This is a genomic window from Bradyrhizobium sp. MOS001 (assembly GCF_004634465.1).
Classification (GTDB): domain Bacteria; phylum Pseudomonadota; class Alphaproteobacteria; order Rhizobiales; family Xanthobacteraceae; genus Bradyrhizobium; species Bradyrhizobium barranii.
This window is the reverse complement of the sequence record NZ_SPVJ01000020.1, coordinates 57,672-115,342: the sequence shown is the minus strand read 5'-3', so window position 1 is coordinate 115,342 and position 57,671 is coordinate 57,672. Positions and strand designations below refer to the sequence as shown.

General features: G+C 64.2%; 46 protein-coding genes and 1 tRNA gene (1 of these 47 only partly in view). 29 read left to right on the top strand and 18 right to left on the bottom strand.

The annotated features are described in order from the left end of the window. Nucleotides 1-692: 692 nt before the first annotated feature. From CT676_RS44225 to CT676_RS23830, 5 genes are all read left to right on the top strand, one after another. Nucleotides 693-1,310: a DUF3237 domain-containing protein gene (locus tag CT676_RS44225; protein WP_161495857.1), complete on the top strand. Its 618-nt coding sequence runs from the start codon at nucleotides 693-695 to the stop codon at nucleotides 1,308-1,310. Between the two features lie 126 nt (nucleotides 1,311-1,436). Continuing rightward, nucleotides 1,437-2,345 carry an encapsulin gene (locus CT676_RS23845; RefSeq protein ID WP_071917688.1) on the top strand — a complete coding sequence of 303 codons (909 nt, stop codon included), beginning with the start codon at nucleotides 1,437-1,439 and terminating at the stop codon, nucleotides 2,343-2,345. Between the two features lie 121 nt (nucleotides 2,346-2,466). Beyond that, the gene (locus CT676_RS23840) at nucleotides 2,467-3,048 is read left to right on the top strand and encodes a hypothetical protein (protein ID WP_085402187.1); all 582 of its coding nucleotides are present in this window, start codon (nucleotides 2,467-2,469) and stop codon (nucleotides 3,046-3,048) included. A gap of 358 nt (nucleotides 3,049-3,406) precedes the next feature. Next, nucleotides 3,407-6,352, top strand: coding sequence for an FAD-dependent oxidoreductase (locus CT676_RS23835; RefSeq protein WP_201266197.1), 2,946 nt, complete (start codon nucleotides 3,407-3,409; stop codon nucleotides 6,350-6,352). 188 nt (nucleotides 6,353-6,540) lie between these two features. Continuing rightward, entirely contained in the window at nucleotides 6,541-7,239 is a 699-nt protein-coding gene (locus CT676_RS23830; protein WP_085402185.1) for a VOC family protein, read from the top strand. Between the two features lie 253 nt (nucleotides 7,240-7,492). On the opposite strand, the gene CT676_RS23820 is transcribed toward CT676_RS23830, so the two are convergent. Next, a complete protein-coding gene (locus CT676_RS23820) occupies nucleotides 7,493-10,876 on the bottom strand; it encodes an adenylate/guanylate cyclase domain-containing protein (RefSeq protein WP_135215530.1) in 3,384 nt (1,127 codons plus the stop codon). Between the two features lie 697 nt (nucleotides 10,877-11,573). Between CT676_RS23820 and CT676_RS23815 the strand changes: the two genes are divergently transcribed. Together CT676_RS23815 and CT676_RS23810 are read left to right on the top strand one after the other, a co-directional pair. Continuing rightward, nucleotides 11,574-11,804 carry a hypothetical protein gene (locus tag CT676_RS23815; protein ID WP_085402182.1) on the top strand — a complete coding sequence of 77 codons (231 nt, stop codon included), beginning with the start codon at nucleotides 11,574-11,576 and terminating at the stop codon, nucleotides 11,802-11,804. 70 nt (nucleotides 11,805-11,874) lie between these two features. Further along, nucleotides 11,875-12,273, top strand: coding sequence for an ester cyclase (locus CT676_RS23810; protein WP_085402181.1), 399 nt, complete (start codon nucleotides 11,875-11,877; stop codon nucleotides 12,271-12,273). A gap of 219 nt (nucleotides 12,274-12,492) precedes the next feature. On the opposite strand, the gene CT676_RS23805 is transcribed toward CT676_RS23810, so the two are convergent. Beyond that, nucleotides 12,493-12,568 (bottom strand) — tRNA-Ile (locus CT676_RS23805). Nucleotides 12,569-12,914: 346 nt separating this feature from the next. Next, entirely contained in the window at nucleotides 12,915-13,892 is a 978-nt protein-coding gene (locus tag CT676_RS23800) for a tripartite tricarboxylate transporter substrate binding protein (RefSeq protein ID WP_085402202.1), read from the bottom strand. A 107-nt stretch (nucleotides 13,893-13,999) separates the two neighbouring features. Here CT676_RS23800 and CT676_RS23795 point away from each other — a divergent pair, with 107 nt between their 5' ends. Continuing rightward, on the top strand, nucleotides 14,000-14,977 hold the full coding sequence (locus CT676_RS23795) for a TAXI family TRAP transporter solute-binding subunit (protein ID WP_085402180.1): 978 nt from the start codon (nucleotides 14,000-14,002) through the stop codon (nucleotides 14,975-14,977). Between the two features lie 125 nt (nucleotides 14,978-15,102). Here CT676_RS23795 and CT676_RS23785 read toward each other — a convergent pair whose 3' ends face one another. Together CT676_RS23785 and CT676_RS23780 are read right to left on the bottom strand one after the other, a co-directional pair. After that, nucleotides 15,103-16,332, bottom strand: a complete 1,230-nt coding sequence (locus tag CT676_RS23785; RefSeq protein ID WP_085402179.1) for an ABC transporter substrate-binding protein — start codon at nucleotides 16,330-16,332, stop codon at nucleotides 15,103-15,105. 98 nt (nucleotides 16,333-16,430) lie between these two features. Then, nucleotides 16,431-17,324 carry a helix-turn-helix transcriptional regulator gene (locus CT676_RS23780; protein WP_063985273.1) on the bottom strand — a complete coding sequence of 298 codons (894 nt, stop codon included), beginning with the start codon at nucleotides 17,322-17,324 and terminating at the stop codon, nucleotides 16,431-16,433. Nucleotides 17,325-17,650: 326 nt separating this feature from the next. Between CT676_RS23780 and CT676_RS23775 the strand changes: the two genes are divergently transcribed. Genes CT676_RS23775 through CT676_RS23760 form a run of 4 tightly spaced genes read left to right on the top strand, consistent with a single transcriptional unit; the run spans nucleotide 17,651 to nucleotide 22,783 of the window. Then, the gene (locus CT676_RS23775) at nucleotides 17,651-18,484 is read left to right on the top strand and encodes a substrate-binding domain-containing protein (protein ID WP_085402178.1); all 834 of its coding nucleotides are present in this window, start codon (nucleotides 17,651-17,653) and stop codon (nucleotides 18,482-18,484) included. A gap of 54 nt (nucleotides 18,485-18,538) precedes the next feature. Continuing rightward, nucleotides 18,539-19,645, top strand: a complete 1,107-nt coding sequence (locus CT676_RS23770; RefSeq protein WP_085402177.1) for a molybdopterin-binding protein — start codon at nucleotides 18,539-18,541, stop codon at nucleotides 19,643-19,645. Between the two features lie 12 nt (nucleotides 19,646-19,657). Then, complete coding sequence (locus CT676_RS23765) at nucleotides 19,658-21,607, top strand: molybdopterin biosynthesis protein (RefSeq protein WP_085402176.1); 1,950 nt, start codon at nucleotides 19,658-19,660, stop codon at nucleotides 21,605-21,607. Between the two features lie 45 nt (nucleotides 21,608-21,652). Continuing rightward, a complete protein-coding gene (locus tag CT676_RS23760; protein ID WP_135215528.1) occupies nucleotides 21,653-22,783 on the top strand; it encodes an FAD-dependent monooxygenase in 1,131 nt (376 codons plus the stop codon). Nucleotides 22,784-22,816: 33 nt separating this feature from the next. On the opposite strand, the gene mobA is transcribed toward CT676_RS23760, so the two are convergent. Both mobA and fdhD read right to left on the bottom strand, forming a co-directional pair. Continuing rightward, entirely contained in the window at nucleotides 22,817-23,452 is a 636-nt protein-coding gene (gene mobA / locus CT676_RS23755) for a molybdenum cofactor guanylyltransferase MobA (RefSeq protein ID WP_085402200.1), read from the bottom strand. Then, on the bottom strand, nucleotides 23,439-24,329 hold the full coding sequence (gene fdhD, locus CT676_RS23750; RefSeq protein WP_085402175.1) for a formate dehydrogenase accessory sulfurtransferase FdhD: 891 nt from the start codon (nucleotides 24,327-24,329) through the stop codon (nucleotides 23,439-23,441). Before fdhD ends, mobA begins: the two co-directional genes overlap by 14 nt. A gap of 209 nt (nucleotides 24,330-24,538) precedes the next feature. Between fdhD and mobB the strand changes: the two genes are divergently transcribed. From mobB to ybaK, 8 genes are all read left to right on the top strand, one after another. Beyond that, nucleotides 24,539-25,066 carry a molybdopterin-guanine dinucleotide biosynthesis protein B gene (mobB, locus tag CT676_RS23745; RefSeq protein WP_085402174.1) on the top strand — a complete coding sequence of 176 codons (528 nt, stop codon included), beginning with the start codon at nucleotides 24,539-24,541 and terminating at the stop codon, nucleotides 25,064-25,066. Nucleotides 25,067-25,075: 9 nt separating this feature from the next. Then, nucleotides 25,076-26,332, top strand: coding sequence for a gephyrin-like molybdotransferase Glp (gene glp, locus CT676_RS23740; protein WP_085402173.1), 1,257 nt, complete (start codon nucleotides 25,076-25,078; stop codon nucleotides 26,330-26,332). A 43-nt stretch (nucleotides 26,333-26,375) separates the two neighbouring features. Continuing rightward, on the top strand, nucleotides 26,376-26,639 hold the full coding sequence (locus tag CT676_RS23735) for a sulfurtransferase TusA family protein (RefSeq protein ID WP_085402172.1): 264 nt from the start codon (nucleotides 26,376-26,378) through the stop codon (nucleotides 26,637-26,639). A gap of 319 nt (nucleotides 26,640-26,958) precedes the next feature. Then, nucleotides 26,959-28,614, top strand: coding sequence for an OFA family MFS transporter (locus CT676_RS23730; protein ID WP_085402171.1), 1,656 nt, complete (start codon nucleotides 26,959-26,961; stop codon nucleotides 28,612-28,614). A 108-nt stretch (nucleotides 28,615-28,722) separates the two neighbouring features. Beyond that, nucleotides 28,723-28,995, top strand: coding sequence for a hypothetical protein (locus tag CT676_RS23725; RefSeq protein ID WP_063985265.1), 273 nt, complete (start codon nucleotides 28,723-28,725; stop codon nucleotides 28,993-28,995). Nucleotides 28,996-29,147: 152 nt separating this feature from the next. Further along, nucleotides 29,148-30,851: an NADH-ubiquinone oxidoreductase-F iron-sulfur binding region domain-containing protein gene (locus tag CT676_RS23720; protein WP_085402170.1), complete on the top strand. Its 1,704-nt coding sequence runs from the start codon at nucleotides 29,148-29,150 to the stop codon at nucleotides 30,849-30,851. Further along, complete coding sequence (gene fdhF / locus CT676_RS23715; protein WP_085402169.1) at nucleotides 30,848-33,616, top strand: formate dehydrogenase subunit alpha; 2,769 nt, start codon at nucleotides 30,848-30,850, stop codon at nucleotides 33,614-33,616. The genes CT676_RS23720 and fdhF overlap by 4 nt, the downstream gene beginning before the upstream one ends. A 144-nt stretch (nucleotides 33,617-33,760) precedes the next feature. Then, nucleotides 33,761-34,234, top strand: coding sequence for a Cys-tRNA(Pro) deacylase (ybaK, locus tag CT676_RS23710; protein WP_085402168.1), 474 nt, complete (start codon nucleotides 33,761-33,763; stop codon nucleotides 34,232-34,234). Nucleotides 34,235-34,244: 10 nt separating this feature from the next. On the opposite strand, the gene CT676_RS23705 is transcribed toward ybaK, so the two are convergent. Next, entirely contained in the window at nucleotides 34,245-34,928 is a 684-nt protein-coding gene (locus tag CT676_RS23705; RefSeq protein WP_085402167.1) for a GntR family transcriptional regulator, read from the bottom strand. Nucleotides 34,929-35,078: 150 nt separating this feature from the next. Here CT676_RS23705 and tcuA point away from each other — a divergent pair, with 150 nt between their 5' ends. The 4 genes from tcuA to CT676_RS23690 all read left to right on the top strand — a co-directional run bounded on the left by tcuA (nucleotide 35,079) and on the right by CT676_RS23690 (nucleotide 38,371). Beyond that, a complete protein-coding gene (gene tcuA, locus CT676_RS23700; protein WP_135215527.1) occupies nucleotides 35,079-36,470 on the top strand; it encodes an FAD-dependent tricarballylate dehydrogenase TcuA in 1,392 nt (463 codons plus the stop codon). Then, nucleotides 36,457-37,563: a tricarballylate utilization 4Fe-4S protein TcuB gene (tcuB, locus tag CT676_RS23695; protein WP_135215526.1), complete on the top strand. Its 1,107-nt coding sequence runs from the start codon at nucleotides 36,457-36,459 to the stop codon at nucleotides 37,561-37,563. The genes tcuA and tcuB overlap by 14 nt, the downstream gene beginning before the upstream one ends. 78 nt (nucleotides 37,564-37,641) lie before the next feature. Then, nucleotides 37,642-37,794 (top strand): DUF5993 family protein, encoded by a 153-nt coding sequence (locus tag CT676_RS44220; protein ID WP_167768123.1) that lies wholly within the window; start codon nucleotides 37,642-37,644, stop codon nucleotides 37,792-37,794. Nucleotides 37,795-37,819: 25 nt separating this feature from the next. Then, nucleotides 37,820-38,371, top strand: coding sequence for a disulfide bond formation protein B (locus tag CT676_RS23690; protein ID WP_244623256.1), 552 nt, complete (start codon nucleotides 37,820-37,822; stop codon nucleotides 38,369-38,371). On the opposite strand, the gene CT676_RS23685 is transcribed toward CT676_RS23690, so the two are convergent. The 3 genes from CT676_RS23685 to CT676_RS46280 all read right to left on the bottom strand — a co-directional run bounded on the left by CT676_RS23685 (nucleotide 38,364) and on the right by CT676_RS46280 (nucleotide 43,084). Continuing rightward, nucleotides 38,364-39,059: an alpha/beta fold hydrolase gene (locus CT676_RS23685; protein ID WP_135215524.1), complete on the bottom strand. Its 696-nt coding sequence runs from the start codon at nucleotides 39,057-39,059 to the stop codon at nucleotides 38,364-38,366. The two genes, CT676_RS23690 and CT676_RS23685, sit on opposite strands and share 8 nt — an antisense overlap. Then, a complete protein-coding gene (locus tag CT676_RS23680; protein WP_135215523.1) occupies nucleotides 39,052-42,456 on the bottom strand; it encodes an acyl-[ACP]--phospholipid O-acyltransferase in 3,405 nt (1,134 codons plus the stop codon). Before CT676_RS23680 ends, CT676_RS23685 begins: the two co-directional genes overlap by 8 nt. A 361-nt stretch (nucleotides 42,457-42,817) precedes the next feature. Next, nucleotides 42,818-43,084 carry a hypothetical protein gene (locus tag CT676_RS46280; RefSeq protein ID WP_167768131.1) on the bottom strand — a complete coding sequence of 89 codons (267 nt, stop codon included), beginning with the start codon at nucleotides 43,082-43,084 and terminating at the stop codon, nucleotides 42,818-42,820. 51 nt (nucleotides 43,085-43,135) lie between these two features. On the opposite strand from CT676_RS46280, the gene CT676_RS44210 reads away from it, so the two are divergent. Next, complete coding sequence (locus CT676_RS44210; protein WP_193560904.1) at nucleotides 43,136-43,768, top strand: TetR/AcrR family transcriptional regulator; 633 nt, start codon at nucleotides 43,136-43,138, stop codon at nucleotides 43,766-43,768. A 13-nt stretch (nucleotides 43,769-43,781) separates the two neighbouring features. Here CT676_RS44210 and CT676_RS23670 read toward each other — a convergent pair whose 3' ends face one another. The 4 genes from CT676_RS23670 to CT676_RS23655 form a co-directional block, all read right to left on the bottom strand. Continuing rightward, nucleotides 43,782-46,232, bottom strand: coding sequence for an autotransporter domain-containing protein (locus CT676_RS23670; protein ID WP_244623254.1), 2,451 nt, complete (start codon nucleotides 46,230-46,232; stop codon nucleotides 43,782-43,784). Between the two features lie 501 nt (nucleotides 46,233-46,733). Further along, the gene (locus CT676_RS23665; protein ID WP_135215520.1) at nucleotides 46,734-48,044 is read right to left on the bottom strand and encodes a GGDEF domain-containing protein; all 1,311 of its coding nucleotides are present in this window, start codon (nucleotides 48,042-48,044) and stop codon (nucleotides 46,734-46,736) included. Nucleotides 48,045-48,290: 246 nt separating this feature from the next. After that, on the bottom strand, nucleotides 48,291-49,595 hold the full coding sequence (gene pncB / locus CT676_RS23660) for a nicotinate phosphoribosyltransferase (RefSeq protein ID WP_041955082.1): 1,305 nt from the start codon (nucleotides 49,593-49,595) through the stop codon (nucleotides 48,291-48,293). 80 nt (nucleotides 49,596-49,675) lie between these two features. After that, entirely contained in the window at nucleotides 49,676-50,605 is a 930-nt protein-coding gene (locus CT676_RS23655; protein ID WP_167768130.1) for a LysR family transcriptional regulator, read from the bottom strand. A gap of 96 nt (nucleotides 50,606-50,701) precedes the next feature. Between CT676_RS23655 and pcaH the strand changes: the two genes are divergently transcribed. Both pcaH and pcaG read left to right on the top strand, forming a co-directional pair. Beyond that, entirely contained in the window at nucleotides 50,702-51,484 is a 783-nt protein-coding gene (gene pcaH, locus CT676_RS23650) for a protocatechuate 3,4-dioxygenase subunit beta (protein WP_041955084.1), read from the top strand. Between the two features lie 4 nt (nucleotides 51,485-51,488). Beyond that, a complete protein-coding gene (pcaG, locus tag CT676_RS23645; RefSeq protein ID WP_135215518.1) occupies nucleotides 51,489-52,115 on the top strand; it encodes a protocatechuate 3,4-dioxygenase subunit alpha in 627 nt (208 codons plus the stop codon). 24 nt (nucleotides 52,116-52,139) lie between these two features. Here the strand turns inward: pcaG and CT676_RS23640 are convergent, their stop codons facing one another. Then, nucleotides 52,140-52,754 carry an NYN domain-containing protein gene (locus CT676_RS23640; RefSeq protein WP_135215517.1) on the bottom strand — a complete coding sequence of 205 codons (615 nt, stop codon included), beginning with the start codon at nucleotides 52,752-52,754 and terminating at the stop codon, nucleotides 52,140-52,142. 320 nt (nucleotides 52,755-53,074) lie between these two features. After that, the gene (locus tag CT676_RS23635; protein WP_135215516.1) at nucleotides 53,075-53,980 is read right to left on the bottom strand and encodes a helix-turn-helix domain-containing protein; all 906 of its coding nucleotides are present in this window, start codon (nucleotides 53,978-53,980) and stop codon (nucleotides 53,075-53,077) included. A gap of 51 nt (nucleotides 53,981-54,031) precedes the next feature. Here CT676_RS23635 and pobA point away from each other — a divergent pair, with 51 nt between their 5' ends. After that, a complete protein-coding gene (gene pobA / locus CT676_RS23630; protein WP_135215515.1) occupies nucleotides 54,032-55,204 on the top strand; it encodes a 4-hydroxybenzoate 3-monooxygenase in 1,173 nt (390 codons plus the stop codon). 177 nt (nucleotides 55,205-55,381) lie between these two features. Further along, a complete protein-coding gene (locus CT676_RS23625; protein WP_135215514.1) occupies nucleotides 55,382-56,446 on the top strand; it encodes an SDR family oxidoreductase in 1,065 nt (354 codons plus the stop codon). Nucleotides 56,447-56,472: 26 nt separating this feature from the next. Here the strand turns inward: CT676_RS23625 and CT676_RS23620 are convergent, their stop codons facing one another. Next, nucleotides 56,473-57,671, bottom strand: partial view of an adenylate/guanylate cyclase domain-containing protein gene (locus CT676_RS23620; protein ID WP_135215513.1) — the 3' portion only. It continues 952 nt past the right edge of the window; 1,199 of the gene's 2,151 nt are visible here — the last part of the coding sequence; its start codon lies off the right edge, out of view — the gene reads right to left on this strand; it ends in the stop codon at nucleotides 56,473-56,475.

Below are 57,671 nucleotides of genomic sequence, written 5' to 3'. Positions count from 1 at the left end.
TCGCGTTTACCGGGACTTGCCGATGCGGCTGGCGTCCAGACCGGGGCGGCCCAAAAGCGCGGCCTTCTTCGACAACCTTTTGACGCGCTTCGATCAGCACGCCAAAGCGCTGCGCGCTTGGGAGACCCCTCGGTGCGGCAGGCGGCGGCTTGGACACCCCCCATGGTGACCAATCCCGGCGATCTCATTGCGCGCGCACTCGAAATCCTCGCCGAGGAAGACGAAGCATGGCGGGTGCGCCGGGGCCTCGATCTCACGCCGCGGAGCGTCCGATGAATTCCCCGTCGCGCGGATTCGTCAATAGACGGCCGTGCGTTTTCGCGGAAGCTGCGGCAAAGCCCTTACCTATTCCGGCGTGTGACCGGTTTCTTCCGGCGCCTTCTTTGACGCTGCAAACGGATGAAGCTCCAGCTACGGCAGCATGCATGCCTTCGATGCAGCGCGCTTGGGACGGCTCGGAGTTGCGATGGGGCGAGGCGGATACGCCCGTGCCCCCCGCGGTGATTTCTCCGGGAACCCCGGCATCTGTGACGGTAGCGGTCTCTCCAGTGCGGCCGGGTCACGCCGTCACGGTGGAGTACCGGGTGAACGGAGGCCCGGTCCGCCAGGCAATCGGGCAATCCGCGCCGCGCGTCCACGGTGCGAACGGTCGGCTATTCCGGGCGCTCCTGCCGGGCCAATCCGGCGGAACGGTGGAGTTTCTGCCGGTGCTTGGCTTTGCCGGCCAGCCGATCTCTCCGCGCCTACGGGAGTCCGCCGAATGTCCCCGGTATCAGGTGGGCTGCGGAGCGGCACCGGTCGAGACCGCTGCTCTACCTGCAGGCGAGCTCCGCTGGGACTGGGATACCACGTTCCTCTGGGCCGGCACGGTGGCCATCCGTACGGAGGTAATAGGCGTTGTGCCGGATGGACTGCGGATCAACTTGCACGTCACGGAAGGACGCTTCGTTGGGCCGCGCTTCGAGGGGATCGTCCGGCCCGGCGGGGTCAACTGGCTGCGCATCCGCAAGGATGGTGTTGGAATAGTCAACGTGACGGAGTGTCTGCAGACGCTGTCTGGCGCGCGGATCGACTGCTTGTATGATGGCATCCTTGACCTGGGTGCGGACGGCTACGCACGTGCCATCCGCGGAGATTTCGGTATACTGCCGCCGTTCGTTCTTGCTCCAACCTACGCGACCGCTGACAAAGAACTCGCTTGGCTCAACCGCGCCCAGTGTATTGGCGTTGGCAGAGTGGACATGAAGACGCTTCGCGCCTCGTACGACATATACGTCGTAACGGCGGGGGCAGCAAAACATGTAGACTGAAGACTCATTCGAAGCCGCACTCGTGGAGTGCGCGCCGACGGTGTTTTGAGCTCAAGATATTTGCGTTCGTGCGCAAGCACAAACGACATCTCGTTCCCGATGTATCTAATTAGGGGGGCCTCTGAGATGACAACCGATAATCCGCAAGTGCCTTGGACCGACGAGCAGTGGGCTCGCGTCAACAAAGCCGTTCAAGAGGAAGCTAGCCGCGCACGGATTGCGGCGACGTTCCTTCCGTTGCTTGGACCGCTGCCCGGGGATACCGACTTCGTGAGGAAGGAACTTATCTCGCCGAATGCGATAGCTATTCAGGACAGGGATGTCATCCAGTTGGCGACGTTACAGGTAAGGGTGACCGTGCGCGGTGCGCAGATGGCCGATCCGGAGATGACCAGCGTGCTGGCCTTATTTCGGCGCGCTGCCAACGTACTGGCTCGCCTTGAGGACGCCGTCGTCTTCAGGGGATTAGGGCAAGACGTAGCATACAACGCAGCATTCCCGGGACAGAATAGGGTTGCCCCCCCTATAGATGTCGGCCCTGCGTTCCCAAATAGGGTCTGGGAAATCACCGGCGGGCAGGTAAGCCCTGGACTTTGGAGAAACCTACCGGCGCAGCAGGTTGTTAGTATTCCATGGCTGCCGCCGCGCCTGGACCTGGTGGGCGCGATAGCCGGCGCCATTGGCCGCCTGGAAGAGCAGGGCCATTTCGGACCGTTCGCGGTGGTGCTTGACCAGAATCTGTTTCTTGTCGCTCAGACTCCAACGGCGCTTCTTGTATTGCCGCAAGATCGCATCCTCCCGTTTCTGGGCGGCGGTCCGCTGCTCCGCTCATCCACGCTTGACGTCGCTGTCGGCGTTGGGTCCGGCGTGGTAGTGGCACTTGGCGGCGAGCCAGTCGAGCTAGTCATCGCCACAGACGTATGTGTCCAGTTCCTGCAAGTCACAGCCGATCCAAATTTCGTCTTCCGTGTGTGCGAGAAGATGGCGCTCCGCATCAAGGAATCCGAAGCGATCATACCGCTGAGGGGACCGTAGCGATTGACATCCGGCGATCGCGGCGTGTGCGGACAAATGTCTCGGGGCTAAGGTGGCGGTCCATGGGTCATTGTCTCAGTGAACAAAGACGGGAATCTCGAAACCAATTGGAGAGATCTCAATGGATAAAGCTACGGAAAAGAACCTGGCGGACTTGCGCGAGCTGGTAGCGGCCCAGCAAATGAAGCTGGATGCGCTATGGGCCAAGGTGGAAGGTGCGCCTGAGGCAGGCAAAGAACTGGCTACCATTAAGGCGCGTATGGCAGAGCTGGACGTAAAAGAAAAAAAAGGCGTGGTAGCGCCAATCGAAATAGGCACTGAAGTTTTGAGATCTGTCCGTGCGATGACGGAGAAAGACGCCCTGCAGATAATTGTGCAAACCAAAAGAGTGAAGATCAATGTGGTCGATGAGATCACGCTAAAGGACGTGACACTGAAAAACCAAAAAATAACTGTGCAGGCGCCGACCGACCTCGGTGAAGGTCTATTGGTTGTCATTGACTTAATTAACGAACGCTGGGGGAAAATCATTACCCTCGCATATGATGTGAAAGCAAACGCGCAGGGACTCTATCTCGTACTGCGCGATGCCGCTTCGCAAAAAAAATTCCGTCAGCAAGAAGAAGAAAATTCCGTCAGCCAGAAGAGCAACTCCTACGAAGAAAGCGTTAAGGCCAAATCAGCAAACTCACCGACGGCGTAATCAAAAAATGTGCATCGGCGGTTTCCCGCGTGATGCCGTAACGAGATTTAGGCACGAAAATCGCAGCGAAGCGGCGCTTATGTGATAGTTGAACGCCGTAGTTCAGATCTGATCGCACAGCTACGCCCAATTCCTAATACGGATCGCTTCGAGCTTTTCTACTTGGTCAAATACAGATGGCCGCTGGCGTACGTTTGGCAACTTTGGGCAATGAAGCTCATGCTTGAAAGTGCTCGTGAGATCGTCGAAAATGATCCGATGTATCGCGTCCCGCGCGCTCGGTGACGCCTCCAAAGCTGGCTAAAAGTCGGACTAAGTGGTCATGGCTCGGTGAAGCATGCCTACTAAGGTTATCGTCTTGGGCGGCGGTGTCGCCGGCATGAGTGCCGCGCACGAGTTGGTCGAGCGCGGCTTTGATGTCGTGGTGCTCGAGAGCGGCGATATTGCGGGAGGCAAGGCCCGCAGCATTCCCGTCTTCCACGAGGGCGAGGACACCAGCGGACATCAGGTCGCCGATGGCGCTGGGAGTTCGATCCAGCATCGGGTGCCCGGCGAGCATGGGTTTCGATTCTTCCCAGGTTTCTACAAGCACGTAATCGAGACCATGCGCCGCATACCGTCGTTTGACGGGAGCAAGGTGGCGGATCACCTGGTGCCGACCACGCGACTGGAGTTCACGCAATACGACGAGCCCCCGTTCGTCGTACCGGCGGGCTTTCCGCTCTCGCCCCGCGATGCCGGCACCACGTTGCGGGACATCCTGCTGTTGTTCGAACACTCCACCGGCCTCACACCCGACGATCTGGCATTCTTCGGTGCGCGCGTCTGGCAGATACTCACGTCGTGCCCCCAGCGCCGGCTCGCAGAATACGAACGCACGAGCTGGTGGGAGTTCGTCGGCGCCGAGCAGCGGTCGGAGTCATACCAGAAGTTCCTCGCCACCGGCATAACGCGCTCGCTGGTGGCGTCCAAAGCGCGCAAGGCCAGTGCGCGCACTATCGGCGACATCTTTGTGCAGCTGGTGCTCACGATCCTGAATCCGATCGCGGGATCGACTGATCGCGTGCTCGATGGGCCGACGAATCTCGTCTGGATCGACCCGTGGCTTGCGTATCTCGAATCGAGAGGGGTGCGGTACGTCAAGAACGCACGGGTCGAGGAGATCCTTTACGAGAGCGGACGGATCACCGGCGTCGTCGCTCGCCAGCACGGCCAGCGCATCATGGTGCATGGCGACCACTACGTGGCGGCGCTCCCGCTCGAGGACATCGCCCCCCTGGTGAGCGACCGCCTGGCGGCAGCCGACCCGACGCTCGCCAACCTGCGCGCGCTGGCTCCGAACCTGGAGTGGATGAACGGCGTGCAGTTCTATCTGCACCGCGCGGTGCCGTCGGCGCACGGGCACGTGATTCACATCGACACCGAATGGGCGCTCACGAGCATCTCGCAGCTTCAGTTCTGGCGTGATGTGCCGTCTGAGCTGTTCCGAGACAGCGATGTGCACGGCATCCTCTCGGTCGATCTTTCTGATTGGACGGCGCCGGGATCGGACGGACGCCCAGCCATGCGGTGCTCGCGTGAAGAGGTGGTGCGCGAGACATGGAATCAACTCAAGCGCTCGCTCAATGATGCCGGTGATGAGGTGCTGCGCGATGAGGATTTGCATTCGTGGTTCCTCAGCGCAAACATTGAGAACGATCCCGCACGCCCGGGCTGGCTACGGAATTCCGAGCCGCTTCTGGTGAACCAAGTCGAAACCTGGGCCTTGCGTCCCGAGGCGACCACCGCCATTCCAAACCTTTTTCTGGCGTCGGACTACGTTCGCACGCATACCGACCTCGCGACGATGGAGGCAGCCAATGAGGCAGCTCGGCGCGCAGTGAATGGCCTGCTTGACGCCGTGAAATTCGACGGAAGCCGCTGTGAGCTGTGGCCGCTGCACGAACCTGAAATCCTCCTGCCATGGCGGCTGCGCGATGCTGCGCGATACCAGGCCGGCCTGCCGTGGGACGCTTCACTCGCGCAGGTAGCTGCCCACGCCTTACGCGGTGCGTCGCCGCTGCTGGAGCAGGCGAGCTCCCTGCTCGAGCAGGTATCGCCGTTCACCCATGCCGTCGCCGACACGCTCGACTCGCACAGTGCCGCCGCGGATGATGTCGGCGCGCTTGATGCGGTCGACCCGGCGACGATGGCGCGCCGCTTGGTTGATGTGCCCACCCTGCAGGATGCGTTGATCAAGGTCGCGGATACTGTGCCATTGGCCGGCGAGATCGTAGGCCCGGCCGGCTTTCTGGACCGCCTGGTGTGGTATCGCGACATGCTGGCCGATATGCTCACAGAAGGTGTACCGACGTGGGAACCGCAGCGCCACCTGTATGGGCTCGTGACGGATTTCATGGGCCGGTCAGGCAAGGGCCTTCGTCCTGCCCTCTGCATCGCGACCGCGAGAGCGCTGGGCGGCCGCGCGGAGGATGCGTTTCCTGCCGCCGCCGGCCTGGAAATGCTGCACAATGCATTTCTCGTGCACGACGATATTGAAGACGGTAGCGACTGGCGGCGTGGCGTTGCGACAATGCATCGCCGCGCCGGGATTCCAATTGCCGTGAACACCGGCGATTCCATGAACGCACTCGCTATGCGCCTTTTCCGCAAGACCGGCGAGCGGCTCGGCCCGGTGACGGCGCTGCGCATCTTCGACGAAGTCGATCACATGGTCGTCGAGACCTTGGAGGGGCAGGCCAACGAACTAGGATGGGTACGAGACAATGATCTCACAGTTACGACAGACGATTATCTGCGGCTCGTGCTCAAGAAAACGGCCTGGTACAGCTTCATTCACCCCATGCGGATTGGTGCACTCGTTGCCAACGGCGAGGACCAGAATCTCGGTCGATTTGATCGGTTTGGCTATCTGCTTGGACTGGCTTTCCAGATCACCGACGATGTTCTTAACCTGGTTGGCGACATTGGGCGTTACGGCAAGGAGATCGACGGAGATCTCTGGGAAGGCAAACGGACGCTTCTGCTCGCGCACGCCCTGGGTCGGGCGAATCCCACTGACCGTGCGTGGATTAGCACCTTTCTGGCGCGGCCCCGCGAGCGACGTTTGCCGCGCGAAGTGCTGAGGCTACATCAGATCATCGCGGACGGCGGGAGCATCCCATGGGCGCAGCGAGCGGCAGCCGAATTTGCAGAGGCTGCAGCGCGCGAATTCCACAACTCGGCGTTCGCCGGTGTGCCTGCAGGTCCAGACCTCGAATGGCTGCGCACTTGCATAAACTTCCTGACCCAGCGCGACGCGTAATCGGGTTCAGGTTGGAATGAATGGGGGCATCGTAACCCGATTGCTCTTAGATCCCTTGATTGAGTCCCGCCAGGAAAGCTGCATCTGCGCGCGACCGCGGCACAGCCGTCCTACTGCAATTTTCCAGGGTTATAGTAGGTTGTCGCGGAACGTCTGCGCGACAACGTTCGGCAGCACCGGAGAATCGTATGGAGCGCCTCAGCAAGCCAATCGATGCGGACATCCCGTTGCTTGAGAAAAGCGCTGATCAGCTCGGCTATGTGGTGCCCGATCTTGAGCAAGCCATCAAGGGCTGGATAGACCAGGGTATCGGGCCCTGGCTCACGATTGGTCCGGTGGTGGTCACTGATAACAAGTATCTGGAGAGGCCCTCACGCCCGCTGATCATGTTCGGATTCTGCCAGGTCGGCGGGGTGCAGCTGGAGCTTATTCAGCCGCTCGACAATGAGCCGTCAAGCTGGCGCGCCTTTCTTGCGGCCGGAAGGAGCGGTCTTCAGCACTGCGGTTTTTGCGTCGAGCCGCACGATTACCAGCGGTCCGTCGCGCAGACCAAGGCGTGTGGCGCGACGATCCAGCAGATGATGTCTTTTTCGGGCGCCCGCTTCACCTATTTTTCCCTGCCTGCTCGCGCCGGTCCTCTGATGGAACGAATTCGTCTTGGAGAGGTGGCGCCTGAAAAAGCAAATGCAGTGCGCAATTCCATCGCGGGGGGTTGCGAGATCGTAGAACTGATCGAGCTCCAGCCCCGTATCCGCGAGATGTTCGCAAAAGTTACGCAAGCAGCGGCCACTTGGGACGGCAAGGCCAGGCCCGTTCGTCACCTGATAGGGCCTGTCGCAAAGGCAGCAATCGGTTCGCACTTGCTCCGAACTATGCGATTCCGGTGATGTATTTTCGTGGCGGCGCGACGCACGGTATGTGGCGGCATACTCGCCTTTGACGGCGGCGCATTGGCCTTGATCGCGATCCGCTGCACTGGCATCACGCCGAACGAGCGCGGCCGGTTTGCGAGGCTTGGCGGCCAAGCTCGATCCGCCGACATCGCGCGGCGATCCTTTGAAATCGATGGTTGCGGTCATGGCGGCATCGATGCGCGCGCCTGTTCGAGCGATCAATTGCGCGACGTTTCGCTGCTCTCGCTCATGCCTTGAGCTGCTCCAGCAGCGATTTGGCCTCCTTCAAGTCCAGCGTGTCGAAACCCTCGGTGAACCAACCATAGACCGGGGCGAGAATATCGTGGGCCTGCTGTCGTTTGCCCTGATCGTACCACAGCCGCGCCATGCTCACAGCCGCACGCAGTTCCCAGGACTTTGCCTGCTGCTGACGAGCGACCGCCAGCGCATGTTCGAAATATTCTTCCGCTTTCGTTGCGTTTGGGTTGGGCGACGATAGCTCGATTTCGCCTGCCATGCGCTTGATCTCGGCCTCAAACCAACTTTCCTTGGTTGTTTCTACCTGGGTCATCGCTTCGCGAATGCAGTCCCGTGCATCATCGAAGTGGTCGAGTTCAGCATGAGCGCCCGCCAGATACGACAAGCAGAATGGCACTAGCGCTGTTGCCGCCGTTGACCGACGTGCGATGATACCCGAGTCGATCACATGGACCGCGTCTGAGGCCTTCCCAGTGAGGGCCAAGACGCAACCTTGGACCACCATTCCGAGCGACCCCCAAAACAATGAACCTCTCTCGTCTGCCAGGGGGACAAGTTCATTAGCTTCGGCGCTTGCTGCCGCATAGTTTCCGCAGCAGATATGCGTAAAGGATGTATGGAACAGGGCATACATCAAAGTGGCTGCTTGGCCGATCTCGCGCGCTTCCTTGAGCGCCTGTTCAGCGTCTCTGCCTGCAGCCTCCGGGAAGCCAAGAAGCCATAGAGCCCAGGACCGATAGGATAGGGCTGCGACCCTAATGTCCTGGCCAAATCGAGCCGCCAGCGTACGATGCTCGGCGGGTTCGTAGATCGCGATCGCCTGATCGTAATGTGCCAGACTTTCTGCAAGGACGCCCGTACACGTCAGAGACGTAGCCATAATACGATGCCCAAGCATGAGCGGAACCATTGTTCCCTGCTTCTCGGCAAGCGCCAAGCACTCTGTCGCAAGGTCGAGGAGAGCGTCGCTTTTGAACTTTATATAGTTCGTGACCCAGAACCCATAGAGGACTGAAAACAGGAGCAACGGGTCTTCAGGGGGCTCTCCGAGTGACTCCGCTTGCTCGATGAAGGCGCGGGCTCGATCGAGAGATGCGATAGTCTCAGGGGCCGCGTGGCCCTTGGTGTTCATCAAGGCATTCACAAGCGCGACCTCCAGTTTGATCTGGTCGCCACGCAGCGCTGGTGTGCCCGGCAGCGTCGCAATCTGTGAAAGAGCGCGGATTAGCTGAACCGTCGCCTCTACTAGCGCTGAACGCGCTAGCGACCGCTGTCCCGCCTTGCCCCATAAGGCCGCCGCCCTCTCGATCAGCCCGGCCTCAGTGCAGTGATGTGCTAGCCGTTCCGGCTGGCTCTCGGCTGTTTCGGCGAATTGGCTTTCAATTGCTTCGGCAATGCGTGCATGGAGCGCGCGGCGGGGCTGGCGCAGCAACGTGCTATAGGACGCGTCCCGCACCAAAGCATGCTTGAATAGGTAAGTTGCATTCGGCGGCGAGCCTAACCTGAAAAGCAAACCAGCCTTTATGAGACGGTTCAGCACTGATCCCAGTTCCGCCGCTGGCACGCGCACCACCGCCGCCAGGAGAGCATGCGAAAACTCCCGGCCGATCGCCGCGCCAATCTGTGCCACTTCTTTGGCGGGGCCGAGCCGGTCGAGCCGCGACATCAATGAGGCGTGCAAACTTGCGGGGACTGCCCAGGCCGGGGACGGAATGACGGCAATCGTGCGTTCGACTGCGCCGTGGCCCTCCGCCTCCAGCACTGCCTTCGTCATCTCCTCCACGAACAGGGGGACGCCATCGGTACGTTCGATGATGTCCTGCCTGATGCCCGCCGGCAGCAGCTTGCTGCCGACTACGCCGTCGATCATGGCGCCGACTTGGTGTTTCGTCAGCCGATTGATCGTCATGGCGGTCACGTGCTGCCGCCCGATCCAGGGCGGATCGAATTCCGGGCGGAATATCACAATCATTAGCGCGCGAAGGGTCTCAATCCTGGCCACGATCCGGCCGAAAGCTTCTAGGCTCGTAGGATCGGTCCAATGCGCATCCTCAAAGATTATCAAGACTGGGCTTTGCCGTGTAAGCGCTTCTAATTGTGAGATGAGCGCTTCGAATGTTCGCTGCCTGTGCTGCTGCGGGGTCAATTTGAGGGCGGGATAGCGTCCATCATTCGGAAGCGACAGCATCTCGGCAAAGAGCGAAGCGTCCCCGATCGAGGTCGAGGTCTGAGCGAGCAGGGTATCAAGCTTGTCGAGCCTCGCGTGCAGTGTATCGTCGTGCGCCAGCCCGGCGGCACGTTCCATCTGCCCGATGATCGGATATAGCGCGCTGTCGGTGTGCTGCGGCGAGCAGACATAGCGCAAACGCGTATGCGGCTCTCCGGTGAGTCGTTCCAGAAGCGCGGCAGTGAGACGCGACTTGCCGATCCCAGCCTCACCGGCGATCAGGACCGCCTGGCCTTCACCTGTCTTTGCCCTGGCCCAACGCTGTAGAAGCAATTCGAGTTCTTCCTCCCGCCCGACGAGGGCAGTCAGGCCAGTCGCGTGTAGCGCCTCGAAGCGGCTCTCCACGGAGCTCGCCCGCAACGCCACCCAGGCCCGCGTTGGCGCGGCGATGCCCTTGAGGTCCTGCGGCCGGAGGTCTTGTAGCTCGAAGAGGTTTCCGAGCAGCCTTCGGGTGCCTTCGGCGATGACAACCGTGCTCGGCTCAGCGATCCCCTGCAGACGAGACGCCAGGTTCGGCGTCTCGCCCACCACCCCGCGTTCCTGGGCCTCGCCGGCACCAACGAGATCGCCAACCACGACCAAGCCTGTCGCGACCCCGATACGCACCCGGAGCGGCTCCTGGATACCCAGATTGCCGATCGCCTCGATGATCGCCAGTCCTGCGCGGACGGCACGCTCGGCATCATCCTCATGAGCGTGGGGATAGCCGAAATAGATGAGCACCCCATCGCCCATGTACCTGGCCACGAAGCCGTCGAACCGGGCGACCGTCTCCGCGACGCACTTATGATAAGCGCCGATTACCGAACGCAGATCCTCTGGGTCGAGCGTGGTCGAGAGCGCGGTCGAGCCAACGAGGTCGGTGAACATCACCGTCAGTTGGCGACGCTCGGCGTCGTCTCGCCGAGTTGGCTCGATATCCACGAGTGCAGAAGGTGCCGTTACGGCAGCCGAGACGTTGCTGAGATCGCGGATCGCATGCAGCATTTTCAACCGGTGGCCGAGCGAAACGCCAAGGTCTTTGAGATGTTGGTCGGTCAAGTCGGGGAGAACGGCCATATCAATGTCGTTCTCGGCGAACCTCTGCGCATACTCGGACAGGCCGAGCTTTTTGAGCCAGTCCGCAATTTGTTGCACCGCGGTCACCGTGATCCGTGCGTCGCCTATCTAAGTGTTGGCCCGACGACTACAGAAAGAGATTACACAAGAAAGACCGCGAAAGCACGTCCTCACGGGCGCGGAATCGCGATACCAATCGAGCCCTGAATGCCCGCCCTGTGCGCTAGCGATTGGTATAGAGGACCAACAAATCAATGCATGACGTACCGACGCTCGACATGGAGCAGGCCCGGGCGCTATTCCGACAGTTTGCCGAATCCGTGCCCGCGCGGACCTCGGACCAGCGAATTGCTGATCGATGCGCTGGCGAAGATCGCCTGCCCGGGCCCCCCGGCAAAATTGATTTGCCGCTCGGGGCACCGGACCGTTCTCTGGAAGTCGACGACCTTGCTTCACGCAGTCGATGCAGATGAACACCGCATCGATCCAACCGCATCGATCCAAGAGCGCAGCTGCGTCCGCCCACACCCGCCGCAGTAGCAAACATGTTGCCCGCTAGACTAGGCAAATCCGCCGAGGCGCTTGGCGATGCGGTGCGGATGGCAAGTGATTTTGCTCAGCGCGTCGACATTGTCGAGCGCTGGGTCGGGTCGATGCTCGAAAGCGGCACGCAGGACTGCGCGATCGGCCTCTCGTCCCGGATGATGGTCGCCGCCGGCGGCCGCGCGCGGATCAAGGACTGTGTTGCAAAATCCGGCCTTAGCCAGTCAATTCCAGCGCCGGTTTGCGACGCAAGTCGGAATGGCACCAAAGCTGTTCGCACGCACCATCCGGGTTCGACCGGGCGCTGGCGTCTCGTCGCAATACCCCGAGCCGTTCGTGGAAGGATATCATCCACGAACTCGGTTATTTCGACCAGGCCGATTTCATCCGCGAACGCCACGCCTTTGCCGGTCTGCCGCCTGGCGGCTTCGTCGGCGAGTGGGACAACATCTTTTTTCCGGCGGATGACTGAAATTTACAAGCGCACTTCTGGGTCCTCGCGCTAGGTCTGTCGTCAATCGAGCTGCGGGAGAGCGGTTGTCATGTTGACGAATCTGGCGCGCTTCAATGCCATCATAGAGCGCGGCTTTTCCCAAGGCGACCTCACGGACGCGGACGAAATCTGCGCCGAGAACCTCGTCGAGCGCGAGTATCTGTCGCCCACCGATATTCCCGGTCCGCAAATCCTGAAGGCGCAAATCGAGGATGCGAGGCGTAGCATCAGGGATCTGACACTTGCGGTCGAAGCGGTCGTGGAGGCTGGCGATACTGTGTGGGCACGCAGCAAGGCAACGGGCGTCGATCCACGCTCGGGCAAGCCAGTCGCCATTGATGTCATGGACATCTGCCGCTTTGCCGACGGCAAGCTCGTTGAGCGCTGGGGGGTGCCGGACCGGTTTGCGCTTCTTCATCAGGTTGGAGCGCTGCCGCCACGCAAATAGGTCGAATGGGCCCATTTGAGTCGAAAAAAATCCCGTAACCAATGGCCTCCTTTCAGGCGCCCCTCCGAACTAATCGATCCGCGATTCCTTGGAAATCAGCCAAATCAACTCGCGATTCAATGGAATCCCGCGAGATCGCACCACAATTCTTTGGAATTCGACTCGTGAATCGTTGGAATCGAATCGGACCCAATTTGGCGCGACAGTGGTTGATTTGCTTGGTGGGCCCGGCAGGACTCGAACCTGCAACCAGACCGTTATGAGCGGCCGGCTCTAACCATTGAGCTACAGGCCCCGCCGCGAGACGGCCGCGGAAACGCGCGGCCGGCAACGGTGCGCGGTTCGTTTACAGGGATGGAGGCGGGGGTGCAATGCTGGCTCTGGCGTAAGGGAACGCCGAAGCAGTACCGCGTGTAATTTTTGAATAACCGAAACTGGCGATGATGCACTCATACGCCTGTTTTGCCCGACGAGTCAAATGGCCCTCGCGAGGAGCCATTTTTCATCGTGCGTAACCCCTTGTAATCGCTGGCCTGTTCTACGGTGCATGGGGTTGTTTTCGCAGTTATTGTGTTGAGGGAGACCCTTGGGTCCCCCGAACGTCTTGCCAGCGGGCGGACGAAGCCGGCCGCGAGGTCTGCCTAGTCCACCGAAACCCCGGCGAACTCCACCACCTTCTTCCACTTCTCGGTCTCATCCGCGACCAGCTTGCCGAACTCGGCGGGCGTCATTGGCTTCGGGATGCCGCCATTCTCGGTCAGCCGCGCGATGACCTTCGGGTCCTTCAGGGCTTCGCCGACGGCCTTGTTGAGGATCTCGATCACCTCGGGCGGCGTGCCCTTCGGCGCGGAGATGCCGTAGAAGCCGACCGATTCGAAGCCCGGCACGGTCTCGGCGATCGCCGGCACGTCGGGCACGGTTGGCCAGCGCTGCGGCGAGGTGACGCCGATGGCGCGGACAGTGCCACCGCGCGACTGCTCGAGCGCGGAGGGAAGGTTGTCGAAGATCAGCTGCACCTTGTTGGAGATGATGTCGGGGAAGGCGATGGCCGAGCCGCGATAGGGCACGTGCACCATGTCGCACTTGGTCATCACCTTGAAGAGCTCCGCCGACATGTGCACCGAGGTGCCGTTGCCGGACGAGGCAAAGGAGATCTTGCCGGGATTGGCCTTGCAGTAGTCGATGAACTCCTGAACCGTCTTCACCGGCATCGCATTGGAGACGACCAGCATGTTGGTGAGCTGCATGATGCTCGCGACCGGCACGGTGTCGCGCAGGAAGTCGTAAGGCAGCTTCTTGTAGAGCGAGGTCGAGATCGCGTTGTTGGGTGCGACAAACAAGAGCGTATAGCCGTCGGGCGCTGCGTTGATCGCGGCGGCGGCCGCGATGTTGCCGCCGGAGCCGGCGCGGTTCTCGACGATGAATTGCTGGCCGAGGCGATCCGAGAGCGCCTGCGCCATGATCCGCGCCACGATGTCGACCGGGCCACCGGCGGCGAAGCCGATCATCCAGTGCACGGGGCGGTCGGGGTAGCCGGCGGCGGAGGCGGGAGGGGAGGCGTTGAGAAGAGTTGAAAGGAACAGCAGCCCAAAAACAGTGTTACGCAAAATTCGCAACATGACGTCTCCCATTGTTCTATTGTCGTTGGGCTGCATGCTTTCACAAAAACCGCCCGCTGCCTACATCGCCGCAAGTCGATGTTGACGCGGGGCGGTCGGGACTCATCATGAGATTCGCAATCACAATCCTTCTCGGCGCGGCGCTGCTCGCAAATCCACTCGCAAGCCCCGCCGCTGCTCAAACCGGAGGCAAGGCCATTCCGACCACGACACTCAGCCTGGGCACCGCGACGCCCGGCGGCGGCTTTCCGCTCTATGGCAATGCCTTTGCGGAAGCGATGAACGCGGCCGATCCGCAAATCACCATCGCGCCCCGCAACACCAAGGGCAGCAACGAGAACATTCCGCTGCTGGAGAAGGGCGAGCTCGATCTCGCGCTGGTCGCGGGCGAGCCGGCCTACGAGGCCTTTGCCGGCATCGGCCGCGCGCCTGTGCGGTTGAAGATACTCACCGCGATCTATTCCAACCCCGGCATGTTCGTGGTGCGGGCGGACAGTCCGTACAAGACCATTCGCGATCTCGTCGGCCAGCCCGTCGCGTTCGGCGCCAAAGGTTCGGGCCTGCCGATCCTGGCGCGCTACGTGCTCGATGGCCTCGGCCTGAAGCAGGACGAGGATTTCAAGGCGATCTATCTCGACCGCGCCGGCGATGGCCCCGCGATGGTCGAGGATGGCCGCGTCGTCGCGTTGTGGGGTGCCGGCATCGGCTGGCCCGGCTTTGCCGCGGTGGCATCGAGTGCGTCAGGCGCGCGCTTCATTGCGCCGACCGCTGAGGAGATCACGCGCATTCGCGCCAAGCATGCGTTCCTGAAGCCGCTCACCGTGCCGGCCGGCTCCTATCCGAAGCAGGCCGAGCCGATCGCCTCGCTCGGCTCGTGGAGTTTCGTCCTCACGCGCGAAGACCTGCCCGATGACGTCGCCTATCGTCTCGCGAAGACGCTGCACGGCGCCGAGGCGACGTTCTGCAAGCAGCTCGCGCAGGCCTGCGAGACCACGGCGTCGAACACGGTCGCGGCAGCGCCGAAGCCGGAGCTGATCCATCCGGGCGTGAAAAAATACTTCCGCGAAATCGGTGTCATGAAATAGGACGCGACTGCATCGACAATCGTCGTGCCCGGGCTTGTCCCGGGCATCCACGTTCTTGGCGCCGTACGAAAGATCGTGGATGGCCGGGACAAGCCCGGCCATGACGACGACCTCTCGCTACAGCATCACTTCTTCACCAGCGGACACGCCGGGTCCGGTGGGCCAAACGCCTTGTCGCCCGAGATGGTCGTGAGGATCTTGTAATAGTCCCACGGATATTTGCTCTCCTCCGGCGTCTTCACCTGCACCAGCCAGAGATCGTGCACCATCAGATTGTCCTCGCGCAGTTTGCCGTTGCGGGCGAAGAAATCCTCGATCGGTTTTTCCCGCATCTTGGCCGCGACCTTGAGCGGATCGTCGGTGCCGGTCTCCTTGATGGCGTTGAGATAGTGCATCACGCTCGAATAGACGCCGGCCTGCCACATCGACGGCATCTTGTTCATCTTGGCGAAATAGCGCTTCGACCATTCGCGGGTCTTGTCATCCATGTCCCAGTAGAACGACGTGGTCAGCAACAGCCCTTGCGCCGCCTGCAGGCCGAGGCCGTGGATGTCGGTGATCAGCGCCAGCAGCGCCGCCATCTGCTGGCCGCTCTTGAACACGCCGAACTCCGAGCCGGTCTTGATCTCGTTCATGTTGTTCGGGGGACCGGCGGCAATGCCGATGATCTTGGCCTTGGAGGCCTGCGCCTGCAGCACGAAGGAGGAGAGGTCGGGGGTTGCCAGCGGCGGCCGCACCGAGCCCAGCACCTTGCCGCCATTGGCGGTGACGACGCTGGAGGCGTCGCGCTCCAGCGAATGGCCGAAGGCGTAGTCGTCGGTGATGAAGAACCAGCTGTCGCCGCCGCGCTTCACCACCGCATCCGCAGTGCCGACCGCGAGTGCGCGGGTGTCGAACACCCACTGGATCGCGTAGGGCGAGCAGAACTTGCCGTGGAAATCCGCCGTGCCGGTGGAGTGGGTGATGAACAGCCGCTTCTTCTCGTTGGCGACGTTCTGCACCGCGAGCCCGACCGCGGAAACCGGCACGTCGACGATCAGGTCGACCTGGTCGACATCGTACCAGCGCCGCGCGATGCCGCCGCCGATATCGGCCTTGAGCTGGTGGTCGCCGATCACGATGCTGATCGGCTTGCCGAGCACCTTGCCGCCGAAATCGTCGATCGCCATCTGCGCCGCCGTCACCGAACCCTGGCCGGTCGGCGCGGAGGCGGGGCCGTTCATGTCGGTGAGCACGCCGATCTTGACGATGTCGTCGGAAACCTGCGCCGACGCCGTACCCGGCAGCAGCGCCGCCGCCAAGAACGTCGCTGCAAAGCCGGCCGCGACCGGAAGTCCAAATCTCGTTGGATTCACGCTTGTCCTCCCCTGATCCGGCTCGTTGGCCGGTGTTGCCCGGGTATGGCCCGGCTGAATTGGTTTCTTTTGCAACTATTTGGGGGCGGGCGTCAACGTCAGGCCGCGAAGCGGATCTGTCCCGCCGGCGAGGGATCGTAGCCGGTCAGCTCCTCGGCGCGCTGTCGCAGCCGTCTTTCGCTGAGGAACCGGATCAGGGCCTGCATCGGCGGGCGGAAATAGCTGCGTTGCCGCATTGCGAGATCAAAATTCTCCCAGACCAGCGGCACGAAATCGAGCCCGGCCGAGCGCGCCGCCGCACGCGTCGCGATTCCGCAATCGGCTTGTCCCGCGCGGACGATCTCGGCGAGATCCGGCCCGGTGAGCGCCGGTGTCTCGATCCGGCGCAGATCGCGCGTCGAGGCGCCGGCGCGCTTCAACAGCACGTCGAGCAGCATCTGCGCGCCTGTGCCCTGTTGTCGCATCGCCATCCTGACACCGAGCGCAAGCACGTCGGAGAGGCCGCGCAGGCGTTTCGGATTGCCCGGCGGCAGCACGAGACCCTGCTCGCGGCGCACGAATGCGACCAGCACCGCATCATGCAGGTCAGGCGCGTCACGCAGCGTCGTCGCACTGGCGTCGGAAGCAAGATTGCCGTCGGCCTCCAGGCTGTGGAAGTGCACCGCCGCCGCCATCACCTCGTCGCGTTGCAAGCGCTCGAGCCCGCGCGCGCTGCCCTCGCTCATCGATCCCAGGCCCGAGCCGGATTCACGCAGGCTCCAGTCCAAAAGCTCGTCCTGGCTGCCGCCCACGACCGGCGGCGGCTCCGCAGTCAGCATGCCGGCCGGCCGCGCCAGTCCCGACAGGACCCAGAGGTCGAGCTCGTGCCGCGGGAAGAGCCACTTCCCGGTCACCTTGGTGCAGGGGATCGCGCCAGTGGTGACGAGTTCGTAGAGCTTGCGTTCGCCGAGCCGAAGGTAGTCGGCGGCTTCGCTGGTCGTCAGGAATTCCATCCTGCATTCCTATGCAAATTCTTGCTTCTTTTTGGCGTTCGACGCAGGTGGAATTCTGCATTTCAATTTACGTCCGGCAGGACCATGCCCGATCATCTCGCTGCTTTGCAACACATCCTCACGCGCGATCTCTGCTTTGGTGAACGATCCTGAAGCACCCGCGTGGCGCGGGCCTTGCGGCCGTCGCGCTCGCAATTGCAATGGGCGCACCGCGCGAGCCGCATTGCCGAAATGTCCCGAGTGGGGAGCGCAACGCGCAAACGCGTCACGAGTGTGGCGCAATCGATCATCATCATGATCGCGTCTTAGCCAATGGGAACCCGATCATGGTCGTCCGCCGCCTGTCCGTTGCACTCGCGCTTCTCTGCGGCCTCGCCGCGGGCGTGGCGGCGTCATTTGCGGAGGACCGCGCGATCGTGCTGGCCTCGACCACGGCGACACAGGAGTCCGGCCTGCTCGATCATCTGCTACCGATCTTCCGCGAGAAGACCGGCATCGAGGTGACGGTGATCGCGCGGCGTGCCGATGAAGTGCTCGACGGCGCACGCAGGGGCGAAGTCGACGTCGTGCTGATGCACGCACGGCCGCAGGAGGAGAAATTCGTCGCCGACGGTTTTGGCGTGAAGCGTTTTGACGTGATGTACAACGACTATGTGCTGATCGGACCGAAGAACGATCCCGCCGCCGTGAAAGGCAAGGACATCGCCACCGCGCTGAAGGCGATCGAGGCCAAGGGCGCGCCGTTCGTGACGCGCGGCGATCGCTCGGGCACCCATGGCGCGGAGCTCGCGCTCTGGATCGTCGCCGGCATCGATATCGCCGCTGCCAAGGGCGCATGGTATCGCGAAGTCAAGCAAGGGATGGACGCAGCCCTCGACGCGGCGCGCACGGCGAACGCCTATGTGCTGTCCGACCGCGGCAGCTGGATCGCCTTCAAGGATCGCGGCGATCTCGACATCGTCGTGGAAGGCGACAAGCGGCTGCTCAATCAGTACGGCGCGATGCTGGTGAATCCGGAAAAGTTTCCGGACGTGAAGAAGGAGCTGGGGCAGACCTTCGTCGACTGGCTGATTTCGCCGGAGGGGCAGGCGGCGATCGCCGGCTACAAGGTCGACGGACAGCAGCTGTTCTTCCCCAATGCGGCCAAGTCCGGCGGCTGAGCTTCGCGTTGCCAGCGGTTGCCAAACCGGGCGATGCATGGTCCATCATGGCGCATGACCCAGCGCCTGCCGCCAGCACTGACGCCGCTCGACACTGCGCTCGCCGCGTTGCTGCGAGGCGTTGATCCGATCGCGACGATCGAGTTGCCCCTGGCGGAGGCCGCCGGCTGCATCGCGGCAGGGACGCCGCTGCTTGCGGCCTGTCCGTCGTGCGACATCGCCGCTGCGGATGGCTGGGCGCTCTGCGCCAACGATATTGTCGGCGCGTCCGCCTATTCGCCGCTGCCTCTGACGACGGCGCCCGTTTGGGTCGATGCCGGCGACGCGATGCCGCCGGGATGTGATTGTGTGCTCGATGCCGACGCAGTCGAGGTGTCGGGTCCACTCGCCCAAGTGCTGGCGGAGGGCGTGCCCGGACGGGGCGTCAGGCGTGCCGGAAGCGACATTGCCGGGCGGGCGCCCGCCGTGGCAGAAGGGCATTTGATCCATCCTGCCGCCTTGCTGCTCGCGCGCACCGCCGGTGTTGAAAAGCTGAGCGTACGGCGGCCGCGGCTGGGCATCGTCAACGTGCCGGGTGCGGCCGTGACGGCGCACATGATTGCCGAGATCGCGCGCGCGGCAGGGCTGCAGGTGCAAGCGCGCGAAGCTGCCGCGCGAGATGCGGCATCGATCGCGGAAGCGCTCGGCGATCTCGCCTGCGATCTCGTCGTGACGGTCGGCGGCAGCGGCGCAGGCCGCCGGGATGCCGCGGTTAGCGCGCTGGCCCGGCATGGTGACGTGCTCGCCCATGGCCTCGCGCTCCAGCCCGGACGCACCGCCGCGGTCGGGCGGCTCGGACCGGTTCCAATCGTCGCGTTGCCCGGCTCGCCCGATCATGCGCTTGCCGCCTGGCTCGCGCTCGTGCTGCCGCTCGTCGATCGGCTGTCGGCGCGGCAGTTACGCCGCCGCATGACCTTGCCGCTTGCGCGAAAAATCGCATCCAGTGTCGGCATCGCCGAAATCGCCCTGCTGGCCGAGGAACATCATGCGTGGCTCCCGCTTGCGGTGGGGGAATGGCCGCTTCAGGCCATTGCCCGGGCCGATGCATGGCTGCTCGTTCCCGCCAGCCACGAGGGATTTGCGGCAGGAACGCCGGTCGATGCCTATCTGATGCGGGAATGATATGGGTTTGGCATGACGATGATCCCGCAATCGCAAGACCGTAGCGCGCTCGAACAGGAGCAGTTCCTCCAGATCCTCTCGCGCGAGGACGCGCTGGCGCGCTTTGAAGCTGCGTTGTTCCCGCGCGCGGTCCCGAGCGAGACGCGCAAGCTTGCCGATGCGCTCGGCGCGGCGCTGGCCGAAGACATCACGGCGCCCCTCGACGTTCCGCCGTTCGACCGTTCCAACGTTGACGGCTTTGCCGTGCGCTCGGCCGATCTCGCCGCGGCCGGCGAAGGCGCGCCCGTTCGCCTTGCGCTGAACGGCGAGACCATTCACTGCGGCACCGCGCCGAAGCTGCAAGTGGCGACAGGAACCGCAACGCCGATCGCAACCGGCGGGCCGCTACCGCGCGGCGCCGACGCCGTCGTCATGGTGGAGCACACCCAGCCTGCCGGATCCGATGCGATCGACGTCCGGCGAGCCGTCTCGCCGGGACAGTTCGTGTCCTACGCAGGCTCCGACATCGCGCGCGGCGAGGCGCTGCTGCGCGCCGGCACGATCATCGGCTCGCGTGAGATCGGCATGCTGGCGGCTTGCGGCATCGCCGAGGTGACTGTCGCGCGTAAGCCGCGTGTTGCCGTGATCTCCACCGGTGACGAATTGGTTCAGCCCGGCGAGGCGCTCGCGCCGGCTGCGATCTACGACACCAACGGCGCCATCGTCGCTGCCGCGATCGACGAGAATGGCGGCGAGGCGGTGTTCCTCGGCGCCATTCCCGACGATGAGGCAAAACTCGAAGCCGCCATGCGCCGCGCGCTGGCGGACGCCGACATGCTGGTGCTCTCGGGCGGCACCTCGAAGGGCGCGGGTGACGTGTCCCATCGCATCATCGGCCGGCTCGGCCAGCCTGGCATCCTCGCGCATGGCGTCGCACTTAAACCCGGCAAGCCGCTGTGCCTTGCGGTGTGCGACGGCAAGCCCGTGGTGATCCTGCCGGGCTTCCCGACCTCGGCGATGTTCACCTTCCACGACATGATCGTGCCGGTGCTGCGTCGGATGGCCGGGCTGCCGCCACGCTCCGATGCCAAGGTAAGCGCGACCGTGCCGGTGCGCATCGCCTCCGAGCTCGGCCGCACCGAGTTCGTCATGGTCTCGCTGGTCGGCGGCAAGGACGGCCTGATCGCCTATCCCTCCGGCAAGGGGTCCGGTGCGATCACGTCGTTCGCGCAGGCCGACGGTTTTCTGCGCATCGACGCGCTCGCCGACCAGATGCCGGCAGGGACCGACGCCGAGGTGACGCTGTTCACGCCGCATGTGCGGGTGCCCGATCTCGTCATCGTCGGCAGCCATTGCACCGGGCTCGATCTCGTCACGGCGCAACTCGCGCATGCGGGGCTGACCGTGCGCTCGATCGCGGTCGGCAGCCTCGGCGGACTCGCGGCGGCGAAGCGGGGCGAATGCGATCTCGCGCCGATCCATCTGTTCGACGACAAGAGCGAGACCTACAACACGCCTTACCTCGTTGAGGGGCTCGAGCTCGTGCCGGGCTGGCGGCGGATGCAGGGCATCGTGTTCCGCAAGGGCGACAAACGTTTCGAGGGGCTCGGTGCGAAGGAAGCAGTTGCCGCCGCGCTCGCGGACCCCGCCTGCATCATGGTCAACCGTAACCAGGGCGCCGGCACGCGCATCCTGATCGACCGGCTGCTCGGCGGTGCGCGCCCGGAAGGTTACTGGAACCAGCCGCGCTCGCACAATGCCGTGGCTGCGGCTGTCGCGCAGCACCGTGCCGACTGGGGCATGACCATTGCGCCGGTCGCCCATGCGGTCGGTCTCGGTTTCATTCCGCTCGCGGAAGAGCATTATGATTTCGCGCTGGTGACAGCGCGCAAGCAGCGGTCGGCCGTCCAGGCCTTTCTCGACGCACTCGGCTCGGACGAGGCGCGTACGGCGCTGGAGCGGGCGGGCTTCCGGCCTGCGTAGATCGACGACGCGGCGTTCAAGCCGCGCGACGGGGTGGGGGACGCGATGGCAAGGCCGCTTTCGGTTGCGATCGTCGGTGCCGGCATGGGCGGGCTCGCGACGGCCGCGGCGCTTCGGCGCGTCGGTATCGATGTGATGGTCTACGAGCAGGCCTCCCAGTTCGCCCGCATCGGCGCCGGCATCCAGATCGGCTGCAACGCAATGAAGGTGCTGCGCGCGCTGGGGCTGGAGGCGCGGATGCGCGAGCACTCGTTCTATCCACGCTCCTGGAACAACCGCGACTGGAAGAGCGGCGACATCAAGTTCGACATGATCTTCGGCGAGAGCGCGGAAGAGAAGTTCGGCGCGCCCTATCTGCTCGCCCATCGCGGTGATCTCCACGCTGCGCTGGCGAGCGTGGTGCCGAACGAATTTGTGCGGCTCAGTCACAAGCTCGTCGGTCTCGACCAGACCGGCGGTGGTGTCTGGCTGACCTTTGCCGATGGTACGCGTGCCATCGCCGATGCCGTGGTCGGCGCGGACGGCGTCCATTCGACGGTCCGCGATCTCCTGTTCGACACCGCGCCGGCCAAATTCACCGGCCGCGTCGCCTATCGCACCACCTATCCCGCCGCGCTGCTCGGCGGCGCAGGGATCGACGACTGCACCAAATGGTGGGGCGAGGACCGCCACATCGTGATCTATTACGTCAAGCCTGATCGCAGCGAGGTCTATCTCGTCACCAGCCAGCCCGAGCCGGACTTTCGCATCGAGTCCTGGTCGGCGAGGGGCGACGTGCGCGACCTGCGCGCATCATTCGAAGGCTTTCATCCGCAGGTCACTCGGGTGCTCTCCGCCTGTCCCGACGTGCACAAATGGGCGATCATGGACCGTGACGCGCTGGAGCACTGGGCCGACGGCAAGGTGACGTTGCTCGGCGATGCCTGCCATCCGATGACGCCCTACATGGCGCAAGGTGCGGCGATGGCAATCGAGGACGCCGCCGTGCTGTCGCGCTGCCTCGACGGTGTCGGCCGCGACGGCGTCGCCAATGCGTTCCGCCGCTTCGAGGCTACCCGCAAGGTGCGCACGACGCGGGTGCAGGAGGCCTCGCGCGCCAACATCTGGCTCAAGGAGAGGACCGATACGAGCTGGGTTTACGGCTACGACCCCTGGGAAGTGCCGCTGGCGGCTTGAACCGTCTGCTCGCGCTTGCGCCGACGCTTCTTGTCAGGAGGCCGCATCCAGCGCGGCCAGCCGCTCTGCTTCGGCGATGTCCTCGACCGTGTTGGCGTTGAAGAACGGATCGAGCGGCTCGGCCGGCCACGTTACCGTCGCCAGCGGATAGCGCGCGGTCCAGCGGTCGATCTTGCGGAGGTCTTCGACGACCAGCGCGTGACGCAGCTCGTCGCGCAAGGCGACGCGCCACAGACCTATCACCGGATGTGATTGATCGCCTGATGCGGCGACCGCGAGCTGGGCGTTCTCGCGCTCCCGCGCCTCGTGCAACTGCGCCACGAGATCGCGCGGCAGGAACGGGCAGTCGCCTGCGGCGCTCAGCACCCATTCGATGTCAGGCCGGTTCGCCGCCGTCCAGTCGAGCGCGGCAAGGATGCCGGCGAGGGGCCCGGGGAAGCCGGGTACGTCATCGGCGACAACGGGCAGACCGAACGCCGCGAAGCGTGCGGGATCGCCATTCGCGTTGAGGATCAATCCGCTGCATTGCGGCGTCAATCGCGCGATCACGCGCTCAAGGATGGTGCGGCCGCCGATGGTCCGCATCGGCTTGTCGCCGCCGCCCATGCGCCGTGCGAGGCCGCCTGCGAGCAGCACGCCCTGCGTTGCCGGAAAGTCAGTCGTCACCACCTTCACCCTTGCGTTTGTGCTTCGTCGATTCCTCCTCGACGTAAGCAAGGTTCTGGTCGTAGACGATCCGCTCTTCGCCCGCGAGCGCGATGAAGCGCTTACCGCGCGTGCGGCCGACCAGCGTCAGTCCGACCTGGCGGGCAAGATCGACGCCCCAGGCGGTGAAGCCGGAGCGCGACACCAGGATCGGAATGCCCATGCGCACGGTCTTGATGACCATTTCCGAGGTCAGCCGTCCCGTGGTGTAGAGGATCTTGTCGGAGGCATCGACGCCGTGGCGGTACATCCAGCCCGCGATCTTGTCGACCGCGTTGTGACGGCCGACGTCCTCGGTGTAGCAGAGCGGCTCGCCCTCCTTGCACAGCACGCAGCCATGGATCGCGCCGGCCTCCAGATAAAGCGAGGGCATGGTGTTGATGGTCTGCGTCATCTGGTAGAGCCAGGAGGTGCGCAGCTCGGCCTTCGGCAACGCGACGCTCTCGACCGCCTCTAACAGGTCGCCGAACGCGGTGCCCTGCGCGCAGCCCGAGGTCTGGGTGCGCTTCTTCAGCTTGGCTTCGAAATTGGTGTGATGCCCGGTGCGCACCACCACCACCTGGAGGTCGTCGTCGTATTCGACCTCAGTGACCTCGTCATTATATTTCAGCATGTTCTGGTTGAGCAGATAGCCCAGCGCCAGATATTCCGGGTAGTCGCCGATCGTCATCATGGTGACGATCTCCTGCGAATTCAGGTAGAGCGTCAGCGGCCGTTCCATCGGCACCTTGATCTCGACCTTGGCGCCGGTCTGGTCGGTGCCGGTCACGCGCTCCGTCAGGCGCGGGTCGTCAGGGTTCGGAACGATCAGGGGCACCGGGGCTTTGTCGATCTTCATCATGGCCGCGACGTTAGCATGACATTCGGGTCAAGCCGATATAAGCATGCCGTGGAGACAACGAAATGCCTCCGTTCGTCATTGCGAGCGAAGCGAAGCAATCCAGAACTATATCCGCGGTGGCAGTCTGGATTGCTTCGCTGCGCTCGCAATGACGGGGAGAGGCCAGGGGTTCCATCGGCTGACGAGCCGTTGGCGGAGATCGAACGGACATGAAAGTCATCGGCCTTGCGGGCTGGAGCGGTGCGGGCAAGACCACGCTGTTGACGCGGCTGATCCCGCATTTCAACGCGCAAGGCCTGCGCGTCTCCGTCATCAAGCATGCCCATCACCAGTTCGACGTCGACGTGCCCGGCAAGGATTCCTGGCGCCACCGCGAGGCCGGCGCGGCCGAGGTGCTGGTTGCGTCGTCGAACCGCTGGGCCCTGATGCATGAATTGCGCGGCGCCGAGGAACCGCGGCTGCCGGAGCTCCTGGGCAAGCTGTCGGCCGTCGATCTCGTCGTGGTCGAAGGCTTCAAGCGCGAGCCGCACCGCAAGATCGAGGTGCATCGCGCCGGCAACGGCAAGCCGCTGCTGTTTCCCGATGATCCCGGGATTGTCGGGATTGCGACCGACATTGCCATTGAAACCCGCCTGCCGACCGTCCATCTCGATGATATCGAGGCTGCCGCGGCGTTGCTGCTGCGTGCGGCGATGCCGGTCGAGGAAGCGGTGGCAAAAAGCGCCGCGATACGCTGACGAGGCACCATGGCGCAACTGTCGGACGATTGCTTTGCCTTCGGCGGACCGATGATGTCGGTCGACGAGGCCGTTGGTCTGATCACCACGCGCGTTAATGCGATCGCCGATATCGAGACCGTGGCACTCGTTGACGCCGATGGGCGCGTGCTCGCGCGCGATATCGCGGCGCCCCTGCCGCTGCCGCCCTTCACCAACTCCGCCGTCGACGGTTACGCCGTGCGCAACGCCGACCTTCCGGAAGGCGCGGAACGGGCATTCCCGCTCGACGGCCGCATCCAGGCCGGCGGTCTTGCGCAGGCGCCGATCAAGGCAGGCCACACTGCGCGCATCTTCACGGGCGCGCCGATGCCGCCTGACGCGGAGACCGTCTTCATGCAGGAAGACGTCCGCCTCGATGAGGCCGGCAGAATCGTGCTGCCGCCGGGGCTGAAGCCCGGCGCAAATGTCCGCCCGGCGGGCGAGGACATTCCGCAAGGGCACGTCGCGCTGCGGGTCGGCCAGCGGCTGCGGCCGCAGCATGTCGCGCTTGCTGCAGCATTCGGCCTGACCCAGCTCGACGTCGTCAGGCGCATCCGCGTCGCCGTGTTCTCGACCGGTGACGAGCTGGCTTCGCCCGGCGAGCCGCGCGCGGCCTCACAGCTGTTCGATTCCAACCGCTTCATGCTGATGGCGATGCTGCGCCGGCTCGGCTGCGAGGTCTCCGACCTCGGAATCTTGCGCGACGAACGCAGTGCGCTCGCGGATGGATTGAAGCAGGTTGCGGGCAGCCACGATCTGATCCTCACCACCGGCGGCGTCTCGACCGGCGAGGAGGACCACGTCAAGGCGGCGGTCGAGAGCATCGGCTCGCTGGTGCTGTGGCGGATGGCCATCAAGCCCGGCCGTCCCGTGGCGATGGGCATCATCGGCGGCACGCCGCTGATCGGCCTGCCCGGCAATCCCGTCGCCAGTTTCGTCACCTTCGTCCACGTGGTGCGGCCGACGGTGCTGGCGCTTGCGGGCAGTCTGCCGGAGCCGCTGTTGCCGATTCCGGTGCGCGCTGCGTTCACTTACAAGAAGAAGATCGGCCGCCGCGAATATGTTCGCAGCTCGTTGCGACGCGGAGAGGACGGTGCGTTGGAAGCGGTCAAGTTTCCGCGCGAAGGCGCAGGCCTGCTGTCGTCGCTGGTCGAGACCGATGGCCTCATCGAACTCGGCGACGATATCACGCGCGTCGAGCCGGGCCAGAGCGTGGGTTTCCTGCCCTATGCGGATTTGCTCTGAACCTCGCGTTGACGCCATCGCCTCACCCCGCCATGTTGCGCCCATGACCAGAACCACGCTCGATCTCACCGGGTTGAAATGCCCGCTACCTGCCCTGAAGACGCGCAAGGCGCTCAAACCGTTACAGCCGGGCGATCAGCTCGAGGTGCACTGCACCGACCCATTGTCGGTGATTGACATTCCGAACCTGATCCGCGAGACGGGCGACACGGTGGAGATCACCGAGCGCAACGAGGCGCGCATCGTGTTCTTGATAGAAAAGGTCAATGGATCGATAGAGAAAACCAATGGTGCGCTGCGTTCGTAGTGCACGGTCACTCTACTGATACCTACCTTTTGTCTATCGACATCAATCGTGGCTTCTGCCCCAATTGACAACCTCCGTGCAGGCGCGGAGGTTGAGTCTTGTCTGCGATACGCGGATGAACGGGCCAAGCTCACGAAGCCTGCACGGTGTATCGGCATAGAGCCCCGCTCGAGGGGTTAACGACTCGGATGCGCGTGACGATCCTGGCGCGCGTCAATGATTGTGCGGAGCAGCAGGGACCGTGGCTGCGCCGCAAGGGCTGAGGACCAGGATTGCAGCGGCAGGCTTGCTCAGAAGGGCAACTGCAGGGGAGGACTACATGGCAACAATCGAGAGCGCTGGAACACTTTCGGGTGCCGGCGCAGGTTTTCTGGATCGCGAGCGAACCATCGCGACCGCCGGCTTCAATCGCTGGCTGGTGCCGCCGGCTGCGCTGTGCATCCATCTCTGCATCGGCATGGCCTACGGCTTCTCGGTGTTCTGGCTGCCGCTGTCGCGCGCGATCGGGGTGACCGCGCCGAAGGCGTGCGCAGACATGTCGCTGTTTCAGGAGCTGTTCACGACCAGCTGCGACTGGAAGGTCGCCAGCATGGGCTGGATGTACACGCTCTTTTTTGTGCTGCTCGGTATCGCGGCCGCGGTCTGGGGCGGCTGGCTGGAGCGCGTCGGTCCGCGCAAGGCCGGCTTCGTCTCGGCGCTGTGCTGGTGCGGCGGCCTCTTCCTCGGTGCGATCGGGGTCTACACCCATCAGCTCTGGCTGTTGTGGCTGGGCTCGGGCGTGATCGGCGGTATCGGTCTCGGCCTTGGCTATATCTCGCCGGTGTCGACGCTGGTGAAGTGGTTTCCGGACCGCCGCGGCATGGCGACCGGCATGGCCATCATGGGCTTCGGCGGCGGCGCCATGATCGGCGCGCCACTGGCGAACCTGTTGATGAACTACTTCAAGACCCCGACTTCGGTCGGCGTCTGGGAGACCTTCGTCGCGATGGGCGTCATCTACTTCGTGTTCATGATGATCGGCGCGTTCCGCTATCGCTTGCCGCCGCCCGGCTGGCAGCCCGAGGGCTGGACCCCGCCGTCCAAGGCCAACGCGATGATCTCGAAGAGCAACGTCCATCTCAACGACGCGCACAAGACGCCGCAGTTCTGGCTGATCTGGTGGGTGCTGTGCCTGAACGTGTCGGCCGGCATCGGCGTGATCGGCATGGCCTCGCCGATGCTCCAGGAGATCTTCGCCGGCAAGCTGATCGGCCTGCCCGAAGTCGGCTTCAACGCGCTCGACGCCGGGCAGAAGGCGCAGATCGCCGCGATCGCCGCGGGCTTCGCCGGATTGCTGTCGCTGTTCAACATCGGCGGCCGCTTCTTCTGGGCATCGCTGTCGGACAAGATCGGGCGCAAGAACACCTATTACACGTTCTTCATCCTCGGCATCGTGCTCTACGCGCTGGCGCCGACGTTTGCGGCGATGGGCTCGAAGCTCCTGTTCGTGCTCGGCTTCGGCATCATCCTGTCGATGTATGGCGGCGGGTTCGCCACCGTGCCGGCCTACCTTGCCGACATGTTCGGGACCCAGTTCGTCGGCGCCATCCACGGCCGGCTGCTGACGGCGTGGTCCACCGCGGGCATCATCGGCCCCGTCGTGGTGAACTACATCCGCGAGTTCCAGCTCGCGGCGGGCGTGCCGCGCGATCAGCTCTACAACACGACCATGTACATCCTGTGCGCGATGCTGATCGCGGGCCTGATCTGCAACTACCTGATCAAGCCGGTCGATTCGAAGTGGCACATGAAGGACGCCGACGTCGCCAAGCTGCAAGCGGCGAGCGCCAGCGCCGCTGCCGCGGGGCCGCACGGCTCCTACGGCATCGGATTCGGCGGGCTTGACGTCAAGGCGGCGCTGTTCTGGGCCTTCGTCGGCGTGCCCCTGCTTTGGGGTGTCTGGAAGACGCTGGAGAGCGCGGTCAAGATCTTCTGATCGCCGTCGAGACTGCCGCGGGATGCTGATCATCGGCGTCCCGCGGCGTTCGCCTTTTAGACATCATCAAGAGTCGGACTTAATCAAGAGTGGGACAGGGGGATTGAAATGCTTCGCACCCGAATTTGCCTTGTGGCCGTGTTGCTTGTCGCTGGCCTTCATGCCGCATCCGCGCAGACGACGCCGCCGGCGGCGCCTGCCGCAACGACCGAAGCCAAGCCGGGCAAGATCAAGCTCACCATGCAGAAGCTGAAGGACATGAAGGCGAAGTGGGCGGCCAACAAGCCGAAGCTCAAAGCCTGCCGCGCCGACGTGAAGTCCAAGGGCCTCGCTGGCGACGACCGCTGGTTCTACATCGAAGAGTGCATGAGCAAGACGTGAGGCCGCGCCACAAATCGGGTCGATGAAGGGGCATGGAGCCGGGCGGCTGCATGCCCCTTAAATGCTTATCGGAACGCATGAATTCTCTTGGCATCTGGTATGCCACAGGCTAGAGTTGGACTCGTTCTAAAGAAGAGATACGAGACGCATCGATGAGTCACGACGTGCACGAGGTCCGCTCGTTCGAACACCCGGGCGAGGGACGGAAGCGAGCCAAGGCCACGCCCAAGGGGCGGCAGGTCGATCCCACCGCCGCGCACGAGATCGAGCAGCTGCTCGGCGACAGGCCGCGGCGGCGCGACCTCCTGATCGAATATCTGCACCTGATCCAGGACAAATATCACCAGATCTCGGCCGCTCATCTCGCCGCGCTTGCCGACGAGATGAAGCTCGCCTTCGCCGAGGTGTTCGAGACCGCGACCTTCTACGCGCATTTCGACGTGGTGAAGGAAGGCGAGCCCGATATCGCGCCGCTGACGATCCGCGTCTGCGATTCACTGACCTGCGCAATGCTCGGCGGCGACAAGCTGCTCGCCGACCTGCAGAGCACATCGGGTCCGGGCATCCGCGTCGTCCGCGCGCCCTGCGTCGGCCGCTGCGATACCGCGCCGGCGGCTGAAGTCGGTCACAACTTCGTCGATCACGCGACCGTGGCTAATGTGATGGCGGCCGCGAAGGCCGGCGATACCCACGCGCATCTGCCTGAATACGTTGACTACGACGCCTATGTCGCCGGCGGCGGCTACAAGCTGCTCAATCGCGTGCGCTCGGGCGAATTGCCGAAGGACGATCTGCTGAAGGCGCTCGACGACGCCTCGCTGCGCGGCCTCGGCGGCGCCGGCTTCCCCACGGGCCGGAAATGGCGCGCGGTGCTGGGCGAACCCGGCCCGCGGCTGATGGCGATCAATGGCGACGAGGGCGAACCTGGCACGTTCAAGGACCGCGTCTATCTCGAAAGCGATCCGCATCGCTTCATCGAAGGCATGCTGCTCGGCGCGCATGTCGTGCAGGCCTCCGACGTCTACATCTATCTGCGCGACGAATATCCGGCATCGCGCGAGATCCTCGAGCGCGAGATCGCAAAGCTTCCTCCGGGCGGTCCGACGCTGCACATGCGCCGCGGCGCCGGCGCCTATATCTGTGGCGAGGAATCCTCGCTGCTCGAAAGCATCGAGGGCAAGCGCGGGCTGCCCCGGCACAAGCCGCCTTATCCGTTTCAGGTCGGCCTGTTCGGCCTGCCGACGCTGATCAACAACATCGAGACGCTGTGGTGGGTGCGCGACATCGTCGAGAAGGGCGCGGATTGGTGGAAGGGCAACGGCCGCCATGAGCGTCACGGCCTGCGCAGCTTCTCGGTCTCGGGCCGCGTCAAGAACCCCGGCATGAAGCTGGCACCCGCCGGCATCACCGTGCGCGAATTGATCGACGAATATTGCGGCGGCATGGCCGACGGGCACCAGTTCTACGCGTACCTGCCGGGCGGCGCGTCGGGCGGCATCCTGCCGGCGTCCATGGACGACATCCCGCTCGATTTTGGCACGCTGGAGAAATACGGCTGCTTCATCGGCTCGGCCGCGATCGTGATCCTGTCGCAAAAGGACAGCGTGCGCGCGGCCGCGCTGAACCTGATGAAGTTCTTCGAGGACGAGAGCTGCGGCCAGTGCACGCCGTGCCGTGTCGGAACCCAGAAGGCGGCGCAGCTGATGCAGAAGCCCGTCTGGAACCGCGCACTTCTGGAAGAATTGAGCCAGGCGATGCGTGATGCCTCGATCTGCGGGCTCGGACAGGCGGCATCGAATCCGCTGTCTACCGTGATCAAATATTTCCCTGACGAGTTCAAGGAAGCGGCCGAATGACCAAAATTACGTTCGAGCTCGACGGCAAGCAGGTCGAGGCCAAACCCGGCGAGACGATCTGGCAAGTTGCAAAACGCCAGGGCCGCGAGATTCCGCATCTGTGCTATTCGCCGGCGCCCGACTACCGCCCCGACGGCAATTGCCGCGCTTGCATGGTCGAGATCGAGGGCGAGCGCGTGCTCGCCGCCTCCTGCAAGCGCACACCGTCGGTCGGCATGAAGGTGAAGACCGAATCCGCGCGTGCGGTGTCCGCGCAGAAGATGGTGATGGAGCTGCTCGTCGCCGACCAGCCGGCGCGCGAGACCTCGCACGATCCGGATTCGAAGTTCTGGCATTGGGCCGAGACCACAGGCGTCACCGAGAGCCGCTTCCCCGCCGCCGAGCGCTGGGCGACCGACGCCAGCCATCCGGCGATGCGTGTCAACCTCGATGCCTGCATCCAGTGCGGCCTCTGCGTGCGTGCCTGCCGCGAGGTCCAGGTCAACGACGTCATCGGTATGGCGTATCGCAGCCATGGCTCGAAGATCGTGTTCGACTTCGACGATCCCATGGGCGAGTCCACCTGCGTCGCCTGCGGCGAATGTGTGCAGGCCTGCCCGACCGGCGCGCTGATGCCGGCCGTCATGCTCGACGAGAAGCAGACCCGTGTCGTCTACGCCGACAAGAAGGTGGATTCGCTCTGCCCGTTCTGCGGCGTCGGCTGCCAGGTGACCTACGAGGTCAAGGACGAGAAGGTGATCTACGCGGAAGGCCGCGACGGGCCCGCCAATCACAATCGTCTCTGCGTCAAGGGCCGCTTCGGCTTCGACTATATCCACCATCCGCATCGTCTGACCAAGCCGCTGGTGCGGCTGCCGAATGCGAAGAAGGATTCCAACGACCAGGTCGACCCCGCTAATCCCTTCACGCATTTCCGCGAAGCGAGCTGGGAAGAAGCGCTCGACATCGCGGCCAAGGGCCTCGTCAGGATCCGCGATGAGAAGGGCGTGAAGGCGCTGGCCGGCTTCGGCTCGGCCAAGGGCTCGAATGAAGAGGCCTATCTGTTCCAGAAGCTGGTGCGCACCGGTTTTGGCTCGAACAATGTCGATCATTGCACGCGGCTCTGCCACGCCTCGTCGGTGGCGGCGCTGTTCGAAGGCCTGAGCTCGGGCGCGGTGTCGGCGCCGTTCTCGGCTGCGATGGATGCCGAAGTCATCATCGTGATCGGCGCCAATCCGACCGTGAACCATCCGGTCGCCGCGACCTTCATCAAGAACGCGGTCAAGCAGAATGGCGCCAAGCTGTTCGTGATGGATCCGCGCCGGCAGACGCTGTCGCGCCACGCGACCAAGCATCTGCAATTCAAGCCGGGCTCCGACGTCGCCATGCTGAATGCGATGATCAACACGATCATCACCGAGGGCCTGACCGACGACCAGTATATCGCCGGCTACACCGAAGGTTTTGAGGACCTCAAGGAGAAGATCAAGGAGTTCACGCCGGAGAAGATGGAGGCGATCTGCGGCATCCCGGCGCAAACGCTGCGTGAGGTTGCGCGCACCTATGCGCGGGCAAAGTCGTCGATCATCTTCTGGGGCATGGGCATCAGCCAGCATGTCCACGGCACCGACAATGCGCGCTGCCTGATCGCGCTGGCGCTGATCACCGGCCAGGTCGGCCGTCCCGGCACCGGCCTGCATCCGCTGCGCGGCCAGAACAACGTGCAGGGCGCCTCCGACGCCGGCCTGATCCCGATGTTCCTGCCGGATTATCAGCCGGTCAGCCGCGACGATCTGCGCGGCAATTTCGAAAAACTGTGGCAGCAGGATCTCGATCCCGTCCGCGGTTTGACCGTGGTCGAGATCATGAACGCGATCCATGCCGGCGAGATCACGGGCATGTATATCGAGGGCGAGAATCCCGCGATGTCCGATCCCGATCTCCAGCATGCGCGCCAGGCGCTGGCCATGCTCGATCATCTCGTCGTGCAGGATCTCTTCGTCACCGAGACCGCGTTCCATGCCGACGTCATCCTGCCGGCCTCGGCCTTTGCCGAAAAGGACGGCTCGTTCACCAACACCGATCGCCGCGTGCAGCTCGCGCGCCAGGTGATCAAGCCGCCGGGCGATGCGCGGCAGGATCTCTGGATCATCCAGGAGATCGGCAAGCGGATGGGCCTGCCCTGGAATTATTCCGGCCCCGGCGACGTCTACACCGAGATGGCGGAGTTGATGCCCTCGCTCAAGAACATCAGCTGGGAGCGGCTGGTGCGCGAAGGTGCCGTGACCTATCCGGCCGATGATCCGAACAAGCCCGGCAACGAGATTATCTTCACCACGGGCTTCCCGACCGCGAGCGGCCGCGGCAAGATCGTGCCGGCCAAGGTCATCCCGCCGGATGAGCTGCCCGACACCGAATATCCGATGGTGCTCTCGACCGGTCGCGTGCTCGAGCACTGGCACACAGGCTCGATGACCCGCCGCGCGCAGGTGCTCGACCAGATCGAGCCGGAGGCGGTCGCGTTCATGTCGCCGAAGGACATGCACCGGAAGAAGCTCGCGCCCGGCGATTTCATCCGGCTGGAGACCCGCCGCGGTGCGGTCGAGGTCAAGGTCCGCTCCGATCGCGACGTGCCGGAGAACATGGTGTTCATGCCGTTCTGCTACGCGGAGGCGGCGGCCAACCTGTTGACCAACCCGGCGCTTGATCCCTTCGGCAAGATCCCGGAGTTCAAGTTCTGCGCGGCCAGGGCCGAGCGCGCGGAGATGCGGGACGCGGCGGAGTAATTTCGCCAGGACGACGGCTGTGGCGGGCATCCGCGCCCACACCGTCATTGCGAGCGTAGCGAAGCAATCCAGACTACCTCCGCGGTAAGATTCTGGATTGCTTCGTCGCTTCGCGCCTCGCAATGACGGTGGTAAACGTGACCCATGTCCAAAGTCACCCCAGCCACGCGCGCGCTTGCAGCCGCCGACGTTGCCTTCACCGTGCACACCTACGACTACGATCCCGACGCCGAGAGCATCGGCCTGCAGGCCGCCGCTGCGCTTGGTGAGGACCCCGCGCGCGTGCTGAAGACGCTGATGGCGCTGGTGGACGGCAAGCCGATCTGCGTCGTCGTCCCGTCCGACCAGGAAGTCTCCATGAAAAAGCTCGCCGCTGCCGCGAGCGGCAAGTCGGCGCAGATGATGAAGCCGCCGGAGGCCGAGCGCGTCACCGGCTACAAGGTCGGTGGCATCAGCCCGTTCGGGCAGCGCAAGCCGGTGCGCACCGTGATCGAGCAGAGCGCGCTCGCACATGATCAGGTCTATCTCAACGGCGGCCAGCGCGGCTTGCAGGTTCGGCTGAAGCCGGGCGATGTGCGCGATGTCCTCAAAGCGGTCGTCGCGGATGTGCTCGCGTGAGCGCCGCGCGTTACTGCTTCTGCAGCAGTTTGAGCCGGCAGCGCAACGCCTCGCGGATATGCGCCCGCGCAAGCTGCTCGGCCTTGTCGCCGTCGCGTGCGGCGATGGCGTCGATGATGGCCTGGTGCTCGCCGTGGCTGGTCGAGGGACGGCCCGTCACCGTGAAGGTGGTCGGGCCCAGCAGCGCGATCCAGTCCTGCAATTCGCGCGAGGCGTTGTCGAGATAGCGGTTGCGCGCCGCGCGGCAGATGGCTTCGTGGAAGGCGCGGTTGAGCCGCGCCATCTCGGCAGCGTCTGACGCCGACGCCTCGACAAAGGCCTGCTCGATATCCCTGAGCGCGTGGACTTCGGGAGTGGAGGTGTGCTCGGCGGCCAGGCGCGCTGCAGCACCTTCCATGATCTCCCGCATGGCGTAGAGCTCGAGCACCTCGGAAATATCGAGGTCGCGCACGATCAGTCCGCGGCCGCCGGCGGGCTCGACGAAGCCGCGGGCCGCGAGACGGCCAAGCGCCTCACGGACCGGCGTGCGGCTGACCTTGAGCCGCTGCGCGACCTCTTCCTCGCGCAGCCGGTCTCCGGCACGGTAACTGCCGGCCTGGAGCGCCTCGCACAGCGAGCGGAACACGGCTTCGCCCAGTGCCACGCCGCCGCCGCGTGTGATCGATCCGCCTGACTTTGCCACGCGCCTGGCCATCTTCCCTCACGGCGCATCCTGCCCATGCAGAGATGGCACTTGCCGCGCCGATGTATATCTTTGTATACAAACGTACGCAATGGCTGCCGTGGGTCGATCGGGGTCCTCGGCGGCAGAATGTCTCTAACTTCGTCGCATCGGGCAGACGGGATGAGCAGCAAATACGACGTGCTGGTGATCGGCGGCGGCAATGCGGCACTGTGCGCGGCGATCTCGGCGCGCCGCGGCGGTGCCTCGGTGCTGGTGCTGGAGGGCGCGCCAAAATTCTATCGCGGCGGCAACACCCGCCACACCCGCAACATGCGCTGCGCCCATGATGCGGCGACTGAGATCCTGACCGGTCCCTACACCGAAGAGGAATTCTGGCAAGATCTGCTGCTGGTGACGGGCGGCCAGACCGACGAGGTGCTCGCCCGGCACATGATCCGGGAGTCCAAGGATATCCTGAACTGGATCGTGGAGCAGGGCGTGCGCTGGCAACCCTCGCTCGGCGGCACGCTGAGCCTCGGCCGTACCAACTCCTTCTTTCTCGGCGGCGGCCGCGCGATGCTGAACGCGCTCTATCTGACCGCCGAGCGGCTCGGCGTCGATGTCGAGTACGACGCCGAGGTCACCGATCTCGTGATCGAGGACGGCATGTTCCTCGCCGCGCGCCTCAAGCGGCCGATCAAGGGCGAGACCGAGATCCGCGCGACGTCGCTGGTCGCCGCTGCCGGCGGGTTCGAGGCCAACATCGAATGGCTGAAGCAATATTGGGGCGAAGCCGCGGACAATTTCCTGATCCGCGGCACGCCCTATAATCGCGGATCGATCCTGAAGATGCTGCTCGACAAGGGCGTGCAGGAGGTCGGCGATCCCACCCAGTGCCATGCGGTCGCAATCGACGCCCGTGCGCCGAAATTCGACGGCGGCATCATCACCCGCCACGACTCCGTCGTGTTCGGCATCGTCGTCAACAAGCACTCCCAGCGCTTCTACGACGAGGGTGAGGACATCTGGCCGAAGCGCTACGCGATCTGGGGCCGGCTGGTCGCGGCGCAGCCCGACCAGATCGCCTACATCATCTTCGATTCCACCGTCGTCACCAGCTTCATGCCGACGCTGTTCCCGCCGATCGCGGGGCAGACGGTCGCCGAGCTTGCCGGCAAGCTCGAGCTCGATCCGGCTGCGCTGGAAAAGACCATCACCGAGTTCAACGCGGCGGTGCGGCCCGGCACCTTCGATCATACCATTCTGGACGATTGCGTGACTGAAGGTATCACGCCGCCAAAGGCGCATTGGGCGCGCAAAATCGAGACGCCGCCTTATCTCGCCTATCCGGTGCGGCCCGGCATCACCTTCACCTATCTCGGCACGCGCGTGAACAAGGAGGCGCGGATGCTGATGGCTGACGGCAAGCCGTCCGCCAACATGTTCGCGGCCGGCGAGATCATGGCGGGCAACGTGCTCGGCAAGGGCTACGCGGCCGGCATGGGCATGACCATCGGCAGCGTGTTCGGGCGGATCGCAGGACGGGAAGCGGCGAAACATGCACGGAACTAGAATTCTGGACGAAGCCGACCGCCTGATGACGGTCTGTAATTCCTGCCGCTACTGCGAGGGTCTTTGCGCGGTATTTCCCGCCATGGAGATGCGGCGCGCCTTCTCCGATGGAGATCTCAACTATCTCGCCAACCTCTGCCATTCCTGCGGCGCTTGCTACGTCGACTGCCAGTTTTCGCCGCCGCACGAATTCAACGTCAACGTCCCGCAGACGCTTGCGGTCGCGCGTGCCGAGTCCTATGCGGCCTATGCGTGGCCGCAGGCGTTATCCGGTGCCTTCGCCCGCAACGGGCTCGTCATCAGCATCATCGCCGCGCTCAGCATGGCCGCCTTCATCCTTGGTTTCGCGGCCTTGAACGACCGTAGTGTGCTGTTCGGTGTCCACACCGGCCCTGGTGCCTTCTACAAGCTGATGCCGCACAACGCGATGGCCGCATTGTTCACCGCCGCCTTCCTCTACGCGATCCTCGCGCTGATCATGAGCGTGCGTGCCTTCTGGCGCGACATCGGCGCCCCCATTGGCGGTCGCGCCGACGGCGGCTCGATTTTCCAGGCGATCCGCGATGCCGGCGAACTGCGCTATCTCCACGGCGGCGGCGTCGGCTGCTACAACGAGGGCGACAAGCCGACCGACCGGCGCAAGCTTTTCCACCACCTGACGTTCTACGGTTTTCTGCTGTGCTTCGCCGCGACGTCGGTGGCGACGCTCTATCACTACCTCTGGAGCCGGGAGGCGCCGTATCCGTGGTGGGATTTGCCCGTGGTGCTGGGCATACTCGGCGGCATCGGCCTCATCGTCGGTCCGATAGGCCTGTTCGTTGCGAAAACGCGGCGTGCACCGGAGCTGCTCGACGAGCAGCGCTACGGCATGGACGTCGGCTTCATCGCCATGCTGTTCCTGACCGGCTTCACCGGCATGGCGCTGCTTGTCCTGCGCGAGACCGCGGTCATGGGGCCGCTGCTGGCCCTGCATCTCGGCGCAGTGTTCGCGCTGTTCATCACCATGCCTTATGGCAAGTTCGTGCACGGCATCTATCGCTTCGCGGCGCTGGTGCGTTATGCGCAGGAGCGGCGCAGCGAAGCCGGCTCTTGAGAGGCATGCGCGGCCGACGTATCTCTTGGGCCCGTTCGCGCAGAGAGCGAATCGCTTTGGGAGCCCGCGCTCATGTACATGTTTCTGCCTTTTCTGCTGGCGCTCGTGGGCTGCGCGAGTACCTGGCGTTCGCGCGCGGGACTGAGCTATGCGCTCTGGAGCACAACAGTCGTCGTCACCGTCGCATGGTTCTTCCACCACGCGACCGATCCGCTCAAATTCTCGTTCTGACGGTGTCGAGATGGGCACCGTAGAGATGAGCGAGCAACGGCCGGTCGGCGCGATCCTGAACATGCTTGGGCTGCTCGGGATCTCGTTGATCCTGATGGTCGCGTTCGCCTATCAGCTTGCGCTCGGCGAGCTGCCTTGCCCGCTTTGCCTGTTGCAAAGGGCTGGGTTCATCGCGGTCGGCATGGGGTTCCTGTTCAACATGCGCCTCGGCGAACGCGGGTCTCACTACGCGATGATTCTCGTTTCCAGCCTCGTCACCGGCTGCATCTCGATGCGGCAGGTGTCGCTGCATCTTGCGCCCGGCGATCCAGGATACGGCTCGGCGCTGTTTGGGCTGCATTTCTACACCTGGGCGCTGATCGCGGCGATCGGGATCGTCTGTTATGTCGCGCTCGTCTTCATCCTGAAGGATGTGACCGGCAAGCGAGACGGGGACGCGCCTTTGAACGGTGCGGCATCGAACACGGTCTTCGCGATCTTTGCGTTGCTGGTCGCCGCCAATCTCTTGTCCACCGTGCTGGAGTGCGGCGCGGGGCAGTGCGACGACAACCCGGTTCGCTATCTCCTGCTCAAGTGATCGGATTGAAGCGGCCGTCGTGCAGGAACGCGATCGTCTGCTCGATCGCGACGGCATTTCGTGGAAGTCCGGTGTGCGATGCCTTGACGACGATGTGGTCGGCCATGTCGGCCAGTTTCGCGCTTGCGACTGAAACCCGTCCGTCATTGGGCCGCGGCAGGACAAAGGCCGAGGCGATTGGCGCGATGGTGCGGCATCCCGCGATGACGCCGATCGCATAATCGGGCGGCGGCAGGGCGGCGAGCACAGGGGGCTGGGCTGTCGAAAGCTGCAAGCCGGCCGGCCCGAAAACAGCGCGGTAGAGCGAGAGGTCCTTCAGGAGATCGGCGACTTCGCTGCCGCCGTTGGGCGTGCCCAGCATCACGACGCGGCCGAGCCGCACCGGTCGATATCGCGCGATGTAAACCCTCGTGAGCAACCCGCCCATGGAATGGGCGACGAAGTGGATAGCGCCGTCGCATTGCGCTGCAAACGCGGCGACCGGCGCGTGGATGTCTTCCGCAAGCTCCTCGAGCGGCTTCTTGCGGCTGAGGTAGTCGAGATTGAGCGTGGCGAAGCCGTGACGCTGCAACGCCCGATCCAGCCTCTTCAGCGTCCAGGCACCGACGCCGATGCCGTGAAGCAGGACCACGCCGTCGCACCGGGCTTCCGCCGGAGCGACGTCCGTGGACTTGTCGTCTTTAGGCAACCTCGCGCTCCGGCGAGGACGCCTGCTCGCGGGCCATCGTCGTTGCCGTGACATAGTCGGTCTTGCCGGTGCCGAGTAACGGTACCTTGTCGACCACCATGATCGCCGCGGGCACGGTCAGCTCGGACGCGCCGATCGCCTTGGCCTGGCCCTGCATCGCACTGCGCTCGGCGGTCTTCTCCGTCGTCAGCAGCACGATGCGCTCGCCCTTGCGCTGGTCGGGGATCGACACGGCAACCGAGGCGGCCTGCGGCCACAGCGCCGTCGCGATGCTCTCGACCGCCGACAGCGAGACCATTTCGCCCGCGATCTTGGCGAAGCGCTTGGCGCGGCCCTTGATGGTGATGAAGCCGGCCGCGTCGATCGCCACGATGTCGCCGGTGTCGTGCCAGCCCTCGGCGAGAGGTTCGAGCACGCCGGGATTTTCGGCCCTGAGGTAACCGAGCATCACGTTCGGTCCGCGCACCGACAGGCGTCCGCCTTCCTCGATGCCGGGGACCGGATCGAGGCGGCTTTCCATCAGCGGTGACAGGCGGCCGACGGTGCCGGGACGGTTGGCCATCGGCGTGTTCATCGCCAGCACCGGCGCGGTCTCGGTGACGCCGTAGCCTTCCAGGATGCGGATGCCGTAGCGTTCCATGAACACCTGACGTGTGCGATCCTTCACCGCCTCGGCACCGGCGATCACCAGGCGCAGCGTGCGGAAATCGTAGGCATGCGCCGAACGGGCGTAGCCGGTGAGGAAGGTGTCGGTGCCGAACAGGATCGTGGCGCCGGTCTGGTAGATCAGCTCCGGCACGATGCGGTAGTGCAGCGGCGAGGGGTACATGTAGATCGGAATGCCCGCGAGCAGCGGCATCATCATTCCGCCGGTGAGCCCGAACGAGTGGAACACCGGCAGCACGTTGAATACCTTGTCATTGGCATTGGCATCGACCCGGGCCAGCGCCTGCGCCGCGTTGGCGAGGATATTGCGGTGGGACAGCACCACGCCCTTGGGCGTGCCTTCCGAGCCCGAGGTGAACAGCACGACGGCCGGATCATTCGCCTGGCGGGCGACGCGCGGCGCAGTGCCCGCGAGCAGCCCCTTGATCTTGTCGGCCGTGCCGATCGAGGCGCGGACGTCCTCGAGATAGACGACGCGGGCCTCCGCGGAGATCGCAGCCATCAGCTTGTCGAGTTTGCCCTTCTCGATAAAGGCCTTCGACGTCAGCACGGTCTTGACCTGCGCGGCCTTCATGGCGGCGAGGACGTTGACCGGGCCGGCCGAGAAGTTGAGCATGGCCGGGACCCGCCCGATGCTTTGCAGCGCCATGAAGACGACGGCGACGCCCGCGGAATTCGGCAGCAGTACGCCGACATTTTCGCCGGCCGTGGTGCCGGTTTCGAGCTTGCGGCTCAACACCTGCGCGCCGAGGATCAGCTTGCGATAGGTCAGCTTGGTGCCGAGCGCGTCCTCGATGATCACCTTGCCGGTATCGCGGTCGCGATAGGCATGTCCGAGCGCTTCGAACAGCGTGTGATCGAGCATGGCGTTCTTGACCATGGCGTCGATCGTCACGTCCTGGAGCGCGGCGCCCGCGGCATTGCGGCGTGCCTTGCCCTTCAGCGCCGGATCGACCGGAAGCTTGACCGGCGGCAGGATCGTGACCGTCACCCGCGGAAACCAGGAGCGCTTGATCTGGTTGGAGTTGAGGTAGCTGAGATGCGAGCGCTGCGCGCCTTCGATCCGGACGGGCACGACCACCGCATCGGCCTTGTCCGCGATCATCGCGGTGCCGTCATAGACCTTCATCAACGAGCCGGAGACGGTGATGCGTCCTTCCGGGAAGATCACCACCGGTTCGCCGGCGGCGACGAGCTTGATCAGGTCGCGTGCGGCCAGCGGCTTGGTCGGGTCCATGGTGTAGTGCTTGACGACGCGCAGGAACGGCTTGGCCCACCAGGCCTTGGCGATGCCGGTGTCCACGGCGAAGCTCGCATCGATCGGCAGGACGGCGTGCAGCAGCGGGCCGTCGATCAGGCTGACATGGTTGGGCGCGATCAGCATGCGCGTGCCCGGAGGCGGCAGGTTCTCGAGCCCGCGAACCTCGGTGCGGAACAGCGCGCGGAACAGCAGCCCGCCGAGGTCGCGCACGCCTTCCTTGCCCCACTTGGTCAGCACGAACCACACCGCGCCGAAGCTGGCGACGCCAAGGCCGAAGAAGATCCAGCCGATATGGAGGCCAGCCGCCTGCAGCAGCGCGACGAACAGCGAGCCGATCACCATGAAGGCGGCTTGCAGCACGTTGCCGGCGGCGATGATGCGAGCGCGCTCGGTCGGTTGCGACCAGGCCTGGACGGCAGCAAAGGACGGAACGACGAACAAGCCACCGCCGAATGCGAAGGCGGCGAAATCGATCAGCATGCGCAGGCCGGCGAACGAGGTCGCGAAGTCGACCGCGGCGATGTCCTGCCCCTTGGCGGTCACACCGATGGCCCAGGCGAGATCGAGGCCGGCAAACCCCATGATGATCGCGCCGATCGGCACCAGCGCGAGGTTCGGGCGGACGTGGCTCAGGCTGGCCGCGAACAGCGAGCCGATGGCGATGCCGATCGCGAACGTCGCGAGGCACAGCGTCACCACGCCTTCGGTGCCACCGACGACGTCCTTGACCAGCGCCGGCAGCAGCGACAGCACGATGGCGCCGACCAGCCAGAACCACGAGACGATCACGGTGCCGTCCCACAGCCGCTTGTCCGCGTAGAGCGTCTTCAACAGGCCGACCGTCGAGGTCCAGGGATTGGCGTTGACGGGCAGGTCGGGTGCCGACGGCGTGGTCTGCGGAATGCGGGAGGCGAAGGCCCAGGACAGCAGGGCCAGCACGACCACGGCCGATGCGACCCAGCCCATATGCGCGGAGCCGGCCACGAACTGGCCGCCGGCGACGGTGCCGAGCAGGATGGCCATGAAGGTGGCGCCTTCGACCAGCGCGTTGCCGGTCGCGAGCTCTCCGAGTTCGAGCTGGTCCGGCAGCATGGCGTATTTCACGGGGCCGAACAGGGCGGCGATGGTGCCGAACAGCGCGAGCGCCGTGAACAGCAGCGGCACCGAGTGCAGGAAGAAGCCGGCGGCGGCAAAGGCCGCAGCAAAGATCTCCGCGAATTTGAGCCGCCGCGCGACGACGGATTTGACGTATTTGTCGGCGAGCTGGCCGCCGAGCCCCGACAGGATGAAATAGGGGAATATGAAGACGGCGCCTGCGACCGTCACCAGCGCATCGCCGTGACCGGTTGCGGCACTGTAAAGCAGGATGATGACGAGTGCGTTCTTGAGCACGTTGTCATTGAGCGCCGAGAAAAATTGCGCCCAGAACAGCGGCGCGAAGCGGCGTGACGACATCAATTCCCTGATCATGACAAGTCCTGTTTTGGGAAGGCAGCCTGAGATTGTTACGTTGTCGGTGAGGCGTCACGACCGGAAGCTTACGGGACGAACGATGGCTCGATGACGACGGTCGCCGGCCTGCTCTGTCCCCTCGACCCTTCCGAGCCTGTTGGTCTCCAAATGGTCTCGTTAGGTTCGCAAATATCTGGTCGCAGCCGTGGTTGGGACGGACCGGCCGCGCTTTTTCGGATACCGCGCGGAGCGATGAGGAAAAGTTGAACCGCATCGCCAAAGGCCGCGACATCGGCTGCGAATGTCGGGACATGGTAAGTCCTTCCTTGCAACCGGGTCTTACATTCGAGCCGACCGGAACGTCCCGGGTGCGCCCGCCTCACGTGAGATGAGCGAGGTGGCGAAAGGGCGAGAGGCGGCCGAGCAGGCTGAACCGGCGGCCCGCGTGACGGCTACGGGCGCGGCTCGCCCGCCACATCCGGAAGGTCGCGCGGCGCTCGGTGAGCACGCCGGCAATGTCGCAGGCATTTGCGATGCGATCGACCGGCGCCATCACGAACTTGAGGACGGCCCGGCCAAGTCCGGTCACGAGAGCCGCAGCGTCATCGACGAAGGTGGAGGCGATATCAACAGCGAGGGTTTGCATTTTGCAAATCTCCGGATTAATTTGAACAATGTTCAGATGAGTAGCTTGAAAATGAACAATGTTCAAGAAGAATCGCCACGCGACCAGAAAAAAAGTCGGCGGAGGCTCCTGATCCTGGAGATCGCCCGCGGCATCATTTCAGCTAAGGGGCTGAGATCATTGAAGGTTCGGGACGTCGCGGAGGCCGCCGGTTGCTCGGTGGGCAGCGTCTATAACGAGTTCGGCGACTTCGACGGGGTGATCCTGACGGTGAACCGGGAGACCGTTCAGGCGCTGACGGTACGGCTCGCCGAGGTTCCGGCCGAGGACCCCGTTCGCCAGCTCTACGGGTTTGCCGAGACTTATCTCGAATTCTTCGCCGAGCACGCAAACCTGCTGCGCTCGCTGTTCGAGCATCGGATGGAGGACGATCGTCCTTATCCCGACGACATCCTTCAGATGGTGATGGACGCTTTCGCGCTGATGCATCCAGCCCTGGTGCGGCTGCTACCGGCTGCGGACGACGTGAGGATCGCGCTGCTGTCGCGCACGCTGTTTTCCGCCGTGCATGGAATCATCTCGCTCGGCCTGGAGGAGCGCATGGTGGCGGTGCCGCCCCAGATGCTGCGCCAGCAGGTCGAGCAATTCCTCGATACGCATCTCGCCGGCCTCGGGATCGTGCCGGTCGGCGCACGGTCGCCTTGAGGAGACCAAGCGGCTACCACGCGTATCGCAGGCTCGCGGTGCCGGAATAAGTGGTGCTGCGCGCCGCGAACTCGCCGTCGAACTTCGCCGACAAGGCAACGCCGTTCGAAAACTTCAGCTCGGCACCTGCGGATGCGAGCGCGGTGTTCTTTGCCGGCGTTGCACCGTTGACGATGAAGCTCGCGCCGGGCAGCGCCTGGAATGCAGCGACGAGCGTCGGGTCGCTCACCCAATCATGGGCCCAGGCCGCGCGGCCGCGCAACGTGAGGATCGAGTTCGGCGTGACCAGCGTCGCGCGGTCGAAGCGCGCGCCGAGCTCACTCCGTGTGTCGGAGGCCGTGCGTCCCTGATAGGTCAGGCCAAAGCCGCTGCCGGCCAGATCGGCCTCGGTATAGGTCGGTGTGCGAAAAGCCTGCGCCTGCGCCGCCACATACGGCGTGAAGCCGCCTATCGGCGTGGCGAAGCGATAGCCGCCCTCGATACGGCCTCCGACGGTTTGCGCGTCGAACTTGGCGGTGAGCTGGTTGCCGAACGGCGCGAGCCGGTCTGTCGACATCCAATGATTGGCCACGGCGAGAGAGGCGGCGAAATAGGCCGGCCCTGTGCGCACGGCGGTGTAGACGCCGGCCTGGATTGCATCGCTCTTGCCGCCGCCGATCGCCTGCGCGAGGTCCCAATTGGTGCCGCCGCCCGACAGTGCGAAACCGACCAGCGCATCGCGGCCGAAATGATAATCGGTGCCGGCCGCGACGCCGCCGGCGCGCGCGCCGAGGTCGTGACTGCCGATCACGACGGGGTCGCCGCTGGTGCGGTTGGTGCCGCCGAACGCCGTGCCCCAAGCCGTCCAGCGCTCCGCAAAGACCGGCGCTTTCACGGCCGGTGTCCCCAGCACCTTGTTGTAGGCGAGGGCGATATCGTCCGGCAGCGCGGCGCGCTCCGCGCTGAAGCCGAGCGCCGTGTCGCCGGTGCTCATGCCACTGCGTCCACCTACGAACGGATCAAGCATGAGGCCGAGGAATTGGCTCGTGAACTGGAAGGCGCCCTGCTGGGCGCCGGTGGCGGCTTCACCCGAAAGCTGGTCCAGACTGTAACGGAGTTGGGCGTCGCTCTGGCCTGCGAAGGAGGAGAGGAAAGGCAGGTTGGGACCGAACGCGCTCAAGGCGCCGGCCACGGCCTTCTGGTTTTGCGTTTGGGCGATGGAGAGGAATGCGGCGTTGTTGTAGTTGAGCGTCAGGAAGACGCTGAACCCGTCATAGCTGAGGGAGGAAGCGAAGAGCTGCGGATTGTATCCGCTGACGGTCACGCCCGAGAAGCTGCCGGAGAGGCCCGTCGTCGTGCTGAGGATCGTATATTGCGTCGAGGGATTGTAGGCGCCCGCAAGCGAGGTGACGGCGACGGTGCCGCCGGTCAGCGTCGCGCTCACGGCGGCAATCTTGTCGGATTGTCCGGCCGCGTTGACCGAGATCGCGTAGGTCGACCCCGACTGGAACGCCGCATCGCCGTTGACGATGAGCTGACCGAGATTGCCGGGCGCAACCCTACCGCCCGACACCACGATGAGCGTTCCGATCATGCCACTGCCACTGAGCGTGCCGCCGCTGACGACCGTCGCGATGTTGGGCATCGAGCCGTTCACCTCGAGGGTGCCGGCCAGGACATTCATGCTCGCGATTTCGGTCGTCGAGCCGTTCAGCGTCCAGGTCGAGCTGCCGGTCTTCTCCAGAGCCTCGAATTCCCGGAACTGATTGGACGCACCGAATGTGCTGAGGTCGAACGCAGCGTTGGCGGTCCCGCCCAGGCGCAACGTGTCCGCTCCGTTGCCGCCCACGACCCAGCCCGTGATGTTCGATCCCGCGCGCAGCTCGAAGACATCGTTGCCGTCCTTGAGGTCGACAGCAATGCTGACGCCGTTGCTGCTGATCGCGCCTGAGTTGATAATGGTGTCCTGATTGTTCGAGCCGAAGATTGCAGTGCCCGAGGCATTCGATATCGTGCCGGCGTTGTTGATGGTGTTGCCGCTCGCCGCGCCGTTGAGATCGATGGCTGCGGGGCCGTTGCCCTGGACAATGCCGCTCGACAGGATGTTCACCTGATTGCCTGCTGACCCGCCGAAGATGCCGATGCCGGCGGTTCCGGCAGCGCCGCTTCCAACCGTACCTCCGATCAAGACGATGTTGTTGTTCGAACCGGCCAGACCGAGCGCCGTCGTGCCGACGGTCGGTGATCCAATTGCGGCACCCGCATCCACGGTGATTGTATTGTTGCCGCCGCCTGACACGATGATGCCGTCGCTGTTGGCTGGCGCGACCGACGCATTGCCGAGAACCTTGATCGCGCTATTCGATGTCGTGTCGAAGACAATGCCGGCAAAGGCAGGGTCGTTCAGGGATGTCGGGCTGCCGTCGCCGACGTTGACGGTGACGCCGCTGACCCCTGACGCTGTTCTTACCAGGGTATTGCCCATCCCGATGCAGGTAATTGAGTCGCCTGACTGAAGCGCCGTCTGCGAGCCGGCCCCGGTAATCACACATGCCGCTTCCGCCGGCATGATAAACTAGGGCAGCGAGCTACCGAGGGCTCCGATCGCGGTGCTCAAGAGAACCGCACGCCGCCGGGACGTCGTCGCACGAACGATATTGCGCGGGGTCATCAAATGATTCCAAGGCACTTCCAAACTCCTCTCGCGGCGCGGTCCGGGCGGATTCGCGCCCGCAGCATCGGTCGGTGCTATGCTTAGCGAGAGAGGTCCCGGCCATCGTGGACCGGCGCGCAATGTGATGTGTCCGAATGCGAAGAGCGCCATTTTTTCAGAGCCATGTGGCCGCCACGTCACAACTGCGCCGTGTCACTGTATTGTCTGGTGCGCCGGGGTGGATCGGGGCGCCATCGGGTGGGCCTGAGGCGAACTCAACCCCGATTGCGATGGCACCCGGACCGTCGAGATGAAATTGCGAGCGGACGGCTATCAGCCTCGCGCTGCGACGGCCTCGCGCGGGCGGGCAACGACGACGACGTCCGGTCTGCCGTTGTCGGCCTGTACCCGGTTGCGCCCCTTTTCCTTGGCGCGGTAGCAGGCGGCATCCGCGCGCCGCATGGCGTCCTCGAGCGTGGTGTTGCCGTCCGCGATACAGGCGACGCCGATGCTGGCGGTCACCGCAAAGCAACGATCGTCCCAGGCGAAGGTGAACAGCTCGAGCGATCTGCGCAGGCGTTCGGCGATATCGACGGTGGTCGAGGGCGAGCACTGCGGCAGGATCAGGCCGAATTCGTCGCCGCCGAGCCGGGCCACCAGATCATGCGGTCCCCGCTCCTGTTGCAGCAGGCGCGAGACCTGGCAGAGCAGGCGGTCGCCGGCGAGGTGGCCACAGGTGTCGTTGACGCTCTTGAACTGGTCGAGGTCGAGCAGGATCAGGCCCAGCGAACCCGCCGCGGTCGTGTCCAGCACGCTTTGCAGGCGCGCCTCGAAGGCGCGGCGGTTGGACAGGCCGGTCAACCAGTCGTGCGATGCCTGCCATGCCAGGCGCTCCTTCTCGGCATGCAACGCATCCTCGAACGCTTGTCGTTGCAGCATCAAGCGCCGCGTGTGCCAGATCAGGAGCAGGATCAGCGTCGCGGCCGCCACGATGTTGATGCACGTCAGCGTTACCTTGATGGCGCGGGAGCCTTCGCCGAGGACAGTCGAGAACCGCTTTGCATGCACCGTGAACTGCGTGTTGAGCTCCGAGAGCCGCGACGACAGCAGCCGCAGGCGGTCGCGGTCCTCAATGGGTCCGTGCGCCAGCTCGGACCGGATGACCTCGCCGAACACGCTGAGCTCCAGCAGCATGGGATCGGTGGCCGCCCACTCGTGGATCGCTTCCTGGAGGAAGCTGACGCGGCTGAAATAACGGAATAGCCAGATCAATCCCGGAACGTCATCGGGATGGTTGCCGCCTTGCAGAAACCCGACGCGGGCGGCCTCGACGTCGACCGGATCGCGCTCGAGTGCCCAGCGCGCGAACTCATCGCCGATGGGAACGGCAAGGGACGCCTGGTAGTGGGTGAACTGGCTGGGTTCGCCTGAATGCAGATAGAGATTGAGGAAATAGACGGCGTTCTTCTGTGACCGCGACCACATTGCTTCGCCCGCGACATAGGCGCGGACCGATGACATCACCTCGAGGCTGAATCCCGCGATCGTTGCCTGGAGCACGACGACCATCACGAATGGCGAGACAAGTTTGATGACGTGAAGGAAACTACGCCCCTTCGTCGACGTCGCTGTTCTGCGAAACACCCTGCATTCCCCAAATCGATCAACGACCCCACCGGAGCGTCGCGCCTGCAACGCCAAGTAGAGGGGAAAGTTGCTTAACTCGACCCCAAGGACGCAGGCGACTGCACTGCAGGGTGAAAGCGTCGTGAAGCGGATGCCCGCAGATCGTTGCAAATGCCGACGAACCGGAACCGATGCGGTCGTGGCGAACCAATGCCTCGCATTCGTCCTGCGCGGTTTACCTGATCGAGAGAGTTTGGTCCGGCGCTAGACCAGCACCGGCTTGCGCACCCGGCCAGCGTCGCCGAACACGCGCAAATAGCGTTCGATCTCGGATGGCATGCCGGTCGCCTTCTCCGGATTGTCAGAGAGCTTGACGGCCGGGTGGCCGTCAACCGACGACACCTTGCAGACCAGCGAGATGGGATCGAGATTGAACGAGCCGTCCGGCGGGCAGCCGACGAAATCATTGGTGAGGTTGGTGCCCCAGCCGAAAGAGAGCCGCGAGCGACCGGAGAAGTGGTGATAGGTCTCCTCGATCGAGCCGACATCCATCGCATCGGAGAAGACGAGCAGCTTGTCCTTGGGGTTGCGGCCCTTCTTTTCCCACCATGCGATGATCTCCTCGCCGGCCTGGATCGGTGGTGCGCTGTCGGGGCGGAAGCCGGTCCAGTCGGCGACCCATTCCGGCGCATCGCGCAGGAAGGATTTGGTGCCGAAGGCGTCGGGCAGCGCGATCAGGAGATTGCCGCCATAGGTCTGGCGCCATTGGTCGAGAATGCGATAGGGCGCCCAGCGCAACTCCTCGTCGTCCTTGGCAAGCGCAGCCGCGACCATCGGCAGCTCATGCGCATTGGTGCCGATGGCTTCGAGATCATTGTCCATCGCCAGCAGCACGTTGGAGGTGCCGATGAAGGACGGGCCCAGGCCTTCCTTCACCGCCTCGACGCACCAGCGTTGCCAGAGGAAGCCGTGCCGGCGGCGGGTGCCGAAGTCGGAGAGCCGCAAATTCTCGAGCTGGCGCAGCCGCTCGACCTTGGTCCACAGCTTGGCCTTGGCGCGGGCATAGAGCACGTCGAGCTCGAAGCGGCCGCGGCCCTTCATCGCGGCGCGCGACCGCAACTCGTTGAGGATGGCGAGCGCCGGAATTTCCCACATCGTGGTGTGGGTCCAGGGCCCGTGGAAATGCAGCTCGTACTGGCCCTCGACCTTGCGCAGCTCGTATTCGGGCAGCCGGAATTCGGCCAGCCAGCGGATGAAGTCCGCCGAGAACATGTGGGTCTTGCCGTAGAAGGTGTTACCGGCAAGCCAGATCAGCTCTTTCTTGGCGAAGCGGATGGTGCGGGCGTGGTCGAGCTGGGCACGCAGCTCGCCCTCGTCGATGATCTCGGCCAGCCGCACATGGCGCGAGCGGTTGATGACCGAGAAGGTCACCTGCTGATCCGGATAGTCCTCCCGAATCATCTGTAACATCAATAGCTTGTAGAAGTCGGTATCCAGCAGGCTGCGGATGATGGGGTCCAGCCGCCAGCTATGATTGTAGGTCCGGCTCGCAATATCGGTCACTGTCATGGGACAATTCTAGCGTGGCGGCCCTCGCGCAACCAGTGGGTTTGGCGAAGGGCAGACTTCCCTGAAACCGTAACCGAGGCTCAGTCTCCGGCCGCCGTTGCCGCCACGGTTTCGAGCTGGCCGCGGATCCAGCGATGGGCCGGGTCTTTCTGATAGCGCTGATGCCAGACCATGAACATCGGCAGCTCGGCCAGCGTCTTTGTCCGCGACGCCAGCGGAATCGGTACATGCGCAAAGCCGCGCATCACACCGGAGGCGAGCAGGCTCGGCATGCTGGCCAGCATCTGCGAGCCGCGCAGGAAGGGCGGCACGCCGGAAAAGCTCGGCACGGAGATGGCGATGTCACGAAGAAAGCCGTTCGCCGCCAGCCGGCGGTCGAAGTCGAGCCGCTCGTTGTCGGTATAGACCACCGTGATGTGGCGTGCCGCGAGATAGGCGCTGCGGCCGGCCGGCGCGGTGCGCGCCTTGGGATCGAAGTAGCAGACGTAGTGATCGCTGAGCAGCCGCTTCTGCACGATGTCCACGCCGGATGGCGGCAGCGGCGTGACCATGAGATCGCAGCGGTTTTCGCGCAGCATCGCGGGCGACGGCGACTGCGAGGGGATCACGCGCAGGTTCAGGCTCCTGACCTGTCCCGCGACATGATCGAAGAACCGCGGCAATAGCAGATCGCGCTGGAAATCGTTGGCGGCGATCGTCAGCGATAGCTGCGCGCGCGCCGGCTCGAAGGTGACGCCGCCGGCAAAGCTGCGCATCTCGTCGATCAGCGCCCGCGCTTTCGCAGCCAATGCCTGGGCGTGGGCGGTGGCGACGATGCCGCGGCCGGATTTGGCAAACAGCGGATCGCCCGCGATCCGCCGCAGCTTGTTCAGCCCGTGACTGACCGCCGATTGCGTCAGACCGAGCCGCGTCGCTGCCGCCGTGACCGAACCTTCCTCCAGCACGGCAAGGAACAGTTCGAGGGCGTGGCCGTCGAGCGCCAAATGATCGATTTCCTTCATGTAATTCATTATAATCGATCTATTTATCTTGAGAATAGATCGTCCCATGATCTCCCGATAAGCCGCGCCCCCCGGACCCGGGCGCCACAGGGAGAGACAACGCCGATGAACGTCCAGGCGCCAGCCTTGCAGGATCCCCGCCTCAACCGACCCGAGCCGTTCACGCCGCGCGACGGCGGCTTCTTCCAGCGCGACCATTCGATCCATCCGCCGGCGCATGCGCCCGGCTACAAATCCTCGGTGCTGCGCTCGCCGCGCCAGCCGCTGCTGTCGATCGAGAACTCGGTCTCGGAGATCACGGGTCCGGTGTTCGGCCACAACGATCTCGGCCCGCTCGACAATGATTTGATCCGCAACTACGCCAAGGATGGCGATCCCGTCGGCGAGCGCATCATCGTCCATGGCCGCGTGCTGGACGAGACCGGCCGCGGCGTGCCGAACACGCTGGTCGAGTTCTGGCAGGCCAATGCCGGCGGCCGCTACCGGCACAAGAAGGACACCTATCTCGCCCCGATCGATCCGAATTTCGGCGGCTGCGGCCGCGCGCTGAGCGACGACACCGGCTACTATTATTTCCGCACCGTGAAGCCGGGCCCCTATCCCTGGCGCAACTTCGTCAACAGCTGGCGTCCCGCCCACATCCACTTCTCGGTGTTCGGCTCGGGCTTTGCGCAGCGGCTGATCACCCAGATGTATTTCGAGGGCGATCCCCTGATCCCGGTCTGCCCGATCCTGACGACGATCCCGGACAAGGACGCGCTCGACCGCCTCGTGGCGCCGCTCGACCTCAACGCCTCGACGCCGTTCGACTCGCTCGCCTACCGCTTCGACATCGTGCTGCGCGGCCAGCGTTCCACCTATTTCGAAAATCGCACCGCGGGGAATTGAGCCAATGCCGCAGCCGCTCGACTATCTCAAGGAAACCGCCTCGCAGACCGCCGGGCCCTACGTTCATATCGGCCTGATCCCGGCCATGGCCGGCTTCGACATTTTTGAGAAGAACTTTTCTAACGTGCTGGTGACGCCGAACACGCCAGGCGAGCGCATCACGCTGGAGGGCAAGGTGTTCGACGGCAGCGGCACGCCGCTGCGCGATGTGCTGCTCGAAATCTGGCAGGCCAACGCAACCGGCCGCTATAACCATCCGGCCGATCGCCCGGCCAGCTCGGTGGACGATGAGTTTCGCGGCTGGGGCCGCGCCGGCTCGGATTTCGACAGCGGCCTCGTCACCTTCGAGACCATCAAGCCGGGCGCGATCACGGACAAGGCAGGCCGCAAATGCGCGCCGTACGTCAATATCTGGATCGTCGCGCGCGGCATCAACATCGGTCTCAATACGCGACTCTATTTCTCCGACGAAGAAGCCGCGAATGCCGCCGACCCCGTGCTCAACCTGGTCGAGCCGCCGGTGCGGCGCGCGACGCTGATCGCCACGCGCGGTGAGCGCGCCGGCAAGGTCGTGTACTCCTTCACGATCAATCTGCAGGGGGCGGAGGAGACGGTGTTCTTCGACGTCTGACGATCCGCCGATCGCCGCGCAGGATCATTCCACCTGGTCGCCTCGATTGACCGATCCGCGCGTGGCGGCTTGCGGTGGTTGCGGGCGCATCTCGCGCGATCCCGGCCGCTCGGCCGGGGCGCGCCCCACTCTTGGCTTCAGCTCCGTCAAATCGATGAAGACGTCGGCCTGCCGGCGCAGTTCGTCGGCCACCATGGGAGGCTGGCTCGCAAGCGTGGAGACGACCGTCACGCGGACGCCGCGGCGTTGCACGGCTTCCACCAGTGAACGAAAATCCCCATCGCCCGAGAACAGCACGATCTGATTGACGTGCTCGGCGAGTTCCATGGCATTCACGGCGAGTTCCACATCCATGCTGCCCCTCATCTTGCGGCGGCCGGTCGTGGCGTCAACGAACTCCTTGGCGAGCTTGGTGACGACGGTGTACCCGTTATAGTCGAGCCAATCGATCAATGGGCGGATTGACGAGTATTCCTGATCCTCGCTCACGGTCGTGTAGTAGAAGGCTCGCAGCAGCGTACCTCGGCCGTGGAATTCGCCGAGCAGGCGCCTGTAGTCGATATCGAAACCGAGCGCCTTGGTGGCGGCATAGAGATTGGGGCCATCGATGAAGACCGCAATCTTCTCAAGCGAAGACATTATGCACTAATCCCCAGTTCCGCATTGAAGCCGGCAGGTTCAGCCGCCAGGGCTGTGTGCCGGCCGGAAAACGCCGAAGTCGCCGATGGCCCGCGGAAAAAGGCGGCGCAGACGGCCGGAGGGGGGGCCGTCCCGCGCCAGTTAAGGGAGGTTGCTGCTATCAGCGCCAGGATTCCGAATGCAGTCACGTTAAGGCGGGCGCATGCCACGCTCAATTGTACGGAGGTAAACGGCGCGTATCCAAAGGGTTGGATGCTCTATACGAAGGTAAGTGGCGCGCTGGTTCGGATCTCGACAGCCCGGCGCGATCACGAATGGCCTCAAGCTTCGCCGCCATGGAGCTGGGCGCGAAAGGCGCGCGGCGACAGGCCCGTGGCTGCGGCATAGACGCGGCTGAAATAGGCGGGATCCTCGAAGCCGAGCGCGTAGGCGATCGTCGAGACCGGCAAATTGGTGTAGACGAGGTTGCGACGCGCCTCGCGGATCAGCCGGTTGAGGATCAGGTGCGAGGCGGTGTCGCCGGTCGCCGCCCGCGTCAGCCGGTTGAGATGGGTCGGCGTGATCGACAGCGCGCCTGCATAGTCCGCAACGCTCCAGCGTTCCAGATGATGCTGTTCCAACAGCGCCTCGAAGCGGCGGAACAGCCCGCTTTCCGCCGTGCCGTTGCCGCCGCTCTCGCTGGTGAGCGCGCGGGCCACCAGCCCGATCATGGCCGCCGACAGTGCACGCAGCACGTGCGCGCGGCCGAAATCGCGCGCGGCGTGCTCGGCGAAGATCTGCTTCATGGTGGTGCGGATCTGCGGCGTGCCGCGCACCACGGCCGATCGGGACAGGGCGCCGCGCAGTCCTTCCGAGGCAAGCAGTGCCTCGTCCAGAATTTCCGCAGCGATGGTCAGCACCCAGCCCTGGGTATCGGGCTCGAAGCGGAAGCCGTGGACATGGCCGACCGGCACATTGACGACCTGCATTGGCCGGAGCGGCACCACGCGCCCGTCAAGCGTCGCCTCGCCACCACCGCGCTCGATCAGCAGCACCTGGTGCAGCCGCGCATGGCGGTGCACGGCCAGCGTCCAGTCGTGCAGCACCGAGCGTGACGCGATCGTCTCGCAATGCACGACGTCGGGCAGATCGCCGGACTCGCCGAAGAGGTTGTAGACCCGGATTGCCGGGGCTGAGGCTGCGGTTTTCATGTTCGAATAGTACAAGACAAAGACGAAACCCTCCATCGGTTTGCGGCGGCGGATCTGCAAAAAACGCAGCGACGGGAGGACGTAAAAATGAAAGTTCAGGTGTGCATCATCGGCGGTGGACCGTCCGGGCTGCTGTTGTCCCAGCTTCTGCATCTGAAGGGCATCGATACGGTCGTGCTGGAGAAATACAGTCGCGACCACGTGCTCGCCCGCATCCGTGCCGGCGTGCTCGAGCACGGCTTCGCCAGGTTGATGCGCGAGGCGCAGTGCGGCGAGCGGATGGACCGCGAGGGCGAGATCCACAACGGTTTCGAGATCGCGCATGACGGCGTGCTCTCCCATATCGACCTGCACAAGCATTCCGGTGGCAATTCGGTGCTGGTCTACGGCCAGACCGAACTGACGCGCGACCTCTACGAGGCGCGCGATCGCCTCGGCGGCAAGGTCGTGCACAACGCCGAGGACGTGACGCCACACGATCTGACGTCGGACCGGCCCTACGTGACCTATCGATCGAACGACGAGATCGTCCGCATCGATTGCGATTACGTCGTTGGAGCCGACGGCTTTCACGGCGTCAGCCGCAGGTCCATCCCGAAGGACGTGCTGCGCGAATACGAGAAGGTCTATCCGTTCGGCTGGCTCGGCGTGCTGTCGCGTACGAAACCGGTGTCGCCTGAGCTGATCTATGTGAAGCATGAACGCGGCTTTGCGCTCTGCTCGCTGCGCTCACAAGTGCTGAGCCGCTACTACGTCCAGGTGCCGTTGACCGACAAGGTGGAGGACTGGAGCGACGATGCATTCTGGACGGAGCTGAAGCGCCGTCTGCCGGACGAGGTCGCCGGCTGCCTGATCACCGGGCCCTCGATCGAGAAGAGCATCGCGCCCCTGCGCAGCTTCGTCGCCGAGCCGATGAGCTACGGCCGCCTGTTCCTCGCCGGCGATGCCGCCCACATCGTGCCGCCGACCGGCGCGCGCGGGCTCAACAGCGCGGCGTCCGACATCTACTATCTCTACCACGCCATGCTTGCGCATTATCAGCACGGCGACGATTCCGGCCTTGCGGGCTATTCCGCCAAGGCGCTTGCGCGGATATGGAAAGCGCAGCGCTTTTCGTGGTGGATGACGATGCTGCTGCATCGTTTTCCCGACCGTTCCGAATACGAGGACCGGCTTCAGCAGACGGAGCTCGAGTACCTGCTCTCGTCCGAGACGGCGCAGCGACTGCTCGCGGAGAATTATGTGGGATTGCCGTTTTAGCGACGGTTTGTGACCGCTCAGCCGACGTTGCCGCTCCAAAGGGGAGCTCTCCTCGCGGCACGAGGCGAGTTCGCCCGTCAGGCCGGTTCCCTTTCAATAAGTGGTGACGGACGCCGAAATGCTCTGTTGCCTCGTGCGATCGTTCCTACCTCCTCAACCGAACAGGAGGGCGCAGCGATGACGAACACAGCGCTTGTGGTCGGCGCCAGCGGTATTGTCGGCAGCAATCTCGCCCGCCATCTCAGCGATCGCGGCTGGCAGGTGCTTGGGCTCGCAAGGCGCCCACCAAGCGGCCTCGATGGTGTTCGTCCCATCGCGGCCGATCTGCAGGATCCGGCCTCGCTTCGCGACATCCTGGCGAGCCTTCGTCCCACTCACGTGTTTCTCGCCACATGGCTACGTCAGCCAACCGAGGCGGAAAATATCCGCGTTAACGCTGCGATGGTGCGCAACGTGCTGGGGGCACTTTCCGGCGCAGATACGCTTTCTCATGTCGCGCTGGTCACCGGGCTAAAGCATTACCTGGGACCGTTCGAGTCCTACGGTAAAGGCAGGCTGCCCGCGACGCCATTCCGCGAGGAGCAACCGCGGCTCGATGTCGAGAACTTCTACTACGCTCAGGAGGACGAACTATTCGATGCAGCCAGGCGCGGTGGTTTCAGCTGGAGCATTCACCGCCCGCACACGATCATCGGCTATGCGATAGGCAACGCCATGAACATGGGAACGACGCTTGCCGTCTACGCGACGATCTGTCGAGAAACGGGGCGGCCATTTCTCTTTCCAGGCTCGGCGATGCAATGGACCGGCCTGACGGATATGACGGATGTCAGATTGCTGGCGCGGCACCTGGAATGGGCCGCGACGACGACGGTCGCGCGAGACCAGGCATTCAACGTCGTAAATGGCGATGTCTTCCGATGGAGCTGGATGTGGGCGCGACTGGCCGGCTGGTTCGGGTTGCAGCCTGCGCCCTTTCCAGAGGAAATTTCGCCGCTTGAGCGTCAGCTTGCCGATTCAGGTCGTATATGGGCTGATATCGCGCTCAAGTATGATCTCGTCGAAAGAGACCTCTCCGTCCTTTCGTCGGCATGGCACACCGATGCCGACTTGGGCCGCCCTATCGAAGTCGTCACCGATATGAGCAAGAGCCGTAAGCTCGGCTTCCTTGAATATCAGGCGACGGACGACAGTTTTTTCGATCTCTTCAGCAGGTTGCGTGCCGCGAACGTCATTCCTTGAGCCTTCTGACGAAGAGTAAACAACCGCTACTTTCCTTCCAGCGTATTGACCGGCGTCCACTCTGGCGATGGTGGATTTGCGGCGAGGGCTTTTGCGCGCTTGGCGAACAGCGCCGACGCCGGGTCGATCTTCGCGACGCCGTCGAACGCCTCGGCCGCCTTCGCAAACTCCCTCGCCCGCCAGCACGCCAGCCCCTCCGCATACGCTGTGGCCACCTTCGTCCGCTCGGCGCTCTCCGCGCCCTTGTCCGCCAGCGGCTCGAACACCTTGATTGCCTCGCCGCGGCCGAGCACCCTGATCGCATCGAGCTCACGCCAGGCGAACGTGTCGCCGGTCTGCGCCATCGTCGTTTCCGAGGCCATGATGGCGGTGCCGTAATATTTGTTGGCGCCCTCGAGGCGCGAGGCGACGTTCACGGTGTCGCTCATCACGGTGTAGTTGAAGCGGCGGCGCGAGCCGATATTGCCGACCACGGCTTCGCCGCTGTTGAGCCCGATGCGGTGCGACAGGCCATGGCCTGCGAAGGCGGGATTGCTGGCGTTCAATTCCGCGAGCTTCTCGTGGCACTTCAGCGCGGCGTGAACCGCGTTGCGCGCGTGCGCGGGATCGTCGGCCGGCGCGCCGAACATCGCGACGATGGAATCTCCGATATATTTGTCGACATAGCCGCCATGGCTCTCGATGATGTCGGTCATGGCCGAGAGATATTCGTTCATCAGCGTCACCAGTTCGCCCGGCGTCATCGTCTCGGCGATCGAGGAGAAGCCGCTGAGGTCGGAGAAGAACATGGTGACGTTGCGCATCTCGCCGCCGAGCGCCGGCATCTTGCCGGAGGCGACCATGGTGTTGATCACTTCGGGCGCGAGATAGAAGGCAAAGCTCTGGCGCAGGAAGCGCTCGTCGCGATCGGCCAGCACGAAGCGGTAGCCGATCATCATTGCGAGCGCGGCGAGACTTGCGAGCGCGGGCTCGGTCAGCGGCAGCGCCAGCGCGTGTACGAACGCGGTGACGGCCGCGGCTGTGTAAGCGGCAGTGAGGCCGAGCCAGGCGATCAACGCGCCGCCCGGTGCGAGCATGGCGGCCGCGCATGCGATGATCGCCGCGAACACGATCGTAAGAACGGTCCGCATGGGAAAGCCGAGCTCGGTCACCGCGTCGCGCTCGATCAGGTTTCGCACGACGGTGGCATGCACGAACACGCCTGCGATATCGCTCCGGGCCTTCT

Coding starts and splice junctions, on each gene's coding strand:
- pcaH (WP_041955084.1), top strand. CDS start 50,702: ATGAACGTCCAGGCGCCAGCCTTGCAGGATCCCCGCCTCAACCGACCC.
- CT676_RS23725 (WP_063985265.1), top strand. CDS start 28,723: ATGCTTCGCACCCGAATTTGCCTTGTGGCCGTGTTGCTTGTCGCTGGC.
- CT676_RS23670 (WP_244623254.1), bottom strand. CDS start 46,232: ATGGGCAATACCCTGGTAAGAACAGCGTCAGGGGTCAGCGGCGTCACC.
- CT676_RS23655 (WP_167768130.1), bottom strand. CDS start 50,605: ATGAATTACATGAAGGAAATCGATCATTTGGCGCTCGACGGCCACGCC.
- mobB (WP_085402174.1), top strand. CDS start 24,539: ATGAAAGTCATCGGCCTTGCGGGCTGGAGCGGTGCGGGCAAGACCACG.
- glp (WP_085402173.1), top strand. CDS start 25,076: ATGGCGCAACTGTCGGACGATTGCTTTGCCTTCGGCGGACCGATGATG.
- CT676_RS23775 (WP_085402178.1), top strand. CDS start 17,651: ATGGTCGTCCGCCGCCTGTCCGTTGCACTCGCGCTTCTCTGCGGCCTC.
- pncB (WP_041955082.1), bottom strand. CDS start 49,595: ATGACAGTGACCGATATTGCGAGCCGGACCTACAATCATAGCTGGCGG.
- CT676_RS23770 (WP_085402177.1), top strand. CDS start 18,539: ATGACCCAGCGCCTGCCGCCAGCACTGACGCCGCTCGACACTGCGCTC.
- CT676_RS23780 (WP_063985273.1), bottom strand. CDS start 17,324: ATGGAATTCCTGACGACCAGCGAAGCCGCCGACTACCTTCGGCTCGGC.
- tcuA (WP_135215527.1), top strand. CDS start 35,079: ATGAGCAGCAAATACGACGTGCTGGTGATCGGCGGCGGCAATGCGGCA.
- CT676_RS23635 (WP_135215516.1), bottom strand. CDS start 53,980: ATGGAGGGTTTCGTCTTTGTCTTGTACTATTCGAACATGAAAACCGCA.
- CT676_RS23760 (WP_135215528.1), top strand. CDS start 21,653: ATGGCAAGGCCGCTTTCGGTTGCGATCGTCGGTGCCGGCATGGGCGGG.
- CT676_RS23640 (WP_135215517.1), bottom strand. CDS start 52,754: ATGTCTTCGCTTGAGAAGATTGCGGTCTTCATCGATGGCCCCAATCTC.
- CT676_RS23625 (WP_135215514.1), top strand. CDS start 55,382: ATGACGAACACAGCGCTTGTGGTCGGCGCCAGCGGTATTGTCGGCAGC.
- pcaG (WP_135215518.1), top strand. CDS start 51,489: ATGCCGCAGCCGCTCGACTATCTCAAGGAAACCGCCTCGCAGACCGCC.
- CT676_RS44220 (WP_167768123.1), top strand. CDS start 37,642: ATGTTTCTGCCTTTTCTGCTGGCGCTCGTGGGCTGCGCGAGTACCTGG.
- ybaK (WP_085402168.1), top strand. CDS start 33,761: ATGTCCAAAGTCACCCCAGCCACGCGCGCGCTTGCAGCCGCCGACGTT.
- CT676_RS44210 (WP_193560904.1), top strand. CDS start 43,136: ATGAACAATGTTCAAGAAGAATCGCCACGCGACCAGAAAAAAAGTCGG.
- CT676_RS23845 (WP_071917688.1), top strand. CDS start 1,437: ATGACAACCGATAATCCGCAAGTGCCTTGGACCGACGAGCAGTGGGCT.
- CT676_RS23720 (WP_085402170.1), top strand. CDS start 29,148: ATGAGTCACGACGTGCACGAGGTCCGCTCGTTCGAACACCCGGGCGAG.
- CT676_RS23730 (WP_085402171.1), top strand. CDS start 26,959: ATGGCAACAATCGAGAGCGCTGGAACACTTTCGGGTGCCGGCGCAGGT.
- CT676_RS46280 (WP_167768131.1), bottom strand. CDS start 43,084: ATGCAAACCCTCGCTGTTGATATCGCCTCCACCTTCGTCGATGACGCT.
- CT676_RS23800 (WP_085402202.1), bottom strand. CDS start 13,892: ATGTTGCGAATTTTGCGTAACACTGTTTTTGGGCTGCTGTTCCTTTCA.
- CT676_RS23830 (WP_085402185.1), top strand. CDS start 6,541: ATGGAGCGCCTCAGCAAGCCAATCGATGCGGACATCCCGTTGCTTGAG.
- fdhD (WP_085402175.1), bottom strand. CDS start 24,329: ATGATGAAGATCGACAAAGCCCCGGTGCCCCTGATCGTTCCGAACCCT.
- pobA (WP_135215515.1), top strand. CDS start 54,032: ATGAAAGTTCAGGTGTGCATCATCGGCGGTGGACCGTCCGGGCTGCTG.
- CT676_RS23795 (WP_085402180.1), top strand. CDS start 14,000: ATGAGATTCGCAATCACAATCCTTCTCGGCGCGGCGCTGCTCGCAAAT.
- CT676_RS23690 (WP_244623256.1), top strand. CDS start 37,820: ATGAGCGAGCAACGGCCGGTCGGCGCGATCCTGAACATGCTTGGGCTG.
- CT676_RS23735 (WP_085402172.1), top strand. CDS start 26,376: ATGACCAGAACCACGCTCGATCTCACCGGGTTGAAATGCCCGCTACCT.
- CT676_RS23680 (WP_135215523.1), bottom strand. CDS start 42,456: ATGATCAGGGAATTGATGTCGTCACGCCGCTTCGCGCCGCTGTTCTGG.
- fdhF (WP_085402169.1), top strand. CDS start 30,848: ATGACCAAAATTACGTTCGAGCTCGACGGCAAGCAGGTCGAGGCCAAA.
- CT676_RS23765 (WP_085402176.1), top strand. CDS start 19,658: ATGACGATGATCCCGCAATCGCAAGACCGTAGCGCGCTCGAACAGGAG.
- CT676_RS23840 (WP_085402187.1), top strand. CDS start 2,467: ATGGATAAAGCTACGGAAAAGAACCTGGCGGACTTGCGCGAGCTGGTA.
- CT676_RS23810 (WP_085402181.1), top strand. CDS start 11,875: ATGTTGACGAATCTGGCGCGCTTCAATGCCATCATAGAGCGCGGCTTT.
- tcuB (WP_135215526.1), top strand. CDS start 36,457: ATGCACGGAACTAGAATTCTGGACGAAGCCGACCGCCTGATGACGGTC.
- CT676_RS23705 (WP_085402167.1), bottom strand. CDS start 34,928: ATGGCCAGGCGCGTGGCAAAGTCAGGCGGATCGATCACACGCGGCGGC.